This window comes from Micromonospora sp. NPDC047187, from assembly GCF_040643355.1.
Taxonomy (GTDB): Bacteria; Actinomycetota; Actinomycetes; order Mycobacteriales; family Micromonosporaceae; genus Micromonospora; species Micromonospora salmantinae.
Genome location: NZ_JBEYUF010000011.1, coordinates 1 through 56,555 on the forward strand (window position 1 = coordinate 1; position 56,555 = coordinate 56,555).

The 56,555-nt window shown below is 71.8% G+C and carries 50 protein-coding genes and 1 tRNA gene; 25 read left to right on the forward strand and 26 right to left on the reverse strand.

Annotated elements, in window-relative coordinates; all coding sequences use genetic code 11:
• Nucleotides 1–116: 116 nt before the first annotated feature.
• The gene (locus ABZ794_RS18730; protein WP_238691174.1) at nucleotides 117–1,238 is read right to left on the reverse strand and encodes a cellulose binding domain-containing protein; all 1,122 of its coding nucleotides are present in this window, start codon (nucleotides 1,236–1,238) and stop codon (nucleotides 117–119) included.
• Between the two features lie 299 nt (nucleotides 1,239–1,537).
• Here ABZ794_RS18730 and ABZ794_RS18735 point away from each other — a divergent pair, with 299 nt between their 5' ends.
• Both ABZ794_RS18735 and ctaD read left to right on the forward strand, forming a co-directional pair.
• Nucleotides 1,538–2,644 carry an FAD-dependent monooxygenase gene (locus ABZ794_RS18735; protein ID WP_210780946.1) on the forward strand — a complete coding sequence of 369 codons (1,107 nt, stop codon included), beginning with the start codon at nucleotides 1,538–1,540 and terminating at the stop codon, nucleotides 2,642–2,644.
• 130 nt (nucleotides 2,645–2,774) lie between these two features.
• Complete coding sequence (gene ctaD / locus ABZ794_RS18740; protein ID WP_210780947.1) at nucleotides 2,775–4,535, forward strand: cytochrome c oxidase subunit I; 1,761 nt, start codon at nucleotides 2,775–2,777, stop codon at nucleotides 4,533–4,535.
• 421 nt (nucleotides 4,536–4,956) lie between these two features.
• On the opposite strand, the gene ABZ794_RS18745 is transcribed toward ctaD, so the two are convergent.
• Genes ABZ794_RS18745 through ABZ794_RS18760 form a run of 4 tightly spaced genes read right to left on the reverse strand, consistent with a single transcriptional unit; the run spans nucleotide 4,957 to nucleotide 10,857 of the window.
• Entirely contained in the window at nucleotides 4,957–6,204 is a 1,248-nt protein-coding gene (locus ABZ794_RS18745; protein ID WP_238691175.1) for an MFS transporter, read from the reverse strand.
• Between the two features lie 40 nt (nucleotides 6,205–6,244).
• A complete protein-coding gene (locus tag ABZ794_RS18750) occupies nucleotides 6,245–6,826 on the reverse strand; it encodes an isochorismatase family protein (RefSeq protein ID WP_112672439.1) in 582 nt (193 codons plus the stop codon).
• Between the two features lie 49 nt (nucleotides 6,827–6,875).
• Nucleotides 6,876–8,162 carry a nicotinate phosphoribosyltransferase gene (locus ABZ794_RS18755; RefSeq protein WP_210780949.1) on the reverse strand — a complete coding sequence of 429 codons (1,287 nt, stop codon included), beginning with the start codon at nucleotides 8,160–8,162 and terminating at the stop codon, nucleotides 6,876–6,878.
• 16 nt (nucleotides 8,163–8,178) lie between these two features.
• Nucleotides 8,179–10,857 (reverse strand): LuxR C-terminal-related transcriptional regulator, encoded by a 2,679-nt coding sequence (locus ABZ794_RS18760; RefSeq protein ID WP_357516641.1) that lies wholly within the window; start codon nucleotides 10,855–10,857, stop codon nucleotides 8,179–8,181.
• Between the two features lie 236 nt (nucleotides 10,858–11,093).
• On the opposite strand from ABZ794_RS18760, the gene ABZ794_RS18765 reads away from it, so the two are divergent.
• From ABZ794_RS18765 to rdgB, 11 genes are all read left to right on the forward strand, one after another.
• On the forward strand, nucleotides 11,094–12,602 hold the full coding sequence (locus ABZ794_RS18765) for a hypothetical protein (RefSeq protein ID WP_357516643.1): 1,509 nt from the start codon (nucleotides 11,094–11,096) through the stop codon (nucleotides 12,600–12,602).
• Between the two features lie 148 nt (nucleotides 12,603–12,750).
• The gene (gene clpS, locus ABZ794_RS18770) at nucleotides 12,751–13,041 is read left to right on the forward strand and encodes an ATP-dependent Clp protease adapter ClpS (RefSeq protein ID WP_088946433.1); all 291 of its coding nucleotides are present in this window, start codon (nucleotides 12,751–12,753) and stop codon (nucleotides 13,039–13,041) included.
• Entirely contained in the window at nucleotides 13,038–13,538 is a 501-nt protein-coding gene (locus tag ABZ794_RS18775; protein ID WP_210780952.1) for a DUF2017 domain-containing protein, read from the forward strand. Before clpS ends, ABZ794_RS18775 begins: the two co-directional genes overlap by 4 nt.
• 52 nt (nucleotides 13,539–13,590) lie before the next feature.
• The gene (locus tag ABZ794_RS18780) at nucleotides 13,591–14,079 is read left to right on the forward strand and encodes a M67 family metallopeptidase (protein ID WP_210780953.1); all 489 of its coding nucleotides are present in this window, start codon (nucleotides 13,591–13,593) and stop codon (nucleotides 14,077–14,079) included.
• 65 nt (nucleotides 14,080–14,144) lie between these two features.
• Nucleotides 14,145–14,516 carry a MoaD family protein gene (locus ABZ794_RS18785; RefSeq protein ID WP_210780954.1) on the forward strand — a complete coding sequence of 124 codons (372 nt, stop codon included), beginning with the start codon at nucleotides 14,145–14,147 and terminating at the stop codon, nucleotides 14,514–14,516.
• A gap of 11 nt (nucleotides 14,517–14,527) precedes the next feature.
• A complete protein-coding gene (locus tag ABZ794_RS18790) occupies nucleotides 14,528–15,493 on the forward strand; it encodes a pyridoxal-phosphate dependent enzyme (RefSeq protein ID WP_210780955.1) in 966 nt (321 codons plus the stop codon).
• A 223-nt stretch (nucleotides 15,494–15,716) separates the two neighbouring features.
• On the forward strand, nucleotides 15,717–16,460 hold the full coding sequence (locus tag ABZ794_RS18795; RefSeq protein WP_030331266.1) for an MBL fold metallo-hydrolase: 744 nt from the start codon (nucleotides 15,717–15,719) through the stop codon (nucleotides 16,458–16,460).
• A gap of 110 nt (nucleotides 16,461–16,570) precedes the next feature.
• On the forward strand, nucleotides 16,571–17,713 hold the full coding sequence (locus ABZ794_RS18800) for a glycosyltransferase family 1 protein (protein WP_210780956.1): 1,143 nt from the start codon (nucleotides 16,571–16,573) through the stop codon (nucleotides 17,711–17,713).
• A complete protein-coding gene (locus ABZ794_RS18805; protein ID WP_307850429.1) occupies nucleotides 17,710–18,879 on the forward strand; it encodes a glycosyltransferase in 1,170 nt (389 codons plus the stop codon). Before ABZ794_RS18800 ends, ABZ794_RS18805 begins: the two co-directional genes overlap by 4 nt.
• Nucleotides 18,880–18,888: 9 nt before the next feature.
• Nucleotides 18,889–19,614 (forward strand): ribonuclease PH, encoded by a 726-nt coding sequence (rph, locus tag ABZ794_RS18810; RefSeq protein WP_210780957.1) that lies wholly within the window; start codon nucleotides 18,889–18,891, stop codon nucleotides 19,612–19,614.
• Nucleotides 19,611–20,228, forward strand: a complete 618-nt coding sequence (gene rdgB, locus ABZ794_RS18815) for an RdgB/HAM1 family non-canonical purine NTP pyrophosphatase (protein ID WP_210780958.1) — start codon at nucleotides 19,611–19,613, stop codon at nucleotides 20,226–20,228. The genes rph and rdgB overlap by 4 nt, the downstream gene beginning before the upstream one ends.
• A 61-nt stretch (nucleotides 20,229–20,289) precedes the next feature.
• Here rdgB and hutH read toward each other — a convergent pair whose 3' ends face one another.
• From hutH to ABZ794_RS18845, 6 genes are all read right to left on the reverse strand, one after another.
• Nucleotides 20,290–21,828, reverse strand: a complete 1,539-nt coding sequence (gene hutH, locus ABZ794_RS18820) for a histidine ammonia-lyase (RefSeq protein WP_210780959.1) — start codon at nucleotides 21,826–21,828, stop codon at nucleotides 20,290–20,292.
• A complete protein-coding gene (hutI, locus tag ABZ794_RS18825) occupies nucleotides 21,825–23,012 on the reverse strand; it encodes an imidazolonepropionase (protein ID WP_357516648.1) in 1,188 nt (395 codons plus the stop codon). Before hutI ends, hutH begins: the two co-directional genes overlap by 4 nt.
• Nucleotides 23,009–24,370: a formimidoylglutamate deiminase gene (locus tag ABZ794_RS18830; protein ID WP_357516650.1), complete on the reverse strand. Its 1,362-nt coding sequence runs from the start codon at nucleotides 24,368–24,370 to the stop codon at nucleotides 23,009–23,011. The genes hutI and ABZ794_RS18830 overlap by 4 nt, the downstream gene beginning before the upstream one ends.
• A gap of 220 nt (nucleotides 24,371–24,590) precedes the next feature.
• Nucleotides 24,591–25,793 carry an allantoate amidohydrolase gene (locus ABZ794_RS18835; protein ID WP_357516652.1) on the reverse strand — a complete coding sequence of 401 codons (1,203 nt, stop codon included), beginning with the start codon at nucleotides 25,791–25,793 and terminating at the stop codon, nucleotides 24,591–24,593.
• A complete protein-coding gene (gene hutU, locus ABZ794_RS18840; RefSeq protein ID WP_357516654.1) occupies nucleotides 25,790–27,475 on the reverse strand; it encodes a urocanate hydratase in 1,686 nt (561 codons plus the stop codon). Before hutU ends, ABZ794_RS18835 begins: the two co-directional genes overlap by 4 nt.
• 17 nt (nucleotides 27,476–27,492) lie before the next feature.
• A complete protein-coding gene (locus ABZ794_RS18845; RefSeq protein ID WP_112582219.1) occupies nucleotides 27,493–28,344 on the reverse strand; it encodes a MurR/RpiR family transcriptional regulator in 852 nt (283 codons plus the stop codon).
• A 132-nt stretch (nucleotides 28,345–28,476) separates the two neighbouring features.
• Here ABZ794_RS18845 and ABZ794_RS18850 point away from each other — a divergent pair, with 132 nt between their 5' ends.
• Nucleotides 28,477–30,087 (forward strand): DUF6541 family protein, encoded by a 1,611-nt coding sequence (locus ABZ794_RS18850; RefSeq protein WP_357516656.1) that lies wholly within the window; start codon nucleotides 28,477–28,479, stop codon nucleotides 30,085–30,087.
• A 90-nt stretch (nucleotides 30,088–30,177) separates the two neighbouring features.
• Nucleotides 30,178–32,157, forward strand: coding sequence for a trypsin-like peptidase domain-containing protein (locus tag ABZ794_RS18855; RefSeq protein WP_357516658.1), 1,980 nt, complete (start codon nucleotides 30,178–30,180; stop codon nucleotides 32,155–32,157).
• Here ABZ794_RS18855 and ABZ794_RS18860 read toward each other — a convergent pair.
• The gene (locus tag ABZ794_RS18860) at nucleotides 32,154–33,182 is read right to left on the reverse strand and encodes an acyltransferase family protein (RefSeq protein WP_357516660.1); all 1,029 of its coding nucleotides are present in this window, start codon (nucleotides 33,180–33,182) and stop codon (nucleotides 32,154–32,156) included. The genes ABZ794_RS18855 and ABZ794_RS18860 overlap by 4 nt on opposite strands.
• A 181-nt stretch (nucleotides 33,183–33,363) precedes the next feature.
• Between ABZ794_RS18860 and ABZ794_RS18865 the strand changes: the two genes are divergently transcribed.
• Entirely contained in the window at nucleotides 33,364–35,502 is a 2,139-nt protein-coding gene (locus ABZ794_RS18865; protein ID WP_210780967.1) for a sialate O-acetylesterase, read from the forward strand.
• On the opposite strand, the gene ABZ794_RS18870 is transcribed toward ABZ794_RS18865, so the two are convergent.
• From ABZ794_RS18870 to ABZ794_RS18895, 6 genes are all read right to left on the reverse strand, one after another.
• Complete coding sequence (locus ABZ794_RS18870) at nucleotides 35,503–36,846, reverse strand: O-antigen ligase family protein (RefSeq protein WP_238691188.1); 1,344 nt, start codon at nucleotides 36,844–36,846, stop codon at nucleotides 35,503–35,505.
• Nucleotide 36,847: 1 nt separating this feature from the next.
• Nucleotides 36,848–38,209: an oligosaccharide flippase family protein gene (locus ABZ794_RS18875; RefSeq protein WP_210780969.1), complete on the reverse strand. Its 1,362-nt coding sequence runs from the start codon at nucleotides 38,207–38,209 to the stop codon at nucleotides 36,848–36,850.
• A complete protein-coding gene (locus tag ABZ794_RS18880; RefSeq protein ID WP_210780970.1) occupies nucleotides 38,206–39,273 on the reverse strand; it encodes a glycosyltransferase in 1,068 nt (355 codons plus the stop codon). The genes ABZ794_RS18875 and ABZ794_RS18880 overlap by 4 nt, the downstream gene beginning before the upstream one ends.
• Entirely contained in the window at nucleotides 39,273–40,238 is a 966-nt protein-coding gene (locus ABZ794_RS18885) for a glycosyltransferase family A protein (RefSeq protein WP_357184473.1), read from the reverse strand. The genes ABZ794_RS18880 and ABZ794_RS18885 overlap by 1 nt, the downstream gene beginning before the upstream one ends.
• 90 nt (nucleotides 40,239–40,328) lie before the next feature.
• The gene (locus ABZ794_RS18890) at nucleotides 40,329–41,963 is read right to left on the reverse strand and encodes a sugar transferase (protein WP_238691189.1); all 1,635 of its coding nucleotides are present in this window, start codon (nucleotides 41,961–41,963) and stop codon (nucleotides 40,329–40,331) included.
• A gap of 87 nt (nucleotides 41,964–42,050) precedes the next feature.
• Complete coding sequence (locus ABZ794_RS18895) at nucleotides 42,051–43,262, reverse strand: LCP family protein (RefSeq protein ID WP_307850430.1); 1,212 nt, start codon at nucleotides 43,260–43,262, stop codon at nucleotides 42,051–42,053.
• Nucleotides 43,263–43,363: 101 nt separating this feature from the next.
• Between ABZ794_RS18895 and ABZ794_RS18900 the strand changes: the two genes are divergently transcribed.
• The 3 genes from ABZ794_RS18900 (at nucleotide 43,364) to ABZ794_RS18910 (ending at nucleotide 46,115) form a co-directional block, all read left to right on the forward strand.
• On the forward strand, nucleotides 43,364–44,197 hold the full coding sequence (locus ABZ794_RS18900) for a class I SAM-dependent methyltransferase (RefSeq protein ID WP_357516665.1): 834 nt from the start codon (nucleotides 43,364–43,366) through the stop codon (nucleotides 44,195–44,197).
• 4 nt (nucleotides 44,198–44,201) lie between these two features.
• Complete coding sequence (locus ABZ794_RS18905) at nucleotides 44,202–45,020, forward strand: MOSC N-terminal beta barrel domain-containing protein (RefSeq protein ID WP_357516667.1); 819 nt, start codon at nucleotides 44,202–44,204, stop codon at nucleotides 45,018–45,020.
• Between the two features lie 111 nt (nucleotides 45,021–45,131).
• Nucleotides 45,132–46,115, forward strand: a complete 984-nt coding sequence (locus ABZ794_RS18910) for an expansin EXLX1 family cellulose-binding protein (RefSeq protein ID WP_210780975.1) — start codon at nucleotides 45,132–45,134, stop codon at nucleotides 46,113–46,115.
• A gap of 4 nt (nucleotides 46,116–46,119) precedes the next feature.
• Here ABZ794_RS18910 and ABZ794_RS18915 read toward each other — a convergent pair whose 3' ends face one another.
• From ABZ794_RS18915 to bcp, 4 genes are all read right to left on the reverse strand, one after another.
• Nucleotides 46,120–46,647 carry a GNAT family N-acetyltransferase gene (locus tag ABZ794_RS18915; protein WP_210780976.1) on the reverse strand — a complete coding sequence of 176 codons (528 nt, stop codon included), beginning with the start codon at nucleotides 46,645–46,647 and terminating at the stop codon, nucleotides 46,120–46,122.
• Nucleotides 46,648–46,756: 109 nt separating this feature from the next.
• Nucleotides 46,757–46,830: transfer RNA gene (locus ABZ794_RS18920), tRNA-Leu, on the reverse strand.
• Nucleotides 46,821–47,417, reverse strand: coding sequence for an HNH endonuclease (locus ABZ794_RS18925; RefSeq protein ID WP_210780977.1), 597 nt, complete (start codon nucleotides 47,415–47,417; stop codon nucleotides 46,821–46,823). Before ABZ794_RS18925 ends, ABZ794_RS18920 begins: the two co-directional genes overlap by 10 nt.
• Before the next feature lie 30 nt (nucleotides 47,418–47,447).
• Nucleotides 47,448–47,924: a thioredoxin-dependent thiol peroxidase gene (gene bcp / locus ABZ794_RS18930; protein WP_357516670.1), complete on the reverse strand. Its 477-nt coding sequence runs from the start codon at nucleotides 47,922–47,924 to the stop codon at nucleotides 47,448–47,450.
• A gap of 200 nt (nucleotides 47,925–48,124) precedes the next feature.
• Here bcp and ABZ794_RS18935 point away from each other — a divergent pair, with 200 nt between their 5' ends.
• Genes ABZ794_RS18935 through ABZ794_RS18950 form a run of 4 tightly spaced genes read left to right on the forward strand, consistent with a single transcriptional unit; the run spans nucleotide 48,125 to nucleotide 50,803 of the window.
• A complete protein-coding gene (locus ABZ794_RS18935; protein WP_210780979.1) occupies nucleotides 48,125–48,841 on the forward strand; it encodes an energy-coupling factor ABC transporter permease in 717 nt (238 codons plus the stop codon).
• Entirely contained in the window at nucleotides 48,838–49,263 is a 426-nt protein-coding gene (locus ABZ794_RS18940) for a PDGLE domain-containing protein (protein ID WP_357516672.1), read from the forward strand. The genes ABZ794_RS18935 and ABZ794_RS18940 overlap by 4 nt, the downstream gene beginning before the upstream one ends.
• 14 nt (nucleotides 49,264–49,277) lie before the next feature.
• Complete coding sequence (gene cbiQ, locus ABZ794_RS18945) at nucleotides 49,278–50,048, forward strand: cobalt ECF transporter T component CbiQ (RefSeq protein WP_112601774.1); 771 nt, start codon at nucleotides 49,278–49,280, stop codon at nucleotides 50,046–50,048.
• Nucleotides 50,045–50,803, forward strand: coding sequence for an ABC transporter ATP-binding protein (locus ABZ794_RS18950; protein WP_210780981.1), 759 nt, complete (start codon nucleotides 50,045–50,047; stop codon nucleotides 50,801–50,803). The genes cbiQ and ABZ794_RS18950 overlap by 4 nt, the downstream gene beginning before the upstream one ends.
• Here ABZ794_RS18950 and ABZ794_RS18955 read toward each other — a convergent pair.
• From ABZ794_RS18955 to ABZ794_RS18970, 4 genes are read right to left on the reverse strand one after another with little or no spacing between them, the layout of a single operon-like run.
• Nucleotides 50,787–51,899: a hypothetical protein gene (locus ABZ794_RS18955; protein WP_357516675.1), complete on the reverse strand. Its 1,113-nt coding sequence runs from the start codon at nucleotides 51,897–51,899 to the stop codon at nucleotides 50,787–50,789. The genes ABZ794_RS18950 and ABZ794_RS18955 overlap by 17 nt on opposite strands.
• The gene (locus ABZ794_RS18960; protein WP_357516677.1) at nucleotides 51,896–52,612 is read right to left on the reverse strand and encodes a thioredoxin domain-containing protein; all 717 of its coding nucleotides are present in this window, start codon (nucleotides 52,610–52,612) and stop codon (nucleotides 51,896–51,898) included. The genes ABZ794_RS18955 and ABZ794_RS18960 overlap by 4 nt, the downstream gene beginning before the upstream one ends.
• Entirely contained in the window at nucleotides 52,605–53,129 is a 525-nt protein-coding gene (locus ABZ794_RS18965) for a MauE/DoxX family redox-associated membrane protein (protein WP_238691196.1), read from the reverse strand. The genes ABZ794_RS18960 and ABZ794_RS18965 overlap by 8 nt, the downstream gene beginning before the upstream one ends.
• A gap of 32 nt (nucleotides 53,130–53,161) precedes the next feature.
• A complete protein-coding gene (locus tag ABZ794_RS18970) occupies nucleotides 53,162–53,752 on the reverse strand; it encodes a sigma-70 family RNA polymerase sigma factor (RefSeq protein ID WP_210780985.1) in 591 nt (196 codons plus the stop codon).
• A gap of 172 nt (nucleotides 53,753–53,924) precedes the next feature.
• On the opposite strand from ABZ794_RS18970, the gene ABZ794_RS18975 reads away from it, so the two are divergent.
• Nucleotides 53,925–55,592 carry a copper resistance protein CopC gene (locus tag ABZ794_RS18975; RefSeq protein ID WP_357516812.1) on the forward strand — a complete coding sequence of 556 codons (1,668 nt, stop codon included), beginning with the start codon at nucleotides 53,925–53,927 and terminating at the stop codon, nucleotides 55,590–55,592.
• Between the two features lie 17 nt (nucleotides 55,593–55,609).
• Entirely contained in the window at nucleotides 55,610–56,344 is a 735-nt protein-coding gene (locus tag ABZ794_RS18980) for a YcnI family protein (RefSeq protein WP_238691197.1), read from the forward strand.
• The last annotated feature ends 211 nt before the right edge of the window (nucleotides 56,345–56,555 follow it).

Sequence of the window (56,555 nt, forward strand, 5' to 3'; positions counted from 1 at the left end):
GGGGGGACCACCCCGGCCGGCCGGGTCTGCGCCGCCGCGGAACGCCCCCCGGGGGTCGGCCCCCGGCCCGGTGCGCGGTGGGGGGGCGCCGGGTGGGGCGCGCCCCCACCGTCAGTTCACGAGCGGGAGCAGGTTGCCCCGTTGAGCGAGAAGCTGGTCGGCGACGAGTACGAGCCGCTCAGCGTCCCCTGGTAGCCGAAGCTGGCCGTGCCCCCGGGTGCGACCGACCCGTTGTGACCGACGTTCCGGGCGGTCACCGTCGACCCGCTCTGGCTCACCGTGGCGTTCCAGGCGTTGGTGACCTGCTGCCCGCCGGGCAGGCCGTAGGTGAGCGTCCAACCGTTGATCGCGCTGGACCCGGTGTTGGTGATCTGCACGTCGGCCGTGAAGCCGTTGTTCCACGAGTTCGCCGTGTACTTCACCGCGCAGCTCGCGCCACCGCTCGGCGGCGGGGTCGTCGGGTTGGTAGGCGGCTGGCCGCCCCCGTTGACGTTGGCCGAGAACGAGGTCACCGCGAGGCCGACGCCGCCCTGCCACGGCTCGAAGCCGGCCTGGATGCTGGTCAGGTACCAGGAGTTGGTGATCGCGCCCCGGTTGCGGGTGTCGTTGATGAAGTCCAGCACGCTGAAGTTCAGGCTGGAGATCGCCGACGACGCCACGTAGGAGATGACGTTGTTGGAGCCGTTGCTGCCCCGCCAGACCTCCCAGGTGCGGCCGGCCAGGTTCGTGGTGCCGACGACCGAGCCGATGGGCTGGATCGGACCCTGCCGGTTGAGCCAGATCATGATCTCCATCTGGTTCACCCCGTCCCGCTTCGGCGACGGGTCCAGCCAGATGTCGTACGACGCGTTGTAGGTGGCGCCGCTGACGTAGCGGTAGGAGATGCTGCTGGTGGCGCTGCTGATCTGACTGACCTGGATCGGCAGGTTCGTGCCGGGGGAGCAGTTGGTGTAGTGACAACCGAGGAACACCGAGGGGTACGCGGTGGGCGCCCCGTTGGTGGGGCTGCTGCCGTTCTGAGTAATGATCTCGAAGCCGTTGTTGGTGGCGTTGATGCACTGCTGGGCGGTGGTGCCCCAGCGGTTGTTCTGCACCACGTAGCGGCCCTGGATGACTGTCGAGCCGTACTGTTCGCAGATCTGGGTGTCGGCGGAGGCGCTGCCGCCGAGGGCTACTGCCACCAGCGAACTGGCGACCAGCAACCCGGCGGCGGCCAGGGCCCGAAGTTGACGTTTCATGACACTCCTCGACTCGGCGCGTGCCGGGCGCCGGATGTGGTGGGGCAGTGCGGGAGCGCTCCCACGCTCAACGACACATTTACATGTCTGAAACTGCTGCGCAACCGTCCGCGTCGAACTGGTGAATTGTGAGGATTGCCATGCCCCGCCGGACGGCTGGCCACGCACGGCCAGCCAAGCGGCGCGGGCCACCGACGAGCGGCGGGGTACGGGCCGATTGGGCCTGGTGTGCGCCGATCGCTCCGAGTAGCGTGTTGCCTCCAACGCGTGCCGCTCCCCCTCCGGAGGCGTACACCACCATGGGTGGCTCCCCCCTGCGCATCCTCGTCGTCGGCGCGGGCATCGCCGGCCTGGCCGTCGCCAGGGCACTGCGCCTGGCTGGCTTCCGGCCCGACGTCACCGACAAGCTGCCGCCGGGGGAGTCCACCGAGACCGGTCTCTACCTGCCCGGCAACGCCGCCCGCGCGCTACACCGGCTCGACCTGCACGACCCGGTCCGGCCGATCGGTCAGGTGATCCGCCGGCAGCGGTTCTTCGACGCCGCGGGCGCGCAACTCTGCGAGGTCGACCTCGACGCACTCTGGGCCGGCGTCGGCGAGTGCCGGGCGCTGCCCCGGGCCGACCTGTACCGGGTGCTGCTCAGCGGTGCCGGCGGCGCCGTCCGGCACGGCGCCGAGGTCCGCACCCTGGACCTGCTCCCGGGCGCTGTCGGCGTCACCTTCACCGACGGCACCACCACGGAGTACGACCTGGTCATCGGCGCCGACGGGCCACGTTCCTCGGTCCGTGCGCTGGCCGCGCTCGGTGGGCCGCCGCGCCCGGTCGGGCAGGTGGTCTACCGGGCCGTCCTGCGCGACGGCCCACCGGTCACCGAGTGGACCGCACTGCTCGGCCAGCGCTCCGGGTTCCTGATGGTGCCGATCGGTGCCGGGCGGCTGCACCTCTACGCCGACGAGGCCGGCACCGAGGAACCCGCCGACCCGCTGACCCGGCTGCGGGACCTCTTCGCCGACTACCGCGGCCCGGTACCCGAGGTGCTGGCGGCCCTCGACGAGGTGCACGTCGGGATCACCGACGAGGTGGAGTTGGGTCGCTGGCACCGGGGGCGGGTCCTGCTGGTCGGCGACGCGGCGCACGCCACCGCGCCGACGCTGTCGCAGGGTGCGGCCATGGCCCTGGAGGACGCCGTGGTGCTAGCCGAGTCGCTGCGGGCCGCCAACAGCGTGGAAGCGGCGCTCGTGGCGTACGAAAGTCGTCGCCGTCCGCGTACCCGATGGGTGCGGGACCGGACCCGGGACCGCAACCGCACCAGGGACGTCCCGCCGGCGCTGCGCGACCCGCTGCTGCGCGGACGCGGCGACCGGATCTTCGGGGAGCACTACCGGCTCCTGCTCGGCCCGCTGTAGGCCCGTAGTAGATCGTGTCACGCCACCCCACGCGGCGCTGCGACCTGCCGGGGACTATCCTCCTTGCGGATGACGGCCCGCCGATAACCAGCGTGTGCCGAGCGGGACAACCGAGAACCGGAGGCCACTCGTGACCACCGTCGCACCCAAGCCGGTCGTGACCCGGCCCTGGCCGGTCCGGGAGCCGGTCAAGGGGTCGGCCATCGCGCGGCTGCTGCGAACCACGGACGCGAAGCAAATCGGGATCATGTACATGATCACCGCGTTCGTGTTCTTCATGATCGGTGGCCTGATGGCTCTGGTCATGCGTGCTGAGCTGGCCCGACCCGGGCTGCAGTTCCTGTCGCCCGAGCAGTACAACCAGCTCTTCACGATGCACGGCACGATCATGTTGCTGTTCTTCGCGACGCCGATCGTGTTCGCGTTCGCGAACTACATCGTGCCGATCCAGATCGGCGCGCCCGACGTCTCCTTCCCCCGGCTGAACAGCTTCGCCTACTGGCTGTACCTGTTCGGCGGGACGATGGCGACCGCCGGATTCATCACCCCGGGTGGCGCCGCTGACTTCGGCTGGTTCGCGTACGCGCCGCTGAGCAGCGTCGAGCACTCGCCGGGCGTCGGCGCCAACATGTGGATCATGGGTCTGGCCATCTCCGGCCTGGGCACCATCCTCGGCGCCGTGAACATGATCACCACGGTGCTGACCCTGCGCGCGCCCGGCATGACCATGTTCCGGATGCCGATCTTCACGTGGAACATCCTGGTCACCAGCCTCCTGGTGATCCTGGTCTTCCCGCTGCTGGCCGCCGCGCTCTTCGCGCTCGCCGCGGACCGCATCCTCGGCGCGCACGTGTACGACCCGGCAACCGGTGGGCCGATGCTCTGGCAGCACCTGTTCTGGTTCTTCGGGCACCCCGAGGTCTACATCGTGGCGTTGCCGTTCTTCGGCATCATCAGCGAGGTCATCCCGGTCTTCTCCCGCAAGCCGATCTTCGGCTACAAGGGTCTGGTCGCCGCGACCGTCGCGATCGCCGCGCTCTCCATGAGCGTCTGGGCGCACCACATGTTCGCCACCGGTCAGGTGCTGCTGCCGTTCTTCAGCTTCCTGAGCTACCTGATCGCCGTGCCGACCGGTATGAAGTTCTTCAACTGGATCGGCACCATGTGGCGGGGCCAGATCAGCTTCGAGACGCCCATGCTCTGGGCGGTCGGCTTCCTGGTCACCTTCCTCTTCGGTGGTCTCACCGGTGTGCTGCTGGCCAGCCCGCCGATCGACTTCCACGTGTCGGACTCGTACTTCGTGGTGGCGCACTTCCACTACGTGCTCTTCGGGACCATCGTGTTCGCCGTCTTCGCGGGCATCTACTTCTGGTTCCCGAAGATGTTCGGCCGGATGCTCGACGAGCGCCTGGGCAAGGTGCACTTCTGGCTCACCATGATCGGCTTCCACACCACGTTCCTGGTGCAGCACTGGCTCGGCAACGAGGGCATGCCCCGTCGGTACGCCGACTACCTGCCCAGCGACGGCTTCACCACGCTGAACACGATCTCCACGATCGGTGCGTTCATCACCGGTATCTCCACGCTGCCGTTCATCTACAACTGCTGGAAGTCGTACAAGACCGGCCCGGTGGTCGAGGTGAACGACCCCTGGGGTCACGGCAACTCGCTGGAGTGGGCGACCAGCAGCCCGCCGCCGCTGCGCAACTTCGACCGGATGCCGCGGATCCGTTCCGAGCGGCCGGCGTTCGACGCGAAGTTCCCGGAGTTGGCGGCCGGCGGCCAGAGCCTGGCCGGCCCGCCGGAGGGTGGCGCCAAGCCCCTCACCAGCGAGTCGGACGGCGGAGCCAGCTACCGCGAGGACACCGCGAGCGACGTCGACCGGCACTGACGCGCAAAGCTCAGCAGTACGACGGGCGCCGCCCCCGGGACACCGGGAGCGGCGCCCGTCGCCATGTCCAGCCCGCTGTCACTCTCGCGTCTGGCCTCGTTCCCGCAGTTCCATCCCGTTCACCGGCAGCTGCCATCCACCACGCGGGCCCGGCCTGGTCCGCCTGTCCGGCTGCTGGAACCACCGCGACAGGCGCCGGTCGGCGATCACCTCGACCACCTCGACCGCCGCCAGCCGGCACACATGCTCACAACGCATATACCTGTGAGTCATATTTATGCCTCACAGGTATATCGCTCGTCGGCACTACCGCCACCCGGAGATGCGCCCCGCAGGAGCGACGCCGGCTCCGTAAGCCAGGCGGGCCAAAGCAGGCCCAGCCGGACCAGGCGGAGGACAGCCTGCTGCGACGGTGGGGCCGTCAGCGGGCGGTGGGGGTCAGGTCGGCCTCGACGGGCGGCGGGGTGGCCGCATCGGCGATGCGGCGGCGGCGCAGCTCGATCGGGAGCACCACCACTGTGACCAGCGCGCCGAGCGCACCGGTCACCACGAAGCCCCAGAGTGGCGCGCTGGCGTCGATCACCGCGCCGGCGAGCGGCGCGCCGACCGCGATGCCGACGGTGACCGCGGAGCCGTGCAGACCCATCGCCTCACCGCGTACCTCGGCCGGAACCAGGCGGCTGACCGCGTCCGAGCCGGCCGCGATGGTCGGCGCGCAGAGCGCTCCGGCGGGGATCAGCGCCAGGCACAGCAGCCACCAGTGCGCACCGCCCAACCCCACCGGAATGGTGCACACTGCCAGTGCGGCGGTCAGCGTCAGCGGGGAGAACGAGCGGTGTACGGCCCCGTAGGCGAAACCGCCGGCCAGCGAGGCGACCGCCCAGATGGCCAGGACCACGCCGGTCCAGCCGACCTCGCCGCTGGCCCGCAGGACGGCGACCACCGCCACGTCGGTGCCCCCGAGCACCAGGGTCGCCGCCGCGCTGAGCGCCAGGACGGCGAGCAGTCGGGGGGTCAGCCACTCCCGGCGCGGCACCCGGCGTTGTGGGCCGGTGGGCTCGGTGGCCTCCCGGATCGGTGGGTCGACCACCCACAGGGCGATCCCGGCGGCGACGATGCCGCCACCGACCAGGTACATGGTGGTCTGCGCGGAGATCGCGGTGACCAGGGCCACCGCCAACGCCGGGCCGATCATGAAGGACAGCTCCACCGACATCGAGTCCAGTGCGTAGGCCGGTCGGCGTTGGTCCTCGGGGACCAGTGCGGCGATCGACTGACGGACCACGGAGAAGATGGGCAGGGCCAGGGAGCCGGCCACGAAGGCGGCCGGCAGGAGCACGGGGTACGCCAGCGTCGGCGCTGTGGACCAGAAGATCGCCTCGGCGATGGCGGTGAGCACCAGGACCGGGCGCAGTCCACGCCGGTCCACGAGTCGACCGAGCAACGGCCCGCCGATCGCCGCGCCCACTGTGACCGCCGCACCCACCAGGCCGGCCGCCCCGTAGCCCCGATCAAGATCGAGCACCACGTGGAAGGTCAACGTCACCCCGGTCGCGGTGAGCGGGATGCGGGCGAGGACGGCAACCAGTAGCAGCGACCGCAGACCGGGCAGGGCGAGCGCCCGCCGGTAAGGCTTCATGTTCACGTGGGTCCGTACCTCCGGCGACATCTTCGACCGGTGGCGGCCCCTTGGCCAACCAATTAGCGCCTCATGCGGCCCTGATCACAGGCTGGCCGTGCATGATCACCCCGGCGCCCTCCATCGCGCGCAGGGCCACGTCGGTGGTTGCCGGGGCGACGGCGGCGGTCAGCTCCAGCAGCACGGTGGTGGCGAAACCCTCCCGGGCGGCGTCCAGCGCGGTCGCCCGGACGCAGTGGTCAGTGGCGATACCGACCACGTCGACCCGGTCCACGTCGCGCCGACGCAGCCAGTCGGCCAGGCACTCGCCGTCGTCGGCATGGCCCTCGAAACCGGAGTACGCGGCCGCGTGCTCGCCCTTGTGGAAGATCGCCTCGACCCGGGCGGTGTCCAGTTCCGGGTGGAACTCCGAACCGGTGGTGCCGACCACGCAGTGCCGGGGCCAGGACTCCACGAAGTCCGGCGGATCGCCGAAGTGGGCACCCGGGTCGACGTGGTAGTCCTTCGTGGCGACCACGTGCGTCCACCGGTCCGGCTCGGCGGCCAGTAACCGGGAGATGCCGGCGGCCACCCCTGCGCCGCCGGCGACGGCAAGCGAGCCGCCCTCGCAGAAGTCGTTCTGCACGTCCACGATGATCAGCGCGTTGGCCATCGGGGGGTTTCCTCTCTCCGCACGTCGGTCGGTGGCGCTCGGGGATGACTCAGCCAGCGGGTACGACGGTGACCGGCACGGCCGGGTCGCCGGCCGAGAGCTTCAGTCCCTCCCACGGGATGGAGATCAGGCACTCCCGCAGGTGTTCCCGTGACTCGTCGAGGGTGGGCAGCGACACCGACTCACCGGCGACCACGTACGACTGCTGGAGGACGCGGTCGTTGGGCTGCCGGTCGGGAACGCCCTGCGGGACGATGACCTCCTCGGTGGCGGTGCCGGTCGGCTTGTGCCGGCGGACCGCGACCTTCCGGCCGCCGATGGTGGCCTTGTGCTCGGAGCGTTTCACCACCGGCCGTCCCTCGACCTCGACCAGTTTGTAGACCAGCCCGGCGGTCGGTGCCCCGGAGCCGGTGACCACTGCCGTGCCGGCGCCGTACATGTCCACCGGTTCGGCGGCCAGCGAGGCGATCGCGTACTCGTCCAGGTCACCGGAGACTATGATCTTGGTCTCGGTGGCGCCCAGCGAGTCGAGCAACTCCCGGGACTGCTGAGCGATCACCGCGAGGTCGCCGGAGTCGATCCGTACCGCCCGCAGGTCCGGCCCGGCCACCGCGATGGCGTTGCGGATGCCCTGGCTGATGTCGTATGTGTCGACCAGCAGCGTGGTGTCCTTGCCCAGCGTGGCGACCTGCGAGGCGAACGCCGCCCGCTCGTCGTCGTGCAGCAGGGTGAACGCGTGCGCCGCCGTGCCCGCCGTCGGGATGCCGTAGCGCGCGCCGGCGGCGAGGTTCGACGTGAACCGGAACCCGGCCAGGTACGCGGCCCGCGCCGCGGCCACCGCCGCCTCCTCGTGTGCCCGACGCGACCCCATCTCGATCAGCGTCCGGCCCCGCGCCGCTGTCACCATCCGGGCCGCCGCGGCGGCCACCGCGCAGTCGTGGTTGAGCACTGACAGCGCCAGCGTCTCCAGCACCACACACTCGGCGAAGCCGCCGGAGACGGTGAGGATCGGTGAACCGGGGAAGAACAGCTCACCCTCGGCGTACCCGTCGATGTCGCCGGTGAAGCGGTAGTCGGTGAGCCACGCCGCCGCCGTCTCGTCGACCACCCCGGTCCGCAACAGGAACTCCACCTCGGTGGGGTCGAACCGGAAGTCGCGGATCAGCTCGATCAGTCGGGCCGTCCCGGCGACCACGCCGTACCGGCGCCCGCTGGGCAGCCTGCGGCTGAACACCTCGAAGACACACCGGCGGTCGGCGGTGCCGTCCTTCAGTGCCGCGCTGACCATTGTCAGCTCGTAGTGGTCGGTCAGGAGCGCGGGGCGGTGGATGCTCACCGCCCCAGCCTAAGGTTCAGCTCGGGTCGCCGCCGTCGTGGCCCGGGATCGAGCGCAACGCCGCCCACAGCTCGGCCCGGCCGGTGACGCCGAGCTTGGCGTAGATCCGCTGGAGGTGGTTCTCCACGGTGCGCGCCGAGAGGTAGAGCCGTTCGGCGATGGCCCGGCTGGGAGCGCCGTGCGCAGCGAGTCGCGCCACCTGCCACTCCCGTTCGGTGAGCACTGGCGCGCCGGCCTGGAGCGCCGGCGTCCGGATCAGGTCACAGCGCCCGAGCAACCCGGCGAGGCGCTCCCGGGCGTCGTTGGCGGCAACCGAGTGCTGCCGGCGCAACCGCTGGACGGCCTGGGAGGTGGCCTCGGCGGCGTACACGGTCAACTCCAGGGCGGCATAGTCGTCGGCGACCGCGAGCAGATCGGTGGGAGAGTCGGTCACCGCGGCGCGGGCGTGCCGCGCCAGCAGCGGCGGGAGCACCCCGTCGACCCGCTCGGAGAGCTCGGCGAGGCGCTGCGCGACGGTGCGCCGACCACCGTCGGAGCAGGTGGGGCCGACCGCCATTCCTGCCTGGTCGAGTCGGACGAGGTCGTGCAGGACGTGCACCTCGTGCCCGGCGAAGCCGTCCGAGCGCAGCCGATCCACCAGGTCACCGAGGTGTTTGACAGCGCCCGGCAGGTCGCCCGAGGCGGCGAGCGACGCGCCCCGGGCCTGCTCCAGCCACGGGTAGAGCACCGACATGCCCGGCGCGTGGGTGCGGTCGGCTTCGGCCATCGCCGCAACCGCCTGCACGGCGTCACCACGCAGCGCCGCCGCCTGGGCGCGTTCGGCCTGGGCCAGACCGGCGTAGACCCGACTCGTGGCCAGCACCGCGCAGGCACCCAGGGAGGTCCGCATGGCCGCGTCGCTCTGCCCGCGCAGCCGAGCCGCGTACGCCTGGAGGATGGCCAGGTAGCCGGTGCCGAGGCGGAAGTCGCCGGCTCCGGCGAGATCGGCGAACTCGTCGGCCACTATCGAGTCGATCCCGGCGAGGTCGCCGGTGAGCATGAGCCGGGTGCCTCGGGCCAGCTCCAGGGCCAACTGGAGGTACGGCATGTCGGTGCGCCAGCTCGCCGCGGCCGAGTGCACCTGGGCGATCGCCGTACCGCTGCGGGTCAGCTCGCCCTGCGCGGCCTGGACGTACGCGATGGTGGAACGGGCCAGCTCGCGGGCGGCGACGCCGGCCGCCGGCCGGTCCAGTACTCGTCGGCTGAGCTGTACCGCGGTGGCCGTGTCCAGTCGGTGCAGACGCATGATCGCCTCGAACGCGTGCACCCGGGACCGGTCGGCGGAATCGCTGAGCTGCTCGACCCGGCTGGCGATCTCCTCCACCGTGGACTCCCGGCTCAGTCCCCAGTAGCTGACCATGCCACGTACGGTCAGCCAGCGGCAGAGCCGCCGCTCGTCGCCGGGCTCGGGGGTGACCGCGTCGAGGACGTCGATCGCCTCGTCGGGGCGGTCGGCGAACATCAGGATGGTGGCCAGCAGCTCAGCCGCGTCGTAGCCGCCGTCGGCGTGCAGCGCGGCCCGCGCCAGGCGGGTCGCCAGCGGCACGTCGTAGCGGGTGAACGCCTGCACCGCGGCGTCCAGCAGCAGAGCCGGATCCTGTGCCGTGCCCGAGTCGAGTCGCCAGACGGCCACCCGCAACAGGTCGTCGCGTCGGCGTTTGCCGACCTGCTCGAGCAGCTCGGCGAGGTGTGCCTGAAGTCGGCGGGTGCGGCTGACCGGGCAGCGACGGCGCATCACCTCGCCGTAGAGCGGGTGCGCCAGCCGGACGTTGGTGCGCCGGTCGTGCTGATCGACGGTGATCAGCCCGCGTTCCTCGGCGGTCTCCACGTCCGACTGCTCGGCGGCCTGTCTGAGGAGGTGCAGGCCCAGTGGTTCGCCGAACGCGACCAGCTCGACGACCGCGCGGACGCCGTCGGTGAGCTTGCCGACCCGGGTGTCGATGAGGTCGGTCAGGCTGGGCGCCAGTTCCAGTCGCCCGGTCCACTTCCAGATCCCGTACGTGCGCTTCAGCTCGGCGCTGCCGTTGGCGGCGTGCACCAGCTCGCGCAGCAGCAGGGGGTTGCCGGCCGACAGCTGGCCGAGCCGGTCGGCGGAGCCGGCGTCGACCGGGCCGCCCAGCATCGCCGCCAGCAGGTCGGTGGTCTCCTCCTGCGGCATCGGGGCCAGCTCGACGTGCTCGACCAGGTCGTCGGTCCAGAGTGCGCGGATCGGCAGCGGGATCTGCTCGCCGTCGCGCAGGGTGCCGACCACTGTGGCGTTCTCGGCGCGGGCGACCAGATGCACAAGTGCGGCCGAGGGGGGATCGAGCAGGTGGGCATCGTCGATGGCGAGCACGATCCGCCGGCCGGCCGCCTGCTGTTGCAGCACGTTGAGCGCCCAGCGCAGGATGCCGGCGGGGGAGAGGCCCTGGGGTTGCTCGGCGGGGAGGACCTGGACCAGCCCACCGAACGGCAGCGCCGCGGTGGTGGCGCTGGCGGCGATGGACCAGATCGCGAACCGGTCGGTGGGCAACGCGCCCACGCCCTCGCGCAGTAGGCGACTCTTGCCGATGCCAGCGCTGCCGCTGAAGAAGAGCCCTCGGCCGGCCTCACCGGTCACCGCCTCCAGCAGGCGGTTGAGCTCAACCGTGCGGCCGACGAACTCCCATCGACTCATTCGCGCAGCATATCGATCGGAATCCGTCCGCGCCCGTACCGTCACCGTGCGAAGTTGAGTAATCGCACAATTACCGGTGAGTATTCGAGGTGTTCCGCCCGGTTGCCAGCCCGCCCGTAGTCTTCCGACATCCGGGTTGACGTACCGGAATTTTCGCGACCGGATCCCCGGTCACCTGCAACGGGAGGCACCTGATGATGCAGGGCCCTCTCCCCTCGGTCGATTCGCCGGACGACATGACCGGCCCAGCCGACCTACCCACCTGCGGCCCTCTTCCCACCCGGGTCGGCGTGTCCGGCGCCGCCCCGGACGAGCCGCTCGGTGTGGTCGCCGTCGGCCCGGCCGGTGCCGAGCGGCGTGCCGTGCTCGCCACCCTGCTCGGGCTCGACCCGGTGATGCTGACCGTGCCGGCGGGCAGCTGGCTGGTGGTGCGCGACGCCAAGGTGCCTACCCGTGCGGCGTTCGTTCCCGGTTACCGCCAGCCGCACTCGTACGGCGCGGACCGGGACGCCGCCGGTCCGGCGTTGGCCCGCCCGCCCCGGCGTGTCGAGCTGAGCGTGCCCCAGCCGCTGCTGCGGCACTTCACCCTGGTCGACGTTCCGGACACCGCCACCCTCGGCGTGTCCGGCACCCGGGTGCTGCTCGAGGCGGCGGGCCGAGCCGGCGCGCTGCTCTTCGTGATCGCCGCCGACCAGGCCTTCACCGCCGCCGAGTTGAACCTGCTCGCCGAAGTCGCCCCGACCTCGGTGGAGGTCGTCTTCGCGGTCACCCCCGGCGCGGCGGGGTGGGCTCCGCTGTCCGACGGCACGGCGACTACGGAGGGCGCGGGGGCGTCCGTCCCGCCGGTCGGTGGTGCGGAGACCGAGGTGGATGCGGTCGCGGTGACGGTGGAGGCACATCGGGCGGCGCTCCTGGCCGCGGTGCCGGCGCTGGCCGGTGCGCGGTGGTTTCCGGTCGACGGTGCCGACACCGCCGCCGACCTGCGGCGGGCGCTGGTGGGTTGGGCGTCGCGTGAGGGGTTGCAGCGGGCCAGTGTCGACCCACCGGTCCTGCCGGGCCAGCAGGGCCGCGTCGCCGTGGCCGCCGATCCGGGTGACTGGTCCGAGCGGCTCGACCGCCAGGCCCGCTCGTGCGCCCAGCGGATCCGCCAGCACCTCGCCCTGGAGTTGGCGAACATCCACCTTCGGGCCGTTCAGGAGATCGTGTTCGGCGTCGGCTGTGCCGGCCTACCGGATCTCCTCGACCGGGAGATGGCGGCGTTGTCGCTGTTGGCCACCGCGCAGTGCGACCAGGCGGTGCGCGGCATCGTGATCGACGCTGCGTCCCGGGTGCTCGGCGCGCCGCCGTCCGAAGGCGTGCGACGTCGGATCGCCGCCGCCGTGCAGTACGGCCTGGCCGATCACCGGCCCGGCCACGAACTGGACAAGGTGCTGTTGATCACCAGCACGGCCGGCGTGGCCGAGTTGACCGGCCTGGAGGCGATCGACGCGGCCGCCAGCTATCCGGCGGCGTCCCGGGACGAGGTGCTCCCGCCGATCGCGGTGGCGCTCTCCGGCGGGTGCTGGCAGCAGTGGCGTACGCCCGGCAAGGACGACCACAGCGCGGCGCGGGCCTGGTCCCAACGGGCGGTGCGCGAGGTCGAGTTGGGGTTGTCCAGGGAGATCTCCCGACGGTTCGAGGTGATCCGCCTCTCGCTGGGCGTGGTGCTCTCCGATGCAGTCGATCACGGCATTCTGCTCGCCTGACGGCGCGCCCACCGGTCGGTCCGGGTCCGGGCCGGACCCCGCCTCCGATGGCGTCCGAGGCGGGTCGGGAGGGCCCGGGGTGGGTGATCCGCGCCGGGCCGGCGTTCCGGTTCCTCGGTTCCGGGAAACCGGTGGCACGATGGGGGGCATGGCGGCTCCGCAGGTTGCACCGGTCGAGACGCCGGACACTGACGAGGTGCCGGCGTCCGACCGGCAGTGGGTGACGATCGTGTGGGACGACCCGGTCAATCTGATGACGTACGTGACCTGGGTCTTCCAGAAGCTTTTCGGCTACAGCCGGGAGAGGGCCGAGCAGCTGATGCTGGACGTGCACCACAAGGGTCGCGCCGTGGTCTCCACCGGTGCCCGCGAACGGATGGAGCACGACGCGTCGCAGTTGCACGCGTACGGGCTGTGGGCGACGGTGGACAGGTCATGAGCATGTTCCATCGCCAGGCCGGTCACTACGTCGCCGTCTTCGCCGTCGACGAGGTGCGGGTGCTGCGCAAGGTCGCCTCCGAGGTGGTGGGTCTGCTCACCGACGGCTTCGACCACACCGACCCGGTGGTCGGTCGGCTCTTTCCGGCGGTCTACCCACAGGACGCTCCGGGCACCGCCGAGTTTCGCCGCTATACCGAGGGCGACCTGAAGACCGCGAAGATCGATCAGGCGGGGGCGATCCTGGCCGCGTTGCCGGACGAGGCCGGTGGCGAGGTGCGGCTGGACGCCGAAGCCGCCGAGGCGTGGTTGCGGGCACTGAACGACGCCCGGCTCGCGATGGGCGTCCGCCTGGAGATCAAGGACGGCACGGATCTGGGCGAGGAGTTGGACGACGCGGTCGCTGAGGACCCGGGTTCCAGCCGGGTGTTCCAGCTTTCGGTCTACGCCTATCTCGGGTATCTACAGGAGTCGCTGCTCAACGCCTTGATCGACTAGGGGTGACCGGCACCACTTCGGCCCGTGCCCGGCAGGCGTTAGGCTGGTGCACGTGCTGAGCATCGACCGGTCGATCATTGACGCGATCGTCGCCCACGCGCGCCGGGATCACCCTGACGAGGCGTGCGGCGTGGTCGCCGGTCCCGTCGGCAGCGACACCCCGACCCGGCACATCCCGATGGACAATGCCGCGCGGTCGATGACCTTCTACGAGTTCGACTCGATGGAGCACCTGCGCGTGTGGCGGGAGATGGACGACCGGGACGAGGAGCCAGTCGTCATCTACCACTCGCACACCGCGACCGAGGCGTACCCGTCGCGGACGGATGTCTCCTTCGCCGGTGAGCCGGGGGCGCACTACCTGCTCGTCTCGACCCGCGAGACCGACTCGGAGGAGATCCGGTCGTTCCGGATCGTCGACGGCGTGGTCACCGAGGAGCCGGTCCGTGTCGTGGAGGCCGGTGTCGACCCGCACGCCGTCCAGTCCTACATGTTCGGGCAGAGCCCGGCGACGGTCGATTACGAGTGTTCCGGCCGCTGACCTGTCAGCGCCGCAGCCGTCTCGTCCCGTCACCGTAGGCACACCCGATCGAGGAGTTCCCCATCATGGCTATTGAGGTTCGCATCCCCACCATCCTGCGCAGCTACACCGGCGGCGCCAAGGTCGTCGACGGCACCGGCGACACGCTCGCCGACCTGCTCAACGACCTGGACTCCCGGCACGGCGGTCTGCGCGGCCGGCTGATCACCGACGCGGGCACGCTGCACCGCTTCGTCAACGTCTACGTGAACGACGAGGACGTCCGCTTCCTCGGCGCGCTCGACGCGAAGCTCTCCGACGGCGACAGCGTCACCATTCTGCCGGCGGTGGCGGGCGGCGCGTTCGGCTTCGCCGCCGCGGCGGCGATCAGCTCGCACAGCATCAGCTCGCAGGGTGCCGCCGCCGCGCTGGCCCGCGACGCCGTCGCGGCTCGCTGAGGTCGGCCGCCATGGCGCGGTACGACAGCCTGCTCGACGCCTGCGGGGGTACGCCGCTGGTCGGCCTGCCCCGACTCTCTCCGACGGTGCCCGAGGGGGCCCCTCCGGTGCGGCTCTGGGCCAAGCTGGAGGACCGTAACCCCACCGGCAGCATCAAGGACCGCGCGGCGCTGTTCATGGTCCGGGCGGCGGAGGAGGCTGGCCGGCTCCGCGCGGGTGACACCATCCTCGAGCCGACGAGCGGCAACACCGGCATCTCGTTGGCCATGGTGGCGAAGCTGCGCGGCTACCGGTTGGTCTGTGTGATGCCGGAGAACGTCTCCACCGAGCGGGTGCAGCTGCTCCGGATGTACGGGGCCGAGATCATCTTCTCGCCGGCGGCGGGTGGTTCCAACCAGGCGGTCGCCACGGCGAAGCAGATCGCCGTCGAGCACCCCGACTGGGTGATGCTCTACCAGTACGGCAACGAGGCGAACGCGCGGGCGCACTACGAGACGACCGGGCCGGAGCTGCTGCACGACCTGCCCAGCATCACCGACTTCGTGGCCGGGCTGGGCACCACCGGCACCCTGATGGGCACCGGGCGTTACCTGCGGGAAAAGGTCGAGGGCATTCAGATCGTGGCCGCCGAGCCGCGCTACGGCGAGTTGGTCTACGGCCTGCGCAACATCGACGAGGGGTACGTTCCGGAGCTCTACGACGCCTCGGTGCTCTCCCGGCGGTTCTCGGTCGGCACCCGGGACGCGGTGCTGCGCACCCGCCAGCTCGTGGAGGTGGAGGGCATCTTCGCCGGGTTCTCCACCGGTGCGATCCTGCACGCCGCGCTGGCGGTGGCGCACGAGGCGGTGCGCGACGGCCGGCGGGCCGATGTGGCCTTCGTGGTCTGTGACGGCGGGTGGAAGTACCTGTCCACCGGCGCGTACGGCGGCACACTCGCCGATGCCGAGGACGCCCTGGAGGGGCAGCTCTGGGCCTGACCGATCTGGTCTGCCGACTACGGGCCGTCGACATTCGTCGGCGGCCCGTACCCGTCCCGACGTACCGCGAGCGGGTGTCACGTTCGTGACAACTTCCGTTGGATGATTCTTGCTGCCGGGTGCGCCAGCGTAGGCTGCGCAGCGTGGCGTACGCGTCGGTAGAGATCATGGCCGGGACCATCGCCGGCGCGGGTGCTACTGATAGTGACAGCGAGACCACTCGATGCGACTGACCGTTCTGGGAAGCGCCGGCAGTTTCCCTGGCCCCGAGTCGCCCTGCTCGGCCTACCTCGTCGAGGCCGACGGCTTCCGGCTCCTTGTCGACTTCGGCTCGGGGTCGCTGTCCAGCCTCCAGCGGTACGCGGGGTTGCACGCCCCGGACGCCATCCTGCTGACCCACCTGCACTGCGACCACATGTTCGACGCAGTGCTGTACGTGGTGGTGCGCCGGTACGCCCCGGACGGCCCCTACCCGGCGCTGCCGGTGTACGCGCCCGCCGGCGCGCCGGACCGGCTCAGCGCCGCGTACGGCGACGACGGCTCGGTGGAGGACGTGTACCAGTTCTACGCGCTCCAGCCGGGCACCTTCCCGATCGGCCCGTTCGCCGTCACCGTCGACCGGGTCAACCACCCCGTCGAGACGTACGGTGTGCGGCTGGAGCACGACGGCCGTTCGCTGTGCTACTCGTCGGACACCGCGCCCTGTGAGGCGCTGCTGCGGCTGGCCCAGAACGCCGACGTGTTCCTCTGCGAGGCCAGTTACCTCGACGGCATGGACAATCCACCGGATCTGCACCTGACCGGTCGGGAGGCCGGCGAGGCGGCGACAAAGGCCGCTGTGGGTCGGCTGCTGCTCACCCACCTGGTGCCCGCCTGGGGCAGCGAGGCGCACACGTTGGAGTCGGCCGCCTCCGCGTACACCGGGCCGCTCGAGGTGGTCCGGCCCGGCGCCAGCTACGACGTCTGACGCACCGAGTCCCGGTTCGCGGGGCCGGGCCGCGGTGTTGTGCCGTACTGTTCGCCGGCCGGTCAGCGGACGGTCGTCTGGCGCACCAGTGGCACCCGCACGGTGTGGGCATGCGGATCGCCATCGTGACCGAGTCGTTCCCACCGGATGTGAACGGCGTCGCGCACTCAGTGGTGCGGACGGCGGAGCACCTGCTCGACAGTGGCCATCAGCCGGTGGTCATCGCGCCCGCCCCGCCCGGTGGCCGGCAGGACGTCGACCGGCTGCCGTACCCGGTGGTGCGCATTCCGAGCGTGCCGCTGCCCCGCTACCAGGGCTTCCGGCTGGGCGTACCGACCAACGCCCGACTGACCGGAGCGCTGCTCTCGGCCGAGCCGGACGTGGTGCACCTGGCCAGCCCGTTCGTCCTCGGCGCCCGGGCAGCCATGCTGGCCAGCCGGAACCGCCTGCCCACGGTGGCCGTCTACCAGACCGATGTGGCCGCGTACGCCCGGGCGTACCGGGTGAGTTGGGGTGAGGCGGCGGCCTGGCGGCGGATCCGCGAGATCCACAACTCGGCGCAGCGCACCCTCGCCCCCTCCACCCGGGCCGCCGCTGACCTGATCGCGAACGGTGTGCAGCGGATCTGGCTGTGGCGGCGCGGTGTCGACGCCGTTCGCTTCGACCCGGCCAAGCGGTGCGCGGCGCTGCGGGACCGGCTGGCGCCCGGCGGTGAGCTGCTGGTCGGCTACGTCGGGCGGCTCGCCCCGGAGAAGCGGGTCGAGTTGCTGGCGGCGACGTCCCGACTGCCCGGGGTGCGGGTGGTGGTGGCCGGCGACGGCCCGACCCGCCGCCAGTTGGCCCGCGAGCTGCCCGGGGTGACCTTCCTGGGCGTGCAGCAGGGCGAGGACCTGGCGCGGCTCTACGCCAGCCTCGACCTGTTCGTGCACACCGGACCGCACGAGACCTTCGGCCAGACCATCCAGGAGGCGCTGGCCTCCGGGGTGCCGGTCGTGGCGCCGGCCAGCGGCGGCCCGGTCGACCTGGTCGACGAGGGCGTGACCGGGCTGCTGGTGCCACCGAACGACGGCGACGCGCTCGCCGCGGCGGTGGCCGAACTGACCGCTGACGCCGACCGGCGGCGGGCCTACGGGCTGGCCGCCCGCGTCGCGGTCAGTCGCCGCAGCTGGGCGGCGGTCGGCGACGAGCTGATCGGGCACTACCACGCGGTACGCGCCGTCGCCGCCACCGTCGGCCTGCCGGCCGCCTCGTGACCGGGACCACCGGCGGGCTGCGGATCGTGCGGCTCGCCAACTTCGTCACGGAACGCTCTGGCGGCCTGCGTACCGCGCTGCGGCACCTCGGTGCCGGCTACCGGGCAGCCGGCCACGATCCGGTGCTGGTGATACCCGGTCAGCGGGCCGCCGACGAGACGCACCCGTGGGGGCGGGTGATCACAGTGCCCGGGCCGCGGCTGCCGGGCAGCGGTGGCTACCGGCTGCTGGCCGGCCGACGCCGGTTGGCCCAGCTCCTCGACGACCTGACACCGGATCGGTTGGAGGTCTCCGACCGGTCGACACTGCGGTGGACGGGCCGGTGGGCGCGAGCGCGCGGGGTGCCGTCGGTGATGGTGTCGCACGAGTCGCTGACCGGGCTGCTCGGCCAGTGGGGTGTGCCAGACACGCTGCGCCGGCCCATTGCCGACCGGCTCAACCGGGCGACGGCTCGGGCGTACGACCGGATCGTCTGCACGACCCGATGGGCTGCCGAGGAGTTCGACCGGATCGGCGTCGACAACCTGGACCTGGTGCCGCTCGGGGTGGACCTGGACACCTTCTCCCCGTGCCGGGCCGACCCGCTGGTGCGCGAGCGGTACGGCGACTCCAGCGAAATGCTGTTGGTGCACTGCGCCCGGCTGTCAGCGGAGAAGCGGCCGGAGTTGGCCGTGCAGGCCCTCGCCGAGCTGCGCCGCGAGGGCGTACCGGCGGTGCTGGTGATGGTCGGCGACGGCCCGTTGCGCGGCGCGCTGGCCCGGCGGGCGGCGGGGCTGCCGGTGACGTTCACCGGTTTCCTGCCGGACCGCAGCGCGGTGGCAGCATTGCTGGCCAGCGCGGACGTGGTGCTGGCGCCCGGCCCGGTGGAAACCTTCGGCCTCGCCGGCCTGGAGGCGCTGGCCTGTGGCACTCCGGTGGTGGTCAACGCGGCCAGCGCGCTGCCCGAGGTGGTCGGCGAGGCGGGGCTGGCCGCGTACGGCTCCGGGGTGTCGATGGCGGCGGCGGTTACCCGCCTGGCGGCCCGGCCGGAGGCGCAGCGGCGGCAGGCCGCCCGGGCGCGGGCCGAGGAGTTCGGCTGGCCGGCCGCGGTCGCCGGGTTCCTCGGTGTGCACGGCGCGGACGTTCCCCGGGGCACCGCGAGCGAGGTGGATCGCCGCACCGCATAGGGTGCAGGGATGGTGCGACCTGACGGGCGAGGGCCCTCTCAACTTCGACCGGTGACCCTGACCCGAGGCTGGAGCACCCATCCGGAGGGCTCGGTGCTCGTCGAGTTCGGCGGCACCCGGGTGCTCTGCACGGCGAGCGTCACCGAGGGGGTGCCCCGCTGGCGCAAGGGTTCAGGGCTCGGTTGGGTGACCGCCGAGTACGCCATGCTGCCCCGGGCCACCAACACCCGCTCCGACCGGGAAAGCGTCAAGGGCCGGGTCGGTGGCCGTACCCACGAGATCTCCCGGTTGATCGGCCGTAGTCTGCGGGCCAGCATCGACCTCAAGGCGCTCGGCGAGAACTCGATAGTGCTCGACTGCGACGTGCTCCAGGCCGACGGCGGCACCCGCACGGCCGCGATCACCGGCGCGTACGTCGCGTTGCACGACGCGGTGGGCTGGCTTGCCGCCCGCAAGTCGTTGGCCGGCAAGCCGGACAAGGTGATGCACCGCTCGGTGGCCGCGGTCAGCGTGGGGATCATCGCGGGGGAGGCCCGGCTCGACCTCTGCTACGAGGAGGACGTCGCCGCCGAGGTGGACATGAACGTGGTCTGCACCGGTGCGGGCGACTTCGTCGAGGTGCAGGGCACCGGCGAGGCGGGCGTGTTCGCCCGCGACCAGCTCGACGCCCTGCTCGACCTGGCCGTCGCCGGCTGCGCCGAGTTGGCCGAAGCCCAGCGGAAGGCACTCGCATGAACAAGGTCCTGCTCGCCACCCGTAACCGCAAGAAGCTGGTCGAGCTACAGCGGATCCTGGACGGCGCGCTCGGCGCGCACCGGATCGCCCTGCTCGGGCTGGACGACGTCGAGCAGTACGCGGAGCTGCCGGAGACCGGCCTGACCTTCGGCGAGAACGCGTTGATCAAGGCGCGGGAGGGCTGCCGGCAGAGCGGGCTGCCGACCATCGCCGACGACTCCGGGCTCGCGGTGGACGCGCTGAACGGGATGCCGGGCGTGTTCAGCGCCCGCTGGTCCGGCCAGCACGGCAACGACCGGGCCAACCTTCAGCTGGTGCTGGACCAGATCGGCGACGTCCCGGACGAGCAGCGGGCCGCCTCGTTCGTCTGCACCGTGGCGTTGGTGCTGCCGGGCGGCAAGGAGCACCTCGTCGACGGCCGGCAGTCCGGGCGGGTGCTGCGTGCCCCGCGCGGTGACGGCGGGTTCGGCTACGACCCGATCTTCCTGGGCGACGGACAGGACCGGACCAACGCGGAGCTGACCCCGGCGGAGAAGGACGCCATCAGTCACCGGGGCAAGGCGCTGCGCGAGCTGGCCAAACTGATCGCCAAGGTGCTGCCGCCCGTCGCCTGACGGCGCGAGGTGCTGTCGCCCGCCGCCTGACCCGCGGCGGACGACAGCGACCCGCTGGAGATCAGCCCAGCGGGCCGACCTCCCGTTCGATGGCGGCGCGCAACTCCGGCCCGGCGACGACGGCACGGGCCGCCTCCATCACCGGGGCGAGGAACACGTCCGGACCGGGTTCGCCGGCTGCCGCACCGAGCGCGGCGACGGCCGCCCGGCCGGCCGGGGACGGCTCCAGCGGGGCGCGCAGCTGGAGGCCGCGTACGCCGGCCAGCAGCTCCACCGCGAGCAGGCTGGTCAGGTTGTCCAGGACAGTACGCAGCTTCTTGGCCGCCGCCCAGCCCATCGAGACGTGGTCCTCCTGCATTCCGCTGGTGGGCAGCGAGTCCACCGAGGCGGGGGCGGCCAGTCGACGGTTCTCGGCGACGATCCCGGCCGCAGTGTACTGGGCGATCATCAGCCCGGAGTTGACCCCGGCGTCGGGGGAGAGGAACGCCGGCAACTCCCGGGAGCGGGTGACGTCGAGCAGCCGGTCGACCCGCCGCTCGGCGATCGCGCCCACCTCGGCGGCGGCGATGGCGAGGAAGTCCGCGGCGAATCCGAGCGGCGCACCGTGGAAGTTGCCTGTCGACTCGACCCGGCCGTCCGGCAGCACCACCGGGTTGTCCACAACGGACACCAGCTCCCGGCCGGCGACGGTGCGGACGAAGTCCAGGGTGTCGCGGGCCGCGCCGGCCACCTGCGGCGCGCAGCGCATCGAGTACGCGTCCTGCACGGCGTGCGCCAGGTCGTCGCGGTGCGAGTCCATCACCCGGGAGTCCTGCAACAGGCGGTGGATGTTCGCCGCCGACGCCGCCTGACCGGGGTGTGGCCGGATCGCGTGCAGCTCGGGCAGGAACGGCCGCTCCGAGCCGAGCATCGCCTCGATGGCCAGCGCTGCCGTCACGTCGGCCATGGCGAACAGGTGCGCCGCGTCGTGGATGGCCAGCAGCAGCATGCCGAGCATGCCGTCGGTGCCGTTGATCAGTGCCAGCCCCTCCTTGGCGGCCAGCTCGATCGGCTTGAGCCCGGCGGCGGTCAACGCGTCGGCCGCGTCCTGCCGCTCGCCGGCCGGGCCGAGCACCCAACCCTCGCCGAGCAGCACCAGCGCGCAGTGCGCCAGCGGCGCCAGGTCACCGGAGGCGCCCAGCGAGCCGTGCTCCGGCACCCACGGGGTGATGTCGTGGTTGAGCAGGTCGACAAGGGCCTCCGCGACCAGCGGCCGGACCCCGGATCGGCCCAGGGCGAGGGATCGGACCCGCAGCAGCATCATGGCCCGGACCACCTCGCGCGGCATCGGGGCACCCACCCCGGCGGCGTGCGAGCGGATCAGCGCGTGTTGCAGTTCGGCCCGCCGCTCCGGTGCGATGAAGGTGTTGGCCAACGCGCCGAACCCGGTGGAGACCCCGTAGACGGGACGGCCCGACGACTCGATGCCGTCCACGATGGCCCGGCTGGTCGCCATCGCGTCGACGGTGGCCGGGGCGAGGACGACAGTGGCGGTGCCGCGGGCCACCGCGAACACGTCGTCGGCGGTGATTCCGGTGGGCTGGATGGTCACGTGCGTCATTGCGGTGCTCCGTTGCGTATTACCTGGCGGATCAGGGGGACACCGGGCCGGTAGGCCAGGTGCAGGTACGACGGCGCGTCGAGGACGACGAGGTCGGCCCGCGCGCCGGGGGTGAGCACACCGATGTCGTCGCGGCGCAGCGCCCGAGCGCCACCGGCGGTGGCGGCCCAGACCGCCTCCGCCGGGGTCATCCGCATCTCGCGGACCGCGAGGGCCACGCAGAACGGCATCGACGAGGTGTACGACGAGCCGGGGTTGCAGTCCGTCGCCAGCGCCACCGTGACGCCGGCGTCGAGCAGCCGGCGGGCGTCCGGGTACGGCGAGCGGGTGGAGAACTCCGCTCCGGGCAGCAGTGTCGCCACCGTGCGGGTGCCCGACCCGTCGCTGTGGGCCGTGTCGGCCAGCGCGGCCACGTCGGCGTCGCTCAGGTGGGTGCAGTGGTCGACGCTGGCCGCGTCCAGCTCCACGCCCAGCTGCACCCCGGGGCCGGGGCCGAGCTGGTTGGCATGCAGCCGTACGCCCAGCCCGGCGGCCTGACCGCAGGCCAGGATGGCGCGGGCGTGGTCCACGTCGAAGGCGCCCCGCTCGCAGAACACGTCGATCCACTTCGCGTACGGGGCGGCGGCGGCCAGCATCGGCCCGCAGACCAACCCCACGTAGTCGTCGGGGCGGTCGGCGTACTCGGCGGGCACCACGTGCGCGCCCAGGAAGGTGGTCTCGGTGCTGGTCTCGGCGGCGATCCGCAGCGAGCGGGCCTCGTCGGCGACGGTCAGGCCGTACCCACTCTTGATCTCCATGGTCGTGGTGCCCTGGCGCAGCGCCTCCCCGCGCAGCCGGCGCACTGTGGCGCGCAGTTCGTCGTCGGTGGCGGCCCGGGTGGCACCGACAGTGGTCCGGATGCCGCCGCCGGTGTAGGGCTGACCGGCCATCCGGGCGGCGAACTCGGCGGCCCGATCCCCGGCGAAGACCAGGTGGGCGTGGCTGTCCACGAAACCGGGCAGCACGGCGGCCCCACCGGCGTCGACGTGATGGTCGGCGGCCGGCGCGTACGCGGACGCGCCGACCCAGACCACCCGGCCCTCCTCGACCAGCACCGCGGCGTTGCGGCGGATGCCGAGCGGGCCCTCGCCGGCACCGTTGGTGACCAACTCCCCGATGTTGTCGACCAGCAGGCTGCCGCTCATGCGGGCGTCACCGCCTCGATCGCGGACGACAGTTCGGTCGGCACGTCCACTGTCAGATGTCGGCCCTCGGCCACCACCACCCGGCCGTCCACCACCACCTGATCGACGTCCGCCGCGCCGGCGGCGAAGAACGCGCCCACCGGCGGCACCCCGGCGGTGCGGGCGCTGTCCAGGCGTACCGTCACCAGGTCGGCGCGGGCGCCCACCGCGATCCTTCCGGCGTCTGCCCAGCCGAGCGCGGCGTGCCCGGCGACGCTGGCCGCGTTCAGCAGGTCGAGCGGCGCGAAGTGACCACGCCGGCGGGTACGCAGCCGCTCGTCCAGCTCCACCGCCCGAGCCTCCTCGAACAGGTCGATCACGGCGTGGCTGTCGCTGCCGAGGCTCAACCGGATGCCCGCGTCGGCCATCAGCCGGGCCGGGCCGATGCCGTCGGCGAGGTCCCGCTCGGTGGTCGGGCAGAGGCACACACCGGTCCGGCTGTCGGCGAGCACTGACAGGTCCGCGCTGGTGGGGTGGGTGGCGTGGACGGCGGTGGTGTGCGGCCCGAGCACGCCGTGCTCGGCGAGCAGGGCGGTGGGCGAGCGCCCGTGCACGGCGCGGCACTCGTCGTTCTCGGCGGGCTGCTCGGAGAGGTGCACGTGCAGCGGCGCCTGCCGCTCCCCGGCCCAGTCGGCGACAGTACGCAACTGATCGGCCGGTACGGCCCGCACCGAGTGCACGGCCGCGCCGACCCGGACGTGCGGGTCCGTCGGTTGGAACGCCGCGGCCCGCTCGGCCCAGCGGGCCGCGTCGCCGTCGCCGAAGCGGCGCTGCGGCCCGGCGAGGGGTCGACCGTCCACGCTGGAGGTCAGGTAGCAGGTGTCCAGCACTGTGAGCCGGATCCCGGCGTGCGCGGCGGCCTCCACCAGCGCTGCACCCATCGCGTTCGGGTCGTCGTAGGCGCCGCCGTCCGGCCGGTGGTGCAGGTAGTGGAACTCGCCCACGCAGGTGATCCCGGCGAGCGCCATCTCGGCGTAGACGGCCCGGGCCAGCGCGAGGTAGGTGTCCGGGTCCAGCCGGTCCGCGACGGCGTACATCTGGTCCCGCCAGGTCCAGAAGTCACCCCGTCCACAGTGGGTACACCCGCGCAGCGCCCGGTGGAACGCGTGCGAGTGCACATTGGCCAGCCCTGGCAAGGTCAGGCCGGTCAGCCGGGTGGCGTCGCCCAACACCTCCACGCCGGCGGCCGGGCCGCCAGCCCCCGCCAGCGGTGTGAGTGCGGCGATCCGCCCGTCCTCGACCTCGATGAGCACGTCGGGCGTGGGCTCGGCGTGCTCGGGCAGCCAGGCGTATTCAGCGAGCCAGCGGGCGGTGGTCATACTCCTCGCCTCCTTTGGAGCTGAATCGTCTGCGACATCAGCGGCCGGGGTGACACCGGCGGCCGGGGTGACGCCGACAGTTGGGGCGCTTCGGCTGATTCGTTTACGACATCAGCTCCAAAGGACGACAACAGGAGATGCCGCACCTCGCCACGCCGGAGACTCCGCACCCACCGACGCCGCAGCTCCGTGCCGTCCGCGGAGCGGCTCGCGACGTCGTTCACCGGCATGTCAGCTCCTCCAGCACCCGGGCCAGCGCCCGTACCCCGGCCGCGCAGTCGTCGTCGGTGGCGGCCTCGGCGGGGGAGTGCGAGACGCCGGTCGGGTTGCGGACGAAGAGCATCGCGGTGGGCAGGTACGCGGCGAGCACCCCGGCGTCGTGCCCCGCGCCGGTGGGCAGCACCGGCGCGTCGAGCAGGGTGGCCAGGCGGTTGGCCAGCCCGCCGTCGAAGGCGACCACCGGGGTGGCCGACTCCTCGGTGACGGTCACCGTCGTACCGTCGCGGCGGGCCCGCTCGGCGAGCTTGCCGCGTACCGCGTCGACCAGCCCCGTCAGCGTCTCCGGGTCGGCCGCCCGGGCGTCCAGCCAGCCGGTCACCTTCGACGGGATCGCGTTCGTGGCGTTGGGTTCGACGGCGACCCGGCCCACTGTGGCGTGCGCGCCGCGCAGCCGGGCCTCCTTGTTGGCCGCCAGCACCGTGAACGCGTAGGTCAGCATCGGGTCGCGGCGGTCGGCCATCCGGGTGGTGCCCGCGTGGTTGCCCTCGCCGACGACGTCGAAGCGCCACCGGCCGTGCGGCCAGATCGCGCTGGCCAGCGCGACCGGCGCGTCCGTGTCGACGAGCGCGCGGCCCTGTTCGACGTGCAATTCGACGAAGGCGCCGAACCGGCCCAGCAACTCCGGGCGGGCGCCCGCCGGCCGGTCACCGAGCGCCTCGGCGAAGCTCACCCCGGCCGCGTCGCGCAGGCCGGCCGCGCGCTCGGGCGGCAGCGCCCCGGTGAGCAGCCGCGACCCCAGACACGGTACGCCGAAGCGCGCTCCCTCCTCCTCGACGAAGGCACCCAGCACCAGCGGCCGGTCCGGCGTGACACCGGCGGCGCGCAGCTCGTCCACGGCGAGGAACGCGCTCACGATGCCGAGTGGCCCGTCGTACGCCCCGCCGTGCGGCACCGAGTCGAAGTGGCTGCCGGTGAGCACCGCGTCGGACGCTTCCGGGTCACCCCAGTGGGCGAAGAGGTTGCCGTTGCCGTCCTCGGTGACCGGCATGGCACGGCGCTCGGCCTGCGCCCGGAACCAGGCGCGCAGCTCCCGCTCCGGCTCGGTCAACGCGTACCGCAGATAGCCGCCGCTGTCGGCGTCCCGTCCGACCGGCGCGATCTCGTCCCACAGCGCCCGGAACCGGGCGGAAAGGTCGTCGCTCATGCGGGTCCCTCGGTCATGGGGACCCGGACCCCGGTGCGGTCGGCGACCTCGCGGGCGCTCTCGTAGCCGGCGTCGACGTGCCGGATGACCCCCATCGCCGGGTCGTTGGTGAGCACCCGCTCGATCTTCTGACCGGCGAGGGCGGTGCCGTCGGCCACGCACACCTGCCCGGCGTGGATCGACCGGCCGATGCCCACCCCGCCGCCGTGGTGGATGGACACCCAGGAAGCCCCGCTGGCCGTGTTGACCAGGGCGTTGAGCAGCGGCCAGTCGGCGATGGCGTCGGAGCCGTCAGCCATCCCCTCGGTCTCCCGGTACGGGCTCGCGACGCTGCCGGTGTCCAGGTGGTCCCGGCCGATCACCACCGGGGCGGAGAGTTCGCCGGAGGCGACCATGTCGTTGAACCGCACGCCCGCCCTGTCCCGTTCGCCCTGACCGAGCCAGCAGATCCGAGCCGGCAGGCCCTGGAAGGCGACCCGCTCACCGGCCAGCTTGATCCAGCGGGCCAGCGACTCGTTCTCCGGGAACAGGTCGAGGATGGCCCGGTCGGTGGCCGCGATGTCGGCCGGGTCGCCGGAGAGCGCCGCCCACCGGAACGGACCCCTACCCTCACAGAACAACGGCCGGATGTACGCGGGCACGAAGCCCGGGAAGTCGAAGGCGCGCTGGTAGCCGCCGAGCTGCGCCTCACCCCGGATGGAGTTGCCGTAGTCGAAAACCTCGGCGCCGGCGTCGAGGAAGCCGACCATCGCCTCGACGTGCGTCGCCATCGATGCGCGGGCCCGGTCGGTGAACTCGGCCGGCTTCGCGGCGGCGTAGTCCCGGGCCTCGGCCAGTTCCACCCCCACCGGCAGGTACGCCAGTGGGTCGTGCGCGCTGGTCTGGTCGGTCACGATGTCGATCTCGACGCCCCGGTTGAGCAGCTCCGGGAAGACCTCGGCGGCGTTGCCGACCACACCCACGCTCAGGGCCCGGCGCTCCCGCTTCGCGGCGCGCACCCGAGCGATCGCGTCGTCCAGGGAGTCGGCGACCTCATCCAGGTAGCGGTCGTGCACCCGACGGTCGAGCCGGGTGCGGTCCACGTCCACGATCAGGCAGACGCCGCCGTTCATGGTGACCGCGAGTGGCTGCGCGCCGCCCATGCCGCCGCAGCCGGCGGTCAGCGTCAGCGTGCCGGCGAGGGTGCTGTCGCTCTGCCCCTGCCCGTCGCCCCGGGCGTCGGCGATCTTGGCGGCCACCGCCGCGAACGTCTCGTAGGTGCCCTGGAGGATGCCCTGGGTGCCGATGTAGATCCACGAACCGGCGGTCATCTGCCCGTACATGGTCAGGCCGAGTTGTTCGAGGCGGCGGAACTCCGGCCAGGTCGCCCAGTCGCCGACCAGGTTCGAGTTGGCCAGCAGCACCCGGGGCGCCCACTCGTGGGTGCGCATCACCCCGACCGGGCGGCCCGACTGCACCAGCATCGTCTCGTCCTCGCGCAGGTCGGTCAGCGTGCGGACCAACGCGTGGTACGACGGCCAGTCCCGCGCCGCCTTGCCGGTGCCGCCGTAGACCACCAGGTCGTCGGGGCGTTCGGCCACCTCGGGGTCGAGGTTGTTCATCAACATCCGCAGGGCGCCCTCCTGCTGCCACCCGCGGGTGGTGAGCTGGCTGCCCCGTGCGGCACGAATGGGTCGGGTCATCTCTGGTTCTCCTCCGGTCAACCGAGGAACAACTGTCGGCGGGCCGCGGAGGCTTCGAACGCCTCCAGTCGGCGCTGGGTGTCGGCCGGCGTGGCGTCGCAGATCGCCTGCAACAGCACCATGGCCAGGGTCATCGGGGCGGTGTGCAGGTCGAAGACGAGCTGCGCGCCGACCGCGGCGGCGAGCACCACGTCGGCGTGCTCGGTGGCCGGGCTGACCGGCGAGTCGGTGATCGCCACCACTGTCAACCCGGCGTGGCGGGCGTCGCGCAGCGCGTCAAGGGTCTCCCGGGGGTAGCGGGGCAGCACGAAGGCCAGAACGGCGGACGCCCCGGCCTCGGCCGCCTGCTCCAGGCGATCGGTGAGCAGGCTGCCGCCGTCGTCGAGGACCCGTACGTCCGGGTGCACCTTCGCCGCGAAGTAGGCGAAGTACGCGGCCAGCGGCGCGGCGGCGCGCAGGCCGAGCACCGGCAGTGGGCGACTCTCGGCGAGCAGGCGCCCGGTCTCGGCGATCCGGTCCCGGTCGGCGAGCTGACCGGCCAGTCGGTCCAGGTTGCCCATCTCCGCGCGTACCGCCTGCTGGAGTTCGTTGCCGGCGTCCGTCGATCCGCCCGGAGTCGAGCCGGTGAGGTCCCGCAGCCGGCGGCGCAGCGCCGGGTAGCCGTCGTGGCCGAGCGCGACGGCGAACCGGGTGACCGACGGCTGACTCACGCCGGCCAGCTCGGCGACCTCGGCGGCGGACAGGTATGCCACGCCGGGGGCGTGCTGCACCAGACAGTGCGCGATTCGGCGCTGGGTGGGGGTGAGCCGCACCCCTTGGAACAGGTCGAGCACCCGGTCAGCGGGTGCTGCGACAGCTCCTTCATTCATGAGCTGACTCTATGCATAGAAACTTTCATAGACAACCACCTCGGGTCACCCCCGCCCCCCGTTCAGCCGTCGCGACTCGTAACATGCGGGCGTCCAGCGCGAGCAGGATTCGCGTCGTCGAGAAGGAGCGCCGTGGTCGCAGTCGAGGACGCCCCGCCCATTCGCGCCTCTCGTCCGTCGCCTCCTCGACGCGTCCGGGCGGCGGTCGGGGAGACGCTGCCGGTCATCGCCCTTCTCGGGGCCTTCTTCGTCGTCAACGACATCCGGTCCTGGCTGACAGCCCAGTACTGGGGCGACGAGGCGTGGGTCGCGCTGTCGGTCCGTTTCCCCCTCGCCGACCTGCCGGTGACGACCTCGTCGAGCCCGATCGGGTGGAGTTTCCTGCTCCGCCTGGTCCCGGACATCGACCACCTCCGGGTCGTACCCCTGGGTTTCCAACTGCTGGCCGTCGTCGCGGCCTACCTTCTGGGCCGCTCGCTGGCGTCCGAGCGCGCTCGGGGCATCCTCATCGGTGTCGTCACCGGGATCGCCGTCCTGCTCCTGCCGGTCCAGCAGACCCGCCACGACCTGAAGCAGTACACAGCGGACGCCGCCGTGGCGGTCTGCCTGCTCGCCCTGGCCACCTGGACGGAACGCTCCTGGTCCCGGCGGCGACTCGCGGTGGTGGTGGCCGCTGTGGGCCTGGGCATGCTGCTGAGTCACACCACCGCCATCGTCGCGGTCTGCGTACTCGGCGGGCTGCTGCTCTCCGTCGCCGTGCGCCGGGAGTGGGCGAGGACGGTCGAGGCGACCGTCGCCGGTCTGGTCGCCGGCGCGCTGGTCGCCGCCGTCTACTTCGGAGTGTCCGCCCGGGGCAACAGCGATGCCATGCGCGACTACTGGGACGCCTTCCTGCCGAGCGTCTCCGAACTGCCCGCACACCTCGTGCGGCAGACCAAGGCCCTGTCGCCGATGCTCGGCGCACCCGTGTCGATCCTCGCCGTCCTCCTCGTGCTCGGCGTCCTCACGCTGTTCCGACGCGGACACGCCGCCCCGGCGATCGCCGTCCTCCTGCTGCCGGTGGCGGCCATCGGGCTGGGCGTCGCGGGGATCTACCCGCTGCTCGACCCGCGCACGTCCCACTTCCTGATCGTGGTGGCGGGCCTGGTGGCCGGCATCGGCATCATCGGTCTGGCCGACCTGACCGTCGCCCTGGTCCGCCGCGGGCTGCCCCGGCTACCACCGGGCGTGGTGGCCGCCGTCACCTGCGCCGTCCTGCTCGTCAGCTTCGCCGCCGTCAACCACCGCTGGTACCGCACGGACGGCAACGAACCCGGGGTCTGGCTGGCACACCAGGCCATCACCGACATCGGATCGTCGACCCGGTACGTCGCGGCGCACAAGGGGCCACACGACCTCGTCGTGGTCAGTGGGCCCGCCTGGTTCGGGTTCACGCTGTACTCCGACAAGGACCCGCTGAAGCTGGTCGCGCCGGTCACCGGCACCGTCGGTTGGACCCTCACCATGCCCACCCGCGCCGACGTGATCCTCCCGAAACCCGCCGCCGCCGACAAGCAGTCCATCAAGGACGCACTCGACGAGGTTCTGGCCCGGGCCGCGAAACGGCCGCCCGGCACCCGGGTCTGGCTGGTCCGCACGTACACCCACCCGAGTGAGCCGGTGTGGCAGGCGGCGCTCGCCGACTATCACGTGCAACGCGTCACGTCCGGACCGGAGCCAGTGGTCGTGATCAGCAAAAGGTGACGGCGGCGACGAGCTGACGGGTGACCGCCGGGCGACTGACTGTGGCACCGGTCGGTACCATGCGCCTGGCGGTCGAGCGGAGGAGTTGGCATGCAGCCGGAAGGCCCCTACAGGTTCACCCACTTGCTGGGCGGTTCACCGGTGGGCAAGGCCTGGGCCGCCATCGACGAGCAGGGCCGGTTCGTGAGCGTGGCCGTGCTGGACGCGACGGTTGCCGCCGCCCCCGGTTGGCGGGAGGCGTTCGCCGAGGTCGCGAACGCGCTCGCCCAGTCGCCCGACGGGCCCCCGATCACGTACGCCGACTTCTCGGCCGCCGCGCCCTGGGTGGCGTACGCCGCCGAGGCCGGACCCGCCCCGGAGAAGCTGTTCCGCGCGCTCGGCGTGGAGTACCAACCGGTGCCCGCCGCCCCCCGACCCGTCTCCGCCCCTCCCCAGCCGGTGTCCGGTGTGCCGCAGCCGGTGTCCGGTGTGCCGCAGCCGGTCTCTGGCGTGCCGCAACCCGTGTCCGGTGTGCCGCAGCCGGTCTCTGGCGCGCCGCAGCCGGTCGTCGACATGCCGCATGCCCCGTGGGCGGTGCAGTCGGCCGCGATCCCGAACCAGCCGCCGGCCCATCCCGTCTCGGCCGCGCCGGTGTCGAGCGCACCCGCCTCGCCGGCCGGCCACGATGGCGCACCGACGCCGGCCACCGTGTCGGGCCCGCCGGCCGACGTGCCTCCGTTCGACCCGTACGCCGCCCCGGTACGACGGATCAAGCCCTCGGCGCCGCCCAAGCGGCGTACCGGCCTCTGGGCCGGTGTGGCCGCGCTGGCCCTGGTGGCAGTCGTCGGTGGCGGCGCCGGCATCTATTCCCTCAGCTCGGATGAGCCCGACGAACCGGACACCCCGCCGACCGCCACCTCCAGCGGCTTTCCCGCCGCGACCCCGCTCGCCCCCGGCCTCAAGCCCTGGGCGCAGGCCGCCCTGCGCAGCCCCGAGGAGCGCGCACTGGCCGTTGCCGGTCCGTCCATGGTCTTCGTGGAGGTCATGTTCACCGGGTACGTCCGCAACAAGGCCGGTGGCGCCCTGCTGGACAAGGCCCCGGTGACCTTCAGCCGGCGCTGTAGTGGCGTGGTCGTTCAACACGAGGGGTACGTCCTCAGCAACAGCCAGTGCGTGCAGCCCACCCCGGACGTCCTGGTCGGGGGTGCCCTGAACGCCGTGGCGAACCGGCTCGTCGCCGAGGGCAGCCTGCAAGCCAAGGACATCAGCACCTACACCCGCAGCCGGTTGAGCACCTCGGTCCTGACCGGCGCGAATGCCGGCGATCAGCCGGAGACCCGGCTGTACGGGCAGCTCAACATCGCCAAGGGCGAGGTGACGGACAGCCCGGCGATTGCCGGCACCGTCGTCCGGGCCCTCCCGATCGAGGCGGGGAACGTCGCCCTGATCAAGCTGGAGCAGAAGAACCTGCCCACGTCGGAGCTGAACACGTCGGCCAGCGTCAGCCCCGATACGTCACTGCTCGTGCTGGGCTACGGCACCACCGACACCAGCTTCCGCGCCGCCACCTACACGGTGGTGTCGAAGACGGTGACAGTGACCGGGATCGACTCCTCGACTCCGCTGAACCCGTACCGGATCAATGAGGATCTCGGGCTCTATTCACGAGGCGGGATCGCCATCGACCCGAGCGGCCGGGTGGTCGGCATGCTGGACAACGACGTTCTGCGGCCCGACAAGGCGAACCGCCTCGTCGTGCCGGTCTCCGCCATGACCGCCCTACTCCAAGCTGCCGGCGTCACGAACGCGCTCGGCAAGGCCGACAACCAGTACCGCAGCGGCCTCGACGCGTACTTCGCCGGAGACGAGTCGACAGCCATCGCCCGATTCGACGAGGCCGCGCGGAACTCCCCGACCAACCTGCTGGCCCAGTCGTATCGGCAGGCGGCCGTCGACAGCCGGGGGTCCGGCGATTCAGGCGGGTCGAGCTGGGCCGTGCCGGTGATCGCCGCAGCCGGAGGCGCGCTCGCGGTGGCCATCGTGGTGGCGGTGGCGATGCTCCTGGCGCGGCGGCGCAACAGCCGTTTCTAGTGCGTCTGCGCGGCGCCTGGCCGAGAAGCCACGCTGCTGGCGGCCCGCGCGGACCCGCCGATCCGGGTGCCGGTCAACCACGGCCCCAGCGGCGTGCTGATGACGATCCACGCGAACGCCCAGGGGACCACGAGAGCGGCGCCCAGGTCGACCATCCCACCGGACCTGGGCGTCTTCAGCACCCACAGGATGCCTGCGTGACTGAGCACGACGGCGATGCCGCAACCGGCCAGTCGACTGATCACCCCCGACGCCCGCGCGCCGATGCGCGGGTCGAGTTCCTCCGCGAGCCGGATGAGGCCGACGCTGATCAGGATCGCGGTCAGCACCCCCAGCACCGGGGAGCCGAAGTCGCCGGCCTTGAGGTCCAGGTCCCGGTTGAGGCCGAGCAGCACGAAGCCGACGCCGATCGAGAGTGACGCCGCACCGGCGCTGGCTGGAAGGCGCGGACGGAGTCGCCGCAGCAACCGCCCGGCCAGCACGAAGACCAGGCACGCCGGGACCAGGAAGAGCCCGAGCGGGCCGGCGGTGACAACGCCGGGCGCAAGGTACGCGGTGACCAGGCCGACCACCGCGACCGTCCAGGCCACCGCGGCGGGGAACCGCTCCAGCCACCGGAACGCGACCGCCGCGATGAAGAGCACCGAGACGAACCAGAAAGCGGAGAACGGTCGGACCGCAGCCGTGCCGCCGTAGAGCGCGTCACCGATGGTGCCCGGTGCGACCTGGCCTGTCGCGGCGTCCGCTGCGAGCAGTGCCGCTACCAGGATGAGGAACCACACCACGTAGGGCACGCCCAGGGTCGTCCACCGCTTGCGCAACTCCCCGCCGAGCGGTCGACCGGGCGACCAGAAGTAGCCGGTCAGGACGAAGAACACGGGCACGTGCCAGGTGTAGATGGACGCGCGGGTCAGGCTGTCGCTCCAGACGTGGCCCGCGACAACCGCGGCGATTCCGACAATCCGGAGGAGGTCGACACCGGCGGAGCGGTTACCCGCCGCCGTTGTCGTGCTCGTTGCGGCCATGGCGGGCATCATTTCAGACAGCGGGGCCGACCTACGCCCCGGATCGGCACCGGTTCGGCCGGAGGTCGTGCCGGCGTCGTCGGGTATGGCGCATCGCCTAATCTGGGCACGACACGCTGCCCACACTGTGGAGGTTTCCCGGGTGTCTCGTCCCCACCCTCCGTGGGCCCGCCTCCGATCGGTGCCCCGACCGGCCTGGATCGGCTTCGGGGTGGTCGTCCTGCTCCTGGCGGCCGTCCCCCTGCTCGGCTGGTCGCCGTCGAGGACCGGCGCACCGGACGCGGCCTGGTCGGCCGCCGACGTGGACACCCCGCCGCCCGTCGCGCCGATAGACGGCACCACCTGTGCCGCCAACGCGCACGGTATGGCCGGCTTCACCCCGGTCAGCGCCCTCGACCTGCCCGAGCGGAACGACCCCAAGAGGCCGCTTGCCCTCTCGTTCGACAGGGCCGGCACTGTGGCCCGCGGGTTCGACCGGATCGGCTACTGCCTGGAGTTGACCAGCCCCACCGGTACGCAGTGGGTGTGGACCGCCATGTCGCCGTTCACGACCGACGCCCGACGCCTCGGCCCACCGACCCGGGCCGGTCAGATCGTCCGGCAACGGATCGCCGATCTGGAGGTCGCCACCAACGCGCCGGGCCTGGCCACCGGCACCGGTCTCACCGGCTATCTGGAGATGTGGCCGAACAAGTACGGGCCGGTCAACTCCGGCCAGGTCCCCGGTGCCGCCGCCGACCGGTTCGACGCCGACGACGACGTGTACTCGTCGATCGGGTACGGCTCTTTCCAGGTCCACACGATCGCGGCCACCCGCCCGGCCACGGCGGCTCCGCAGACGGTTCTCGCGGTCAATGGCTTCACCTCGGACGTCCAGCCGCTGTCGGTGGGCATCGGGACCGCCCCCACCGGTCAGCCCGACTGGACGGCCGCCGGTAACGCCGGCACGTACACCCAGCGTCGGCTGACGGTCTACGCCCGCGCCTCGGTCCTCACCGTCGGCCAACACCCTCGGGATCGGCAGTTGTACCCCCGGGACGCGGCCGGCGGCGCGGTCGTGCCGGTGGCCGGCAAGGCGACCGACCCACGGGTCAAGGCCGTACGCCTCAAGGTCGTCAGCGGGGCTGACGCCTGGGACGAGACGGTGCCCGTCGGGGCCGGCGGAGACTTCGCGTTCCGGCAGCGGATCACCGCCGCGCTGCGGGAGTACCGATTCGAGTTGCACGTGCTCGGCGACGGCGTTGCCCGACGGGCCGCCCTGTGGGAGGGCGTGGTGTCCGGTGACGTGTACGTCATCCAGGGCCAGTCCAACGCGGTGGCGGCCAGTTACCGGGGATCGTCGATCGGCGAGGAGTCCCCGTACGTCCGCAGTTTCGGCTCGACGACCGGGGACCGGGTCCTCTCCGGCGCGGACCGTACCTGGAACTACGCCGTCTCGGGTACGGTCCGGCAGCCCGGCTCCGTCGGCCAGTGGGGGATTCGCGCGGCCCACCGACTCATGGACACCTACCAGGTGCCGGTAGCCGTGATCAACGGCGCGGAAAACAGCAAGGTCGTGTCGTTCTTCCAACGCAACGACGGCAACCCCGGTGACCTGCGCACCAACTACGGCCGCTTGCGGCAACGACTCACCGCCGCCAACGTCATCGGCGAGGTCCGGGCGGTGTTCTGGTACCAGGGCGAGGCCGACAACAACGACGCCACCGGGCATGTCGCCGGGTTCACCGCGCTGTTGACCGACTGGCGCCGGGAGGTGGGCTTCCGAGTCGACGGAGGCACCCGATACTACGTCGTCCAGGTCGGCAGCTCACCGTGCGGAAACACCTCCGCCGGCCCGCTGCGTGAGGCGCAACGGCGGATGGCCGACACTCTCAAGGTGACGCTGCTGTCCACCAGCGCTCTGACCGGCCGGGAGGCGTGCCACTTCGCCTGGGAAGAGGGCTACCGCGAGTTGGGCGATCAGGCGTTCGCCGTGTTGGCCCGCGACATCCACCGCGGCCCCGGCGGGGGCGTGTCTGCCCCGAACCCTCGGTCGGCCGCCTTCACCGACGCTCGGCGTACCCAGGTGGTGGTTCAGCTCCGTAGCGTTGACCCGCTGACCGTCCGGGCTGGCGCGGGCACCGACTTCACGATCGACGGCAGCACCGCCACCGTCACCGGCGTCGAGTACCGCGAGGGCGGGCGGCTCGTGCTGAGCCTGTCCGGCCCGGCCGACGGCGCAACCGGGCTGAGTTACCGGGGCGACGCCGGGCCCTGGTGCGTCAACGCCACCGGGGTCGGTCTGCTGGCCTTCAAGGGCCTGCCGATCGGTGCCGCCTAGTCACCACGGCGCGACGGCGGCGGCGTCGTGCCGTCCCGTCAACCTTTTGAGGGTGGCGAACCGAACTGGACGGTCCGCCAAATCCACCGGTCCCGGTGCCGGGGTGCGGGCCGGGGCGGCGGACGCCGACACGGTGAGGGCCAGCAGCACGACGATCCAGGTCAGCCCGTCCACCGACAGCGGGTTCCAGACGACCTCGGTGAACGAGTAGACGACGAGGAGCACCACCGGTGCCTTGGCGGTGAAGGCGTGCCCGTCCTCGACACTGCGGTGCAGCAGGGTGGCCATCCACAGACCGAACAGGGTCAGCGCGATCAGCCCGCCGGAGAAGATGACCAGAACGTACCCGGAGTGGAAGAAGTGGGTCGGTGCCTTCTCGATGTCCTGCAGGTAGTACCACTTCGAGACGCCCACGCCGACGGCCTCCCGGCCGCTGAGGTACTCGCGGGCGGCAACCCAGATGTTGCCGCGGTTGCTCAGCGTGGTCTTCGACGCGCTCCACATCAAATATGTGGCGGCTGTCAGTGCGCCGACGACGAGCGCCACGCAGAGCGCGAAGGGGATCCGCGGGCTCGGTCGCAGACGCTGCACGAGCAGTGCGCCCAGCATCCAGACGGCTACCGCGCCGACAGCCAGGTAGCTGGTGCGGGAGCCGGTGGCGACGATCACCAGCAGGCAGAACGACGCCGTCGCCACCAGTTCGACGCGGCGCATCGCGCAGAACGCGGCGACCAGGGTGAACGACGCCAGCATCGCCGCGTAGTTCTCGGAGTTGTAGAAGCTCTTGAACAGCGCACCGGCCAGAGAGCACTTCTCCAGCTTCCCGCCGGTGCACGCCCGCCACGCCTGCCCGTACACAGCGGTCGGAATGGTCAGCAGCGCCAGGACCGCCAGCCCGGTGTAGGCCATCGCCCGCACGCTGACGGTGGTGCGGGCGGCCATCATCCAGAGGGCGATCAGCAGGAGCCCGGCTGCCCCGTACGCCGGCAACCGCGACCCGTAGATCCCGGTGCCGGTGACGACGTCGATGAAGGCGCACCAGACGAGCAGGCCGCCGGCCATCGCCAGCGAGATCCGGAGCCACAGGTCGGACGGGCCGCGGAGGACACCACGGCCAGAGAGCACCAGCCAGCCCAGCAGGGCGACCACCAGCACGCCGATCAGCATCGAGCTGTGGCTGCCGGCGAGCGCCGGGGCCGCGTTGGTGAGCACCGCGAATCCGACCAGGGCGACCGCCGATGCGGGGTCGCCGAATGCGGTGGCGACGGACCGCCGTGTTCGGATCAACCACAGAGCCACCGCTACGCCACCGACGGTCAGTAGGACACCGAAGATGGTGGTCACGTCAGACCCTTTCTCGGTCAGGTACCGCTGCCGGTTCGACGACGGCATCGCGGTGCGGGTGTCGCCGCAGGGCGATGACGAGGCACCCCCACAGCAGCATGCCGAGCAGAGCGTCGCACAGGAGGCTCGACACGACCGCGCCCTGCCATCCGTAAGCGGGGATGAGCCACACGTTGAGCCCCGCGTTGACGACGCCCACCGCGATCTGGCACACCGTACGACGGCCCTGGAGTCGGCTTCCAGAGAGGGCGTCCGCGGCCAGGTAGTGGATCGACTTCAGCACCAGGATCGCGCTGAGGCCCTGCAGCGCCAGGGTCGCCGCCTCGTACTCGGGTCCGAAGATCAGCGGCATGGTCCAGGCCATTGCGACCAGCAGCAGGCTGCTCGGCACGCTGAACATCAGGAAGCGAGGCAGAAGGCGACGGGCGAGCCCGAGCGCCGCCCGGGGTCCCTCGCGGCCGACCTCGAAGAAGCGGGGGTAGGCGACCGCCGACATCGACCGGGCCGGCGTGTACGCGAAGTCCACCACCCGGTAGGCCGCCGCGTAGATCGCCGCCGCCTCGGTGGTGCCGATCCGGGACAGCATGACCTTGTCGATGTCGTTGTAGACCGTCTGGGCGGAGAGGCCGACGGCGAACAGCAGTCCGCTGCGGGCCTGGTTGAGCGCCGGCCCGACGGACCAGGAACCGCCTCCGCCGCCGCGCAATCCGTACCAGGTCGTCAGCAGGCAGACCACGACGGAGACCGCCAGCGCGGTGAGAGCCCAGTTCCGAAGGGAGATCGGCTCGTCCGCCGCGGCGAGGACCAGCGCGCCGACCAGCCGGAACACGTGCAGCAGGGCGGGGATGACCGACGCGACGAAGACCTTGCCCCGGGCCTGCACCGACGCGGCCACGGCCTCGATGAGCCGCCAGGCCACCAGGTCGGCGGCAGCGAGGCAGAGCATGTCGACAGCACCGATCTCGCTACCCCAGATCGCCACCCCGGCCGCGCTCACCACCACGGTCGCGCCCACACCGAAGACGACGGTCAGGACCAGGCCCCGCGTGAGGTGGCGGGCCCACTCGCCGGGGGCCTCGGCGTAGCTCTGGAAGATCAGACTCGGTGCGCCGGCGGACGCGAACGGGGAGACCACGGCGACGAGGGCGGTGACGCCGACGAAGAGCCCGTAGGTGTCGATCGACATCTCTCGGGCCAGCAGGACGAAGAGCACGCCCTGCGCGAGGGTCCGTAGCAGTGTGCCGGTGAAGAACTTCCCGGACCGCTTCAGGAAGGTGTCGCGTCCGCTCGGGGGACGCCGATGCGACCGTGGCCGCGGTGCGGTCGGCTCTACGGAGCCGACCGCGCCGGAGGGCGTACTCACCGGTTCAACGCCTCCACCCACTGGCGGCCGACCTCGGCGGGATCCAGTGCCGCGCAGCGGGCGTGCCAGGACTTCTCGAAGTCGGCCAGTGTCGGCCGCTGGGCACCGGTCAGCCGGAGCACCGCGTCCGCGAGGGCGGCCGGCGACGTGTCCGCCGCCAACGCGCCAGGCACGAAGGTCGGGATCATCTCGTCCAGCGCGGGCACCGGGAGGGCCGCCACCGGCAGGCCCGCCTCGGCGGCCTCGACCAGGCTGAACCCGAAGGTCTCCGCACGAGACGGGTGGACCAGGAGATCCGCTTCGGCAAGTAGCTGGGCGACACCCGGCACCCGTCCGAGGAACGAGGTCCGGTGTTGCACACCCAGTTCCTGGGCCTTCGCGTGCAGCAGATCCCGCTCCTCGCCGTCGCCGGCGAGCGTGAGGTGGTACGCCTCCGGCAGCAGGGCCAGCGCGGAGATGGCGCAGGAGTGGTTCTTGTACGGGCGGAAGGCGGCCGTGGTGAGGAGGTTGATCCGCCGGTGGTCCACCACCTCGCGCGGTGCGACGAAGGGCCGAGGTGGCATCGGGTTGGTGATGGTGACCACCGGCTGCCCCGGCGCCAGCTGCTGGACCGTGCGGGCGACACCGTTGGAGACGGCGACGACGAGCCGTGGACGCAGACCCTTGAGCCGCGAGAACCGGGCGAGCGTGCGCACCCGTCGGTCGATCCGCAGACGTTCCGGCAGCAGGGAGTGCTCCCAGGCGACGTAGCTGCGGCCGGACCCGGCGAGAGCGGCACCGACGGGCACGCTGCCCCACAGACCGCTGGCCACGATCTGGACGTCCGGTGCCAGGTTCTGCAGGCGCCGCCGCAGCGGCGGGACAGACTCCATCAACCGGGTGATCCGGGAACCGAGGCCCAGGGTGTCGACGGCCAGGTCGGCCAGTTCGGCGGGAACCCCCCGGGAGACGACGGTTGCCGAGACCTCGACGCCCCGGGCCTGGAGGCCACGGATCAGCAGCGCCGCCGCCAGCTCCATGCCGTAGAGCGGTTCGAGCTGCGGCAGTACGAAGTGCAGACGCATCAGTGTGGCCGTTCGGTCTCAAGCGGTCGAGTGGGGCTGCTGGGGGCCTTCGACTTGCGCATGGCGACCCGTTCCAGGGTCGACCGGGGTACCAGCCCGAGCGCCGCCAGCACCGCGTTCCGGGCGGACGGAGGTGAGTTGCGGCGGATCGCCCGCACCATCTCCCGCACGCCCTCCCGGTCTCGGGCCTGCAGAGCGTAGCGGAGGGTCTGGGCCGCGATGAAGTCCGAGAAGGTCCCCGGCGCCCACACTCCCTCCCAGCGCTGGGCCCAGTGCCACGAGGTACGCCAGTCCGCGCCGGCCGAGATCGACCCGGGGCTGCCCACCGTGTAGACGGCCGTCGCCTCCTCCACCTGGACGATCTTCACCCGGGGCAGCCGGGCGACCCGGACCAACCAGTCCCAGTCCTGGTGCCGGGGGAGCGTCTCGTCCCAGCGGCACTCGGTCGCCAACTCGTACGTGGTCAGGAGCGTCGACGTGGGCAGCGACTGCCGACCGATGCCGAGGTGACGGCGGCGGAACAGGTAGTCCTCCGGCAGCATGCCGTCGGGGATCACCTCGGCGGGGGCCGGTGTCGGCAGCGGCTCGGCGCCGTCCTTGCGTTGCAGGATCCGGGATGACACGACGGGGCGGAACCCGGCCGCCGCGACCCGCTCGAGCGCGGGCACCTGTGCCGCCAGCTTGGTCGGCAGCCAGGTGTCGTCGTCGTCGAGGAACGCGACGTGGCTGCCCGGGATGGCGTGGGTGACGCCGAGGTTGCGGGCGTACGACCCGCGTCGGCCGCCGCCGGTGCAGACCACCTGGTCGATGTGCTGTCCCAGGTTCCGCACCGTCTGCGGCACCTCCGGGGTGTCACAGACGACCACGATGTGTACGGATGCGCCCTGCTGGGATCGGGCGGAGAGCACCGCGTCGGCGATGCTGGGGCGGCCCGTGGTGGGGATCACGACGGATACGTTCGGCATTGCGTTCTCCATGCGTTGGGGGTACGCCCGGCACACCGCCGCCGGGTACGGCCGTGGCCGTACCCGGCGGAGTGCCGGTGCGTGGGCGGATCAGCGGCCGCCGGCGCGGAACACCTCGGTCACCGTACGGAGCACCACCTTGACGTCGAGCCAGAGGGACCAGTTCTCGATGTAGAAGTTGTCGAAGCGGGCCCGGTCGGAAATCGGGGTGTCGCCGCGCAACCCGCTGACCTGCGCCAAGCCGGTGAGCCCGACCGGGACGCGGTGGCGCATCGCGTACTGGGGGTATTCGGCCGAGAACTTCTCGACGAAGTAGGGACGCTCGGGTCGGGGGCCGACCACGCTCATGTCGCCACGGAGGATGTTCCAGAGCTGCGGAAGCTCGTCGAGGGAGGTCCTGCGCATGATCCGACCGATCGGCCCCACCCGCCGGTCGTTGGCGATGGACCAGTTGGTCTGCGACTCGTGCTCGTCGACGGGGCGCATGGACCGGAACTTGATGATGTTGAAAGGTCGGCCGTGCCGACCGATGCGCTCCTGGTAGAAGAAGATGCCGGGGCCACCGTCGATGAGCGTGGCGACCGCGCAGATGAGGAGCACCGGGCTCAGCAGGAGCAGCGCCACCGAGGCGAACGCGATGTCCGACGCGCGCTTGAGCGCGGACTGTGGGCCGGAGAGGGTGATGTCGCCGATGCTGACGACCGGAACCGCGCCGATGTGGTCGCCGTGCGAACGGGACCCCCAGAGGGGGGTGGCAGCCCACAGGTCGCACTCCGCCGTCCGCGGCCGGGCCAGGATCTCCATGAGTGAGGTCTCGGAGCAGCTCGCGTCCGCGACGATCACCACGTCGCACTCGCGCAGCCGTACGAGACTGTCGAGGTCGTCGAGGGATCCGATCAGCGGCAGCGCGGACGGGCCGTCCGGGGTGTCGACACAACCCACGAAGCGCAGGCCGTACTGGGGGTAGCGGCGCAGGAGCCGGGCGAGTTCCACTGCGGTGGGGCCACTGCCGACGATGATGGTGTTGTGCTCGACCCACCGGCGCTTGCGGGCGACGATGGCGAATTCGCGGGTGACAGCCCGCCCGAGGATGACCAGCCCCGCCGACGCGGCGACACCGCGGGTGAAGCTGAAGACGTACTCGGCGGATTCGTGACGCATCGCCGCGACGATGGCCACCGCGGACGCCGCGGCCAGCAGGCGCCCGCAGAGGCTCGGCACCTCGTCGAGGAAGCTCACGTGCCGTCGCGCCCGGTAGAGGCCGCCGCTGGCAAAGATGATGACGGTCAGGACCGTCATGGCCAGGGTGCCGCGCCAGTACTGCTGAGTGACAAGCAGGGGCGTGAGCAGTGCCAGGACGTCGACCGGCGCGGTCATCATCCAGGCCCGCAGCCACCGGGTCCGGGTCGAGGCGCGCGAGCCGGCGTACGGCAGGACAGCGGTCGTGTCCAGGCCGGCGCGAGGCTCGTGCTCTGCAGGCGCAGGCGCAGGCGCCGGTGCTGGCGGGGTCGAGCGCCGGTCGGCGGGCGACGGGACGGCCGGGGTCTGGTAACCGGAAGTCTGGTAGCCGGCAGGCTGGTAACCGGGGAATTGGTAGGCGGGAGGGCGACTCCCGCCGCGGCTCCCCTCGTCGTCCCCCTCACCGTCGCCCGGGGCATCGGTGGCATTGCCGTCGCGGTCATCGACCGGTACAGGTCGATGCCACATGGCGGGCTGATTGGACATGGTGGACCTCCCCGTGAGGGCCGGCTGACCTGGCCGGTCCGTAACTCGAGACAAGGCAGCGGCCGGTAACAGCCACCGGCCCGGGTGTTACTTGGCGCTGGCGAGAATCTCGTCGACGGAGTCCCGGCGCACGGCATCGTAGAAGGTCTTTGCCTTCTCGGTGTTCGCGAAGACGACGCTCTCGCTGCCCACTCGACCGGTGCCCTTCGTCGGGCTGGTGACGAAGGTGAGATTACGGCCGCGGAGGCCCCGCAGGTCTGTCGCCATACTGACGAGCGACATCTTCTCGTCCACCGACACTGCGCTCGAGGTCGCCTTGACGAAGGAGTTGAGCCGCCCGGGGTTGGTGACGATGCCGCCGGACACGGCCTTGTCGAGGATGGCCTTGATGACCTGCTGTTGGTGACGGATGCGGGCGAAGTCGCCGTCGGCGAACTGTTTGCGCTGGCGGGAGTAGTCCAGGGCCGTCTCACCGTCCATCCGCTGCATGCCCTGCTCGAACTTGCGGAACGGCGGGTGGATCGACGTGAACGACTTCTCCGCGTTGATGTTGACGCCGTCCAGGGCGTCGATGATTTCCTTGAAGCCGGCGAAGTCGACAATCATGACGTGGTCGATTCGCACCGTGGTGAACGATTCGACTGTTTGCACCATCAGCGGAATGCCACCCCAGGCGTACGCTGCGTTGATCTTCGCATCGCGGCCGCCGTTCTGACCGTTCTTGGCCTTCGGCACGTTCACCCAGGTGTCCCGAGGGATCGAGACGAGTTGCGCGCTGGCCCGGTCCTTCGGGATGTGCGCGACGATGATGGTGTCCGTGCGCGAGCCGCCCGTGCTCTCCGGGTCGCGGGAATCGCTTCCCAGGATCAGGATGTTCATCGCACCGTTTGCCACCGCCTGCGGACGCCCCTCCTCGGGCACGTCGGCGAAGGCGTCCACCCGGTCGATGTCCTTCTCGACCGAGCGGAGATAGAGGGCACCACCGATCATGCTGCCGCCGCCCAGGATCGCTGCGACTACCAGGCAGATGACGAGGACGCGACGCCAGCGAGGGCCACGACGTCGCCGCTTGCCCCCGGCCGGGACATCCTCGTGCGGATCGACTGAATGTGGATCGACGAACTCGGTGTCGGCATCGGTGTACCGCTGAGCACCAGACATGCCGGCGATGCTACTGATTGCGTGCGCCTGACGTGCACCCTCGTCCTTTCGGGTATCGCATGCCTGCCGACCGGCGTGGCGAACCCGCCCCTGCGTTCGGACGGACTGCCGGTAACGCCGGCCCGGGAGCGCTTTCAAGGCCCTATTCTGCTGCCCCGGCATGAGGGCGGAAACACCGTGACCATCGGCTTTCGCGAGGACCCTCCCGCTGCCGCCCGAACCCTGCTACAACGGCACCCGTGGATCGAATCAAGCTCCGACGGGCTGTCGCGCGTACCCCACTCGCCCCGATTGCCGCCTTTCCCAAGAGGCTTCGCACGATCGCACGGCACGACGCGAAGGTGCTGCGCCGCTCGGCGCGCTGGCTGCTGACCTCCCGCGAGCACCACAACTACACGTACGACCTCACCTCGTTGAGCCGCAACCACCTCTCCTGGTTCGTCAGCGTCGTCTGCGACATCCCGGTCAAACAGGTACGGGCGTACCTCGGTGAGATCGAGTCGGACGACACCCTGCGCCAGCACCTCCTGGCGGCGATCGCCGCCTCCGACCGGCGCGGCCTCGCCGACAAGGAGATCCGCTACGCCCGGCGGATCGGCTGGTACGCCATCGTCCGTGCCACCCGCCCCACCCACGTCGTCGAGACCGGTGTCGACAAGGGACTCGGCAGCGTCGTCCTGGCATCCGCCCTGCTGCGCAACGCCCAGGAGGGACACCCGGGCCGGGTCACCTCCCTGGACATCAACCCCGAGGCCGGCTACCTCGCCCGGGTCGCGCCATGGTCGGAGGTCGTCGACCTGGTGATCGGCGACTCGATCGCCTCGATCGGCGCGCTGGACCGCCCGGTCGACCTGTTCCTGCACGACAGCGACCACAGCCGCGCCCACGAGAAGCGTGAGTTCGACGCCGTGGAGCCGAAGCTCGCCCCCGGCGCGATCCTGCTCACCGACAACGTCACCAGCACCAACGTGCTCGCCGAGCACGCCGAACGCACCGGCCGGCGGTTCCTCGCCTACCGGGAGAGCCCGGCCAACCACTGGTACCCGGGCGACGGGATCGGCGTGGCATGGTAGCCGGGTGCGGCTGACCTCGATTCACACGTACCCCATCAAGGGCTGTCACCGGCTCGACCACGACGGCGCGTTCGTGCACCAGTGGGGCCTGGCCGGCGACCGGCGTTGGATGGTCGTGGACGCCGACGGCGTCGGCGTCACCCAGCGGGACACGACCCGGCTCGTCACCCTGCGCGCCGCCGTGCGCCCCGGGGGTCTGTCGCTGCGCGCCGACGGGCAACCCGACCTCGACGTGCCCGAGCCGGCCGGCGGCGAACCGGTCGCGGTCCGTACCTTCCGCAGCCGCACCTTCCCGGTCCCCGCGCTGCCGGCCGGTCAGGCGGCCGACGACTGGCTCGGCGTCCTGCTCGGCCGACCGGTCCGACTGGTCTGGCTGGCCCAGCCGACCCGCCACCTGGCCGCCGGGACCCGCGAACACGACACCGGTGACCAGGTCAGTTTCGCCGACGCCTACCCGGTGCTGCTGGCGAACGCCGCCTCCCTCGACGCCCTCAACGACTGGCTGGCCGAGGCGGGCGAGGAACCGGTGCCGATGACCCGCTTCCGACCCAACCTGGTCGTCGACGGTGCGCCGGCCTGGGCCGAGGACGACTGGGTGGGTCGGCGGCTGCGCATCGGCGACCGGAATTTCCAGGCCGCCGGGCCGTGCGACCGCTGCGTGGTGACCACCACCGACCAGGAGACCGGGGTACGCACCAAGGAGCCGCTGCGCACCCTCGGGCGGCACCGCAACGTCAAGCAGAAACTCCTCTTCGGACTGAACCTGGTGCCGCTCGACAGCGGACCGCTGGCGGTGCACGCCCCGATCGTCGTCGCGCCCTGACCGGGCCGCCGACCAGCAATCGGCACCCCACGGTCACCGTCCGTCGATGCTGTCTTAGCTTTGGCTTAGCCCGCTTGTCGGTACCCGACCGGGTCCGGCAGCATCGCCGTCGTGACGGACGGAAGCGCTGTCGACATCAACATCGACCTGGACCATCCTCCAGAGGACCGGCCCGCGCCGTCGTCCGGCGCGAAACCCTGGCTGGTCGCCACCGGCGTCACAGTCCTCGCGGCGACGCTCGGGCTCACCCTCACCCTGCGCTCCGGCTCCACCCCGGCCTGCGCCGCCGGCCGGACGCTGGCCGCCGCGCCACCCACCGGCAACGCCACGCACACCGGCAAGGCCACCTTCTACGACTCCAAGGGCGCCGGCGGCAACTGCTCGAACCCGGCTGCCCCCGCCAACCGGCTCTACGTCGCACTCGGCCCGACGGAATACTCCGCCGGTGCCGCCTGCGGCGGATTCCTCGACGTCGTCGGCCCCAAGGGCACCGTCCGGGTGCTCATCATGGACCAGTGCCCGGAGTGCGAGCCCGGCCACCTCGACCTGTCCCGCGAGGCGTTCGCCCGGATCGCCGACCCGGTCCAGGGTCTCGTTCCGGTCACCTACCGCGCGGTGGTCAACCCGCCGCTGCCCGGACCACTCACCTTCCGGATCAAGGAGGGCGCGTCGCAGTGGTGGTTCGCCGTCCGCGTCGGCAACCACGGCAACCCGCTGCGGTCCGTCGAGGTCCGGCAGCGTGACAGCGACCCCTGGCAGTCGGCCGCCCGGCAGGACTACAACTACTGGCTGATCGCCTCCGGCGCCGGGCCGGGCCCGTTCAACGTCCGGGTCACCGACGTTTACGGCAACCGGGTCACCGTCGGGGGCATCCGGATGGCGCCGGGCCAGGTACAGAACAGCACGGTCCGGATGTACGCACCCGGAGCCGCCACACGTCGTCCGTCCGCGTCGGCCCGACCGTCGAGCAGCCGACCCGCCGTCACGCCGACGCCGACCCGTCGCTCGGTCGAGGTGGCGAGGACGAGCGCTCCGGCCACCGACGCGCCGACCACCAGCTCGGCCCGCGCCAACGCCCGCTGGTGCGAGGGCTGACCGCTCAGTCGGCCACCGTCAGATCGAGCCACATCAGAATCTCGTCCCGGTCGTCATCGGGGGCCACCCGCAACGCGCCCGGCAGCCGGCCGATCTCCCGGTACCCGAGGCGGCCGTAGAACTTGTCCAACCCCAGGCCGTCGCGCACCGTGACGTGCAGCGCCTCATGGCCCAACGCCCTGCCCAGCCGGGCGGCCTCCACCATCAGCGCCGAGCCGTAGCCGGTGCCCTGGGTGTCCGGGTGGACCATCACCCGCTTCAGCACACACCAGTGCGCCGTGAGCGGGAAGCGGTTGTCACTGAAGATCAGCATTGCCGCCAACCGGTCCCCGGAGTAGCCGACCAGCAGCCGGTCCGGTCCGTCGGCGATGCCGGCGAAGGTCGGATCGGCGGTGACGTGCACGTCGGTGGCGGTGACCGGTGGCACGAAACCGACAGCGCCGCCGGCGTTGCTGACGTCCACCCAGAGGTCGACGATCTCGGCACGCAGCTGCGGGGTCAGGTCAGGGTCGAGGACGAAGCGCAGACTCACGCTCGCCATCCTGACCCAACGACCAGGCCCACGACCCGCGACAGTGACGCGCCCGACAGCCGATCCTGGCTCCGACCGAGCCAGGATCCGTCGCGACTCAATGGCGATGTGGGGCCGACGGGATTCGAACCCGCACTGGTGCGGACCTAAACCGCATGCCTCCTGCCGTTGGGCTACGGCCCCTTGAAGCTGTACTCCACCAGCGTCCACGGCGACTCCAGCCGACGCGGCAGTCGCCTGCCTATTGGAAAGCCGGTCGGAGTAACCGCATCAGGATCGTAGACCACCTCGGGCTCCACGAGTGCAGGCCGTCGCTGACCAGCGTATGTAGAGGTCTGGCTGTGGCAATTGGGGCAGAGTAGGCGAAGGTTGCGCGGCCGGTTGTCGAGAAAATCGCCATTGATGTGATCCACGTGCAGCGTCAATCTGGCACCTTGCCACGTTGACCCGGTGCCGCACACCTCGCAGGTCTCGGGCAGGCCGATTGTCGCCAAGGCGCGTTTGAGGCGGATCCCCGGGATTCGGCGGGAACCGGCCGGCAGCACTACCAGCAACTCGGTGGGGGACATGCGCCGCCAACGCACGCCTCGATTGTGTGCCTGGCCAGTGAAGTGCGACGTGTCGATGCCGAACCTCTTGAGCTGCCGGCTGATGTGCGCGTGCGAGCCACCGCTGACGCGTACGCCGAGCAACCGCATCACCTCGGTGATGTTGCGGGCGACGGCGGCAGCGGCGGCCAGCGCTTCGGGCGTGTACTTGTATCGAACCACTGACGGACCGTAGCGATCCGGTACGACAGGTCAGTCCAGGCCGAGGTCGCGACGGAGCTTGGCGACGTGCCCGGTGGCCTTGACGTTGTAGAGCGCCCGCTCGACCTTGCCGTCGGCGTCGATCACGAACGTCGAGCGGATCACGCCGGTGACGGTCTTGCCGTAGAGCCGCTTCTCGCCGTACGCGCCGTAGGCGGTCAGCACCGACTTGTCCGGGTCCGACACCAGCGGGAAGGTGATGGCGTCGCGCTCGCGGAACTTCGCCAGCTTCTCCGGCTTGTCCGGGGAGATGCCGACGACCTCGTAGCCGGCGGCCTGGAGCGAGGTGAGCGAGTCGCGGAAGTCGCAGGCCTGCTTGGTGCAGCCGGGGGTCATCGCGGCCGGGTAGGCGTACAGGACGACCTTGCGACCTCGCAGGTCGGCGAGGGAGAGCTGGTCGCCGGTGTCGGTGGCGAGGGTGAACTCGGGCGCGGGGTCACCGGGGGAGAGGCGGTCGGGCGAGGTCATGGCCTCGACCCTACCGCCGTGCCGGCGAGCGCCGCCGTCGGCGCGACGCGTCGGCCGGTGGGGGCACGGCGCGGGCCGGCGGGGTCTGACCTGGAGTGATCAAGCCCATGCGTTGTTGCCAGAGTCTGGCAACAACGATGGTTGGGAAATAGGCTGACCCACGCCGGCCCGGTCGGGCCCGCTGACGCGTGGGAGGTCGCGTGGAGACACTGGCGATGCACATCTCGAACGGGATCATCGACGGTCCCGTGGCAGCGATCTTCGCTGCGCTCGCTCTTGCCGCGCTCACCGCCTGCGTGCTGCGCGGCCGGCGCGACCTGGACGACCGGCTGGCCCCGATGGCCGGCCTGGTGGCGGCGTTCATCTTCGCCGTCCAGATGCTCAACTTCCCGATCTTCACGGCCGGTGTCAGCGGTCACCTGCTCGGTGGCGCGCTCGCCGCCATGCTGGTCGGCCCGTGGGTCGGCGCGCTCTGCGTGGCGGTGGTGCTTGTCGTACAGGCACTGATCTTCGGTGACGGCGGCGTGGCGATGCTCGGCCTCAACATCACGAACATGGCGTTGCTCGGCACCGCCGCGGCGTACGCGCTGATCGCGCTGCTGCTGCGGGTGCTGCCCCGCACGCGGGCCGGTCTGGCCGTTACCGCTTTCGTCGCCGCGACGCTCAGCGTGGTGGTGGCGTCGCAGGGCTTCGTCCTGGAGTACTGGCTGGGTGGCACCACCGACCTGGGCAACAACCTGGGTGGCCTGGCCGGCACGATGGCCGGCGTCCACCTGCTGATCGGCATCGGCGAGGGCCTGATCACCGCGACAACGGTGCTCACCGTCGCGAAGGTACGCCCCGACCTGGTGTACGCGCTGCGTTCGCTGCGCGCGCCCGCCGCCCCCGCCGTCCCGGTCGCCGGAGGTGCCCGATGAAGAACCGCTCCTGGGCCTTCCTGGCCGGCGGCCTGCTGGTCGCCCTGCTGCTCGCCGGCGTGGTGAGCAACTACGCCTCCTCCCACCCGGACGGGCTGGACTCGTCCCTGCTCAAGGGCTGCACCGTCGACGCCGACGACAACATCGTCGGGGGGACCTGCCCGGCCCAGCAGGCCCGTGACCACGAGTTGGCCGACAGTCCGCTCGCCGACTACGGCGTACGGGGCGTGCGGAACAGCTTCGTCTCCACCGGCCTCTCCGGGGTGCTCGGGGTGCTGGTCACCTTCGCGATCGGAGCCGGCGGGTTCTGGCTGCTGCGCCGTCGAGGCGGCACGCCGACCGACGCTGACGCGGCGACGCCCACCGAGGGCGACCCCGCGACGTCCGTCGCCGTCCGGCGCCGCGCCGACGCGGCCAGCTGAGCAGGGGTACGCGGATGGGGGCCGGTCACGGGCACGTGCTGTACCGCGAGTCGGACTCGCCGGTGCACCGGCTCCCGCCCGAGGTCAAGATCGTGGCGATGGTGGTCTTCACCCTCGCCGTGGTGGCCACTCCACGCGAGGCGTTCTGGGCCTTCGGCGCGTACGCCGTGCTGGTGGCGGCGGTGGCGGCGCTGGCCCGGGTGGGCCCACGGTGGTTGCTCAGCCGAGCGTTGATCGAGCTGCCGTTCGTGCTGTTCGCTGTCGCCCTGCCGTTCCTCGGTAGCGGCGACCGGGTCGAGGTGCTGGGCCTGCGGCTGTCCGAGGACGGGCTGCACGGCGCGTGGAACATCCTGGCCAAGGGCACCCTGGGGGTGCTCGCCTCGCTGCTGCTCGCCGCGACCACCACCACCCGGGACCTGATCGTGGGGCTGGACCGGCTGCACTGCCCGCAGGTGCTCACCCAGATCGCCACGTTCATGCTGCGTTACCTCGACGTGCTGGTCGGTGAGGCGCGGCGGATGCGGGTGGCCCGGATCTCCCGGGGCGACGACCCGCGCTTCCTGTGGCAGCTGCGCGGTTTCGCCGCCGGGATCGGGGCGTTGTTCCTGCGCGCCTTCGAGCGTGGCGAGCGGGTCTATCTGGCGATGCTGTCCCGGGGCTACACCGGGCGGATGCCCGCCGTGTGGCAGGGCGAGGGTGCGGCGAGCGCCGGTCAGTGGCTGGTCGCGGCGACCGTGCCGGTGTTGGCGGCCTCCATCGCCGCCACCGCCGTCGTGCTGTCATGATCGGTGTCGTGCAGACCGCTGTCTCGCTGGACGTTCGGGGCGTTCGTTACGCGTACCCGGACGGGCACGTCGCCCTTCAGGGGGTCGACCTGAACGTGCCGCGTGGCGAGCGGGTGGCGCTGCTCGGGCCCAACGGCGCCGGCAAGACCACGCTGGTGCTGCACCTCAACGGCATTCTCACCCCGACCGAGGGCAGCGTGAGCGTCGGCGGGCTGACGGTCACCCCGGATCGGGCCACCCTGGCCGAGGTGCGCCGCCGGGTGGGCATCGTCTTCCAGGACCCGGACGACCAGTTGTTCCTGCCCACTGTGGCGGAGGACGTGGCGTTCGGGCCGGCGAACCTGGGTCTGCGCGGGGCCGAGTTGGCCGCCCGGGTGGACGAGGCGCTCGCCGCGGTGGGGATGAGTGAGCACCGGGACCGGTCCCCGCAGCACCTGTCGTTCGGGCAGCGCCGCCGGGTGGCGGTGGCCACAGTGCTCGCCATGCACCCGGAGATCCTGGTGCTCGACGAGCCGTCGTCGAACCTGGACCCGGCGGCCCGCCGGGAGCTCGCCGAGATCCTGCGCGGCCTGCCGGTGACCCTGCTGATGGTCACGCACGACCTGCCGTACGCGGCGGAGCTGTGCGAGCGCTCGGTGATCCTGGACAACGGCCGGATAGTCGCCGACGCCCCCACCAACACCCTGCTCAACGACGCTCCCCTGCTGGCAAGACACCGCCTGGAACTCCCCCGAGGCTTCACCCCGCACCCGTAGACCCACTCTCGGCGGTCTCCACTCGAGGTGCTGCTGCGGTGGTGCGGGAGGTGGCGTGTAGGCGCAGGATGCCGGCGGCTGTCGCACCGGCGCCGGTGATCAGGAAGAGCGCCACCATCACCCGGGCGGCAGCGGGTGACCAGGGCACCGGGGCGATGGCGCGGGCGAAGACGGCGGCGTTCGACGCTCCGGCGAAGAGCGCCAGGCAGGCTCCGGCCAGCGCGACCACGAAGTCGGCGGCCGGGCGGCGGCTCAGCGCGTACCAACCGGCGGCGATCGCGCCGAGGCCGGTGAGCAGGGACCAGATCTGCCCGGAGAGCAGCCCGACCAGTACCCCGCCCACGCCCTGGGCGCCCGCGTCCAATTCCCGTCCCACCGGGTACCCGACGGCCAGCACGCCGCCGACGATCAGCAACACGCCGAGCGCGGACACCGCCCGGCCGCCGGCCGGGGCGGTGGCGGCGAACAGGCCGAGGGCGCCCACCGCGAGCAGCCCCACGATGGTCACGGCCCACCAGGTGTACGCGTCCGGCGGCGGCACCCAGTCCAGCGTGCCGCCGATCACCAGCGGGTCGGTGCCGTCACGCAGTGGGATGGTCCAGTTCCGGACCCGGTGTTCGCGGTCCGGTGCGGCGCGTACCGCGGCCGGTGGTGCCGACTCCTGCCACAGCGCGCGTTGGTCGTGCCAGCGCGCGGTGGTGCCGTCGTCGATCCGTTGCCAGGAGGGTGCGGCGGCCGGGTCCGCCTCGGCCGGGAGCGTGGTGTCCCCGGCGATGGTGCGGTTCAGGTATGTGGCGGGGGAGTGGCTGTTCTCGAAGACCCCGTCCGGGCCGACGCGCAGGTACGGCTCACCGGAGTAGCCGATGACCTCGATGGTGCGGCCGGTGCGGTTGGTCAGCTCCAGTCGGGCGCCCGCCTCGATGACGCGTACCTCGAGCCCTGGCCGCGCCGGTGCGACCCCGGTGGTCCGGGTGCGGTAGTCGGTGCCGTCAGGTGCGTCCGCGCCGTGGGCGGCGGCGGGCGCCGCGCTGATCAGCGTCACGAGGCCGGCTGCGGCGGCGACCAGGCCGGTGCGGCCCAGCAGGGTACGGATCACTTGCCGGCCGCCGCCACGGCTGCGGTGAGAGCGTCCGGGGTGGGGTTCTCGATGGGCTGACCGTTGACCTTGACGGTCGGCGTGCCGGTGACGTTGCTCTGGCTGGCGTCCTCGGTGACGTGTTCGGTCCAGGTCCGGTACGTCTCGTCCTTCACGCAGCTTCCGAAGGAGCCCCGGTCGAGGCCCACGCTGGTGCCGATGTCGATGAGCTTGTCGTCGGTGAGCCCGGCGCTGCCCTCCGGCGGCTGCTGGGCGAAGAGCGCCTTCGCGTACTCGTGGTACTTGCCGCCCGCCGCCGCGCAGCCGGAGGCGGCCGAGGAGCGGGTGGAGTAGTCGGTGGTGGAGAAACGGTTGAGGAACGCGACCGGGTGGTAGACCACCTTCGCCTTGTTCTCGGCCACCAACTGTTCGAGCGTTGACCCGCTGGTCTGCTCGAACTGTTTGCAGGCCGGGCAGAGGAAGTCCTCGTAGACGTCGACGGTGACCGGCCCGCCGCCGGTGACGATGCCGGTGCCCTCCGCGTTGGCGCCGAGCGGGGTGGTGAAGCTGTCGGAGCGCTGGCTGGACCAGACGGCCCAGCCGATGCCGCCGGCGATGACCAGGACGAGGACCGCGGCGGCGGAGACCCAGATCGTGCGGCGGCGGCGCCGCTCGCGGGCCAACTGCTCGCGGACCACCCGGGCGGCGTCCCGCTGCCCCTTGCGACTACTCATCCTCGTCCTCCACAACGGGTTCGCCGGACAACCATCCGTCCACCGATACCGGCGTACGCGGCCAGATCAGCAGAAATCCGGCCAGAACCAAGAATCCCAGGTCCCGGAGGATCTCCGGGAGGTAACTGGGTGCCTGCCCCGCGGCCAACTGCCCGCCGCTGCCGAAGCAGCCGCAGTCGATGGCCAGCCCACGCGCCCACGCCGAGACGATCCCCACGATGAAGACCACCAGCAGCGCGGCGGACACCCCGGCGACGAGCCGGGTGGCCAGCCCGAGGAGCAGCAGCACGCCCAACGCCAGCTCGACGAAGGGCAGGGCCGCGCCGATCACGGTCGCCACGTCGTACGGCATCACCTGGTACGCGTTGACCGCCCGCCCGGAGGCGGCGAGGTCGCTGACCTTCGACGCGCCGGCGACCAGCCAGACGGCGGCGAGGCCGAGTCGGGCCGCGATGCCGAGCCACGGGCGGACCACTGGCCAACGGCCGAAGCGGGTGGAAGGTGCTGTCACGCTCATTTGTCGTCCCGTCCGCACCGGAAGTTCCGGGTTCAGCCGGTCAGGGCGTCGCCGACCGCCTCGACCAGGTCGTCCCGGGCCCGGGCGACCCGGGACCGGATGGTGCCCACCGGCACCCCTTCGACGGCCGCGGCCTCGGCGTACGACAGGCCGAGCAGTTGGGTGAGCACGAAAGCGGAGCGCCGCTCGGGGCCGAGGCGACGAACGAGGTCGGCGGCGCCGAACTGGCCGGCCGGGTCCGGGTGCGGTCGGTCGGTGTACGCGTTCGCAGCCAGGCGTTCGTCGAGCCGCCGCCGCCTGATGACAGTGCGCAGGTGGTCGGCGCAGGCCCGCCGGGCGATGCCGAGCAGCCAGGTGCGGGCGCTGGAGCGTCCCTCGAAGGCGGGGAGTGCCCGGAACGCCCGCAGGTAGGTTTCCTGGGTCAGATCGTCGGCGCTGTCCGGGTCGACCAGGGCGGCGGCGAACCGCCAGACCTCGGCCTGGGTCAGCCGGACGAACGCCGCCTGGGCGGTGGGGTCACCGTCGCGGGCGGTCAGCGCCCACCCGGTGGCCGGGTCCCGGGCGACCTCGTCGACCGGCTCCGCCGGACCGGCGGCACCGGAGTCACGCGGGACAGGGATCACGACACATCAGGTTACGCGGCGGTCGGCGGCGCGTCAGGGCCGTTCGGCCCTTGGATGGTCTGCGCCACGTCGGGAACTTTTTTCCGACCCGGGCCGACTACCAGTTCATGACGTGCGACCACAGAAGCGACCACCCCCCTCGGGTCGCCGAATGGGACACCCATCGGCGACCATGGCCGGCATGACTGTCGCCCCCCACCGCTGGGCCGCCAGGCTGGCCGCAGCCGCCGGCCTCCTGGTCACCGTCGTCGCCTTGTTGATCGCGCCGGCCACCTCCGCCAGCGCCCACGCGGTGCTGGAGAGCAGCAGCCCGGCCGCCGCCTCCATCGTGCCGAGCGGGCCGTCCGAGGTGGTCCTCACGTTCAGCGAGTCGGTCCGCAAGGTGCCCGGCAAGATCCGGGTCATCGCTCCGGACGGTTCCCGGGCCGACCGGGGTGAACCGGCGTTCAGCGGCGGTGTGGTGACCATCCCGGTGGACCCGGCCGGTGCCCGCGGCACCTACCTGGTCAGCTTCCGGGTGATCTCCGCCGACAGCCATCCGGTCTCCGGGGCGTACACCTACTCGGTCGGCGCACCCTCGACCCCACCCGTCGACTCCGGCACGGACAGCCGCGCGAACCCGGTGGTGGAGACGGCGGTGAAGGTGGCCCGCTTCCTCGGCTACGCCGGCCTGGTGCTGCTGGTGGGACCGGCGCTGGTGCTCGCCGCGCTCTGGCCACGGCGGCTCTCCCGGCGGGGGCCGACCCGGCTGGCCTGGACCGGCCTGGCTCTGGTGGCCGTCGCCACCCTCGCCGACCTGTGGTTGCAGGTGCCCTACACGGCCGGTGGTGGTCTCTTCGACGTCACCGGCGAGGGGTTCGGCAGTGTGTTCGGCAGCACCTTCGGCGCCGCCCACCTGGTCCGACTCGGCCTGCTGGCGGCATCCGTCTTCCTGCTCCGCCCGCTGCTGGCCCGGCCCGCCGGGCGCGCGGACGCGATCATCCTGGCCGTGCTCGGCGGCGCCGCCCTGCTGACCTGGCCGCTGGCCGGGCACGCGGCGGCGTCCCCGGCGCCGGCGGTCTCCGTGGTGGTCGACGCGGTCCACCTGGGCAGCATGGCGGTCTGGCTGGGCGGTCTACTCATGCTCGCCGTCTTCCTGCTGCGTCAGGCCGACGAGCGGGAGTTGGGCGCGATCCTGCCGATCTGGTCGCGCTGGGCGGCGCTCGCCGTCTCGGCGCTGCTGCTGGCCGGCACCGTCCAGGCGCTGATCGAGGTGGCCACCCCGCAGGCGCTCTTCGACACCACGTACGGGCGCTTGCTGCTCGCCAAGATCGGGTTGTTCGCGCTGGTCATCGCCGTTGCCGCGTACTCCCGGAAGTTGGTGCGCAGCCGCGTCGCGGCGCAACGCCCGGTGCCGGTGCGCCGGGCGGTCCTGGTGGAGTTGGCCGTCACAGTGGTGGTGCTGGCCGTGTCCGCCACACTCGTGCAGACCACGCCCGCGCGCACCGCCGCGGCCGGCCCGTCCGCCGGGGCCGAGGCCGGCCTCTTCAGCACCAGGCTCTCCAGCCCGCTCCTGTCCATCGAGGTCGAGGTGAGCCCGGCCGAGCGGGGCAACAACTCGGTGCACCTGTACGCGTACGACAAGGCCAACCAGCCACTGCTGGTCGCGGAGTGGAAGGCGACCGTCGCGCTGCCCTCGGCCGGGATCGAGCCGATCGAGGTGCCGTTGCTGCGGTTGACGGACAGTCACGCCTACGGCGACATCAGCCTGCCGACCCCCGGCGAGTGGCAACTGAAGATCACCGCCCGAACGACCGACATCGACCAGGCCACGGTGACCGCCACCGTGCCCATCCGTTAGAGAGGTTCGCGAAACCCATGACCCGATTCCGGCGTACCGCAACCGCCGCTGCCGCCCTGGCGTTCACCGCCGCCGCCACCGCTGTGCTCGGCTTCGCCGGACCGGCGTCGGCACACGTCACGGTGAACCCGAAGGAGGCGACCCAGGGTGGCTACGCCCGGGTGGCGTTCCGGGTGCCCAACGAGAGCGACACCGCGTCGACCACCAAGCTTGAGGTGGTACTGCCGGAGAACGCCCCGGTCGGCTCGGTGTCGACGATGCCGGTGCCCGGCTGGACGGTCACCACGGAGAAGCGCAAGGTGGACCCGCCGATCGAGGTGCATGGCAGTCAGCTCACCGAAGCGGTCTCCAAGATCACCTGGACGGCCTCCGGCGACGCGGGGGTGAAGCCGGGTCAGTTCCAGGAGTTCCCCGTCTCGATGGGGCCGCTGCCGCAGGTCGACTCGATGGTCTTCAAGACCCTGCAGACCTACTCGGACGGCAACATCTCGCGGTGGATCGACGACCCGGCGCCGGGTGCCGAGGAGCCGGAGCACCCGGCTCCGGTGCTCACCCTGGCCGCCGCCGCGGCGCCGTCGGGTTCGGCCTCGCCGGCCGCAGCCGTCGCCTCGCCCGACGACGATGACGACGACGACGGCAACGGGCTCGCGGTCGGCCTCGGTGTGGCCGGTCTCGTCGCCGGGCTGGCCGGTCTGGTGCTGGGCGGTCTCGCGTTCACGCGTACCCGCCGGGAGCCGGTCGCCAAGGCCTGACCATGTTCCACCCGCTGGCCCGCCGGATCTTCCGGCGGGCCAGCGTGCCTTCCGGAGTCGATGCCGACCGTGCCGTGGATATCCCCTGATCAGACGGTGTACGTCGGTAAGGTCGGCCGGGTATTTGGCTACGGAGGGGGACGGTGCGGATGCGGTTCGTGCGGATGATCGCCGGAGTGCTGCTGTTGGTAGTGGGAATTCCGGCGCTGTT

Bases quoted from the DNA above. Each gene is read 5' to 3' on its own strand.
- ABZ794_RS18730 (WP_238691174.1), bottom strand. From the start codon at position 1,238: ATGAAACGTCAACTTCGGGCCCTGGCCGCCGCCGGGTTGCTGGTCGCC.
- ABZ794_RS18735 (WP_210780946.1), top strand. From the start codon at position 1,538: ATGGGTGGCTCCCCCCTGCGCATCCTCGTCGTCGGCGCGGGCATCGCC.
- ABZ794_RS18745 (WP_238691175.1), bottom strand. From the start codon at position 6,204: ATGTCGCCGGAGGTACGGACCCACGTGAACATGAAGCCTTACCGGCGG.
- ABZ794_RS18750 (WP_112672439.1), bottom strand. From the start codon at position 6,826: ATGGCCAACGCGCTGATCATCGTGGACGTGCAGAACGACTTCTGCGAG.
- ABZ794_RS18760 (WP_357516641.1), bottom strand. From the start codon at position 10,857: ATGAGTCGATGGGAGTTCGTCGGCCGCACGGTTGAGCTCAACCGCCTG.
- ABZ794_RS18765 (WP_357516643.1), top strand. From the start codon at position 11,094: ATGACCGGCCCAGCCGACCTACCCACCTGCGGCCCTCTTCCCACCCGG.
- clpS (WP_088946433.1), top strand. From the start codon at position 12,751: ATGGCGGCTCCGCAGGTTGCACCGGTCGAGACGCCGGACACTGACGAG.
- ABZ794_RS18775 (WP_210780952.1), top strand. From the start codon at position 13,038: ATGAGCATGTTCCATCGCCAGGCCGGTCACTACGTCGCCGTCTTCGCC.
- ABZ794_RS18785 (WP_210780954.1), top strand. From the start codon at position 14,145: ATGGCTATTGAGGTTCGCATCCCCACCATCCTGCGCAGCTACACCGGC.
- ABZ794_RS18790 (WP_210780955.1), top strand. From the start codon at position 14,528: ATGGCGCGGTACGACAGCCTGCTCGACGCCTGCGGGGGTACGCCGCTG.
- ABZ794_RS18795 (WP_030331266.1), top strand. From the start codon at position 15,717: ATGCGACTGACCGTTCTGGGAAGCGCCGGCAGTTTCCCTGGCCCCGAG.
- ABZ794_RS18800 (WP_210780956.1), top strand. From the start codon at position 16,571: ATGCGGATCGCCATCGTGACCGAGTCGTTCCCACCGGATGTGAACGGC.
- rph (WP_210780957.1), top strand. From the start codon at position 18,889: ATGGTGCGACCTGACGGGCGAGGGCCCTCTCAACTTCGACCGGTGACC.
- rdgB (WP_210780958.1), top strand. From the start codon at position 19,611: ATGAACAAGGTCCTGCTCGCCACCCGTAACCGCAAGAAGCTGGTCGAG.
- hutH (WP_210780959.1), bottom strand. From the start codon at position 21,828: ATGACGCACGTGACCATCCAGCCCACCGGAATCACCGCCGACGACGTG.
- hutI (WP_357516648.1), bottom strand. From the start codon at position 23,012: ATGAGCGGCAGCCTGCTGGTCGACAACATCGGGGAGTTGGTCACCAAC.
- ABZ794_RS18830 (WP_357516650.1), bottom strand. From the start codon at position 24,370: ATGACCACCGCCCGCTGGCTCGCTGAATACGCCTGGCTGCCCGAGCAC.
- ABZ794_RS18835 (WP_357516652.1), bottom strand. From the start codon at position 25,793: ATGAGCGACGACCTTTCCGCCCGGTTCCGGGCGCTGTGGGACGAGATC.
- hutU (WP_357516654.1), bottom strand. From the start codon at position 27,475: ATGACCCGACCCATTCGTGCCGCACGGGGCAGCCAGCTCACCACCCGC.
- ABZ794_RS18845 (WP_112582219.1), bottom strand. From the start codon at position 28,344: ATGAATGAAGGAGCTGTCGCAGCACCCGCTGACCGGGTGCTCGACCTG.
- ABZ794_RS18855 (WP_357516658.1), top strand. From the start codon at position 30,178: ATGCAGCCGGAAGGCCCCTACAGGTTCACCCACTTGCTGGGCGGTTCA.
- ABZ794_RS18860 (WP_357516660.1), bottom strand. From the start codon at position 33,182: ATGGCCGCAACGAGCACGACAACGGCGGCGGGTAACCGCTCCGCCGGT.
- ABZ794_RS18880 (WP_210780970.1), bottom strand. From the start codon at position 39,273: ATGCGTCTGCACTTCGTACTGCCGCAGCTCGAACCGCTCTACGGCATG.
- ABZ794_RS18885 (WP_357184473.1), bottom strand. From the start codon at position 40,238: ATGCCGAACGTATCCGTCGTGATCCCCACCACGGGCCGCCCCAGCATC.
- ABZ794_RS18890 (WP_238691189.1), bottom strand. From the start codon at position 41,963: ATGTCCAATCAGCCCGCCATGTGGCATCGACCTGTACCGGTCGATGAC.
- bcp (WP_357516670.1), bottom strand. From the start codon at position 47,924: ATGACCTCGCCCGACCGCCTCTCCCCCGGTGACCCCGCGCCCGAGTTC.
- ABZ794_RS18940 (WP_357516672.1), top strand. From the start codon at position 48,838: ATGAAGAACCGCTCCTGGGCCTTCCTGGCCGGCGGCCTGCTGGTCGCC.
- cbiQ (WP_112601774.1), top strand. From the start codon at position 49,278: ATGGGGGCCGGTCACGGGCACGTGCTGTACCGCGAGTCGGACTCGCCG.
- ABZ794_RS18950 (WP_210780981.1), top strand. From the start codon at position 50,045: ATGATCGGTGTCGTGCAGACCGCTGTCTCGCTGGACGTTCGGGGCGTT.
- ABZ794_RS18960 (WP_357516677.1), bottom strand. From the start codon at position 52,612: ATGAGTAGTCGCAAGGGGCAGCGGGACGCCGCCCGGGTGGTCCGCGAG.
- ABZ794_RS18965 (WP_238691196.1), bottom strand. From the start codon at position 53,129: ATGAGCGTGACAGCACCTTCCACCCGCTTCGGCCGTTGGCCAGTGGTC.
- ABZ794_RS18975 (WP_357516812.1), top strand. From the start codon at position 53,925: ATGGCCGGCATGACTGTCGCCCCCCACCGCTGGGCCGCCAGGCTGGCC.
- ABZ794_RS18980 (WP_238691197.1), top strand. From the start codon at position 55,610: ATGACCCGATTCCGGCGTACCGCAACCGCCGCTGCCGCCCTGGCGTTC.